The following is a 57,671-nucleotide window of genomic DNA, read 5'->3' as shown; positions in this document are numbered from 1 at the left end:
TGCGCAGCGCCTCCTCGTCGATCCGGACCTGTCCGGCAAACTGCCCCGGAGCGATTCGGAATTCGGCAACCTGCCTTTCCTCGGACCGGATAGCCAGAATCCTCTCGGTCTCGCTCCTGGCGGCGACGCCCGTATCGCCAATGGCTGAAACCAGTTCCTGCAGAGTCAGATCCTGCCGGATCTGCGCCTCGAACTGCGCCTGCGACAGACCCTGCGCGGCCAACGCCGATTGGTAGCGAGCCATGGAGAAGCGGCCGTTCTCCTGCAAAGCCGGAATGCTGCCGATCGTTTCGCGCAGCGCTTCATCGCTCGCGCCCAGCTTGCCCTTGGCCGCTTCGAGAAGCAGCAGGCGCTGATCGACCAACGAGTTCAGCACGGCAAGGCGTGCCGCCGGGGTATTCATCGACTCGGGACGAAAGCTGTCGCCAAGAGCCTGTCGCATGCGGTCCTGCTGCACGCGCCAAGCCTGATCGAACTGCTGTTGGGTGATTTTGCTGTCGCCGACACTGGCCAGATCGGACCCCGCTCCCCCGCCACGAACGTACGAGTCGACGCCCCAGAAGGCGAAAGGCAGGGCGATCAGGGCAAGAAAGACCTGGACGACCCTCTTGTTGTTGCGAACGGTGTCAAAGAACATGGTGGTAGGTCGCTAACTCTTTGGAACGTGTTGAAGCCAAAAGAAAAAAGGCGAACTAGTGTTCGCCTTTCAATGTTGGCGGAGTGGACGGGGCTCGAACCCGCGACCCCCGGCGTGACAGGCCGGTATTCTGACCAACTGAACTACCACTCCAAAATACTCGCTGCACAATCGCTCTTGCTGCTCCTGGTGGGTGCTGACGGGCTCGAACCGCCGACATCCAGCTTGTAAGGCTAGCGCTCTACCAACTGAGCTAAGCACCCTTGGCGTGATCAAGCACTGGAGGCGCGAGTCTAACGCATCCGGCAGCACTTGGCCAGAGCGGCAGACGGTGCGCACCAACGGCACCGCCGCCGCAAGGAGTGTTCAGTGAGTGAGCCCGGCGGACGCAACGGCAGCGGCATCTGGAGTGCTCGTCTCCACCCCGGGCGGCACGCCTGCGTCGTCGACCACAGACGGCTCAGGTTTGCGCTCGAGAGCGTACTCGAGCACCTGATCGATCCAGCGCACCGGAATGATCTCGAGCCTGTTCTTGATGGTGTCCGGAATCTCGGCCAGATCCCGGACGTTCTCCTCCGGAATCAGAACCCTGGCCAGTCCGCCGCGGACAGCCGCCAGCAGTTTCTCCTTGAGACCGCCAATCGGTAGCACTTCACCGCGCAGAGTGATCTCGCCGGTCATCGCCACGTCACAACACACCGGAATGCCGGTCAACACGGACACCAGAGCCGTGCAGATGCCGACGCCTGCCGACGGACCATCCTTCGGAATCGCCCCCTCCGGGAGATGGATGTGAATATCGCTCTTCTGGTAGAAATCATGGTCGACACCCAGCGACTGCGCGCGCTTGCGGACCACCGACAGCGCCGCCTGAACCGATTCCTGCATGACCTCGCCGAGCTTGCCGGTAGTCGTCGTCTTCCCTTTACCCGACAGGACCACCGCCTCGATCGTCAGTAGCTCCCCGCCAACCTCGGTCCATGCCAGACCCGTGACTTGACCGATCTGGTTCTCGCGCTCGGCAACACCGAAGTTGTAGCGACGGACGCCGAGGAACTTGTCGAGATTGCGTGCACTGACCGCAACCTTGCCCTGACTCTTCCGCAAAAGCAGGGTCTTGACCACCTTGCGACAGATCTTCGAGATATCGCGCTCGAGCGAACGGACACCGGCCTCGCGTGTGTAGTAGCGGACGATGTCACGCAGCGCGCTTTCTGCCACCGTCAGCTCGGTCGTCTTCAACCCGTTGTTCTTCATCTGCTTGGGCAACAGGTAGCGCTGCGCGATGTTGACCTTCTCGTCCTCGGTGTAGCCGGAGAGCCGGATCACCTCCATGCGATCGAGCAAGGGCGGTGGAATGTTCAAGGTGTTGGCCGTCGCCACGAACATCACTTCCGACAGATCGTACTCGACCTCGACGTAATGGTCGACGAAGGTCGAGTTCTGTTCAGGATCGAGCACCTCGAGCAGCGCGGAACTCGGATCGCCACGAAAATCCTGTCCCATCTTGTCAACTTCGTCAAGCAGGAACAGCGGATTGCGGACGCCGATCTTGCTCATGTTCTGCAGGATCTTGCCCGGCATCGAACCGATGTACGTCCGCCGGTGACCGCGGATTTCCGCTTCGTCGCGCACGCCGCCGAGGCTCATGCGAACGAACTTGCGGCCGGTCGCACGCGCTATCGACTGGCCGAGCGATGTCTTGCCCACCCCGGGCGGCCCGACCAGGCAGAGGATCGGTGCCTTCAGGCGATCGACCCGCTGCTGCACGGCGAGGTATTCGATGATCCGTTCCTTGACCTTCTCGAGACCCCAGTGATCAGCGTCGAGAATCCTGCCGGCAGCCGCGAGATCCTTGCTGATGCGCGTCCGCTTGCGCCATGGGAGGGCAATCAGCGTTTCGATGAAGTTGCGCACGACCGTCGCTTCTGCCGACATGGGCGACATCAGCCGCAGCTTGCGAAACTCCGACTGCGCCTTGGCAAGTCCTTCCTTGCTCATCCCGGCAGCCTTGACCTTGCGGTCGAGTTCCTCGAGGTCTGCCCCATCCTCGCCCTCCCCAAGCTCCTTTTGGATCGCCTTGACCTGCTCGTTGAGATAGTACTCGCGCTGACTCTTCTCCATCTGGCGTTTGACGCGGCCACGAATCCGCTTCTCCACCTGCAGGATGTCGATTTCCGCCTCGAGTTGCGCCAGCAGCCGCTCGATGCGGGCACGGACGTCGAACATCTCGAGGATTTCCTGCTTCTGCTCAAGTTTCAGCGGCAGGTGGGCGGCAATCGTGTCGGCAAGACGCCCGGCCTCTTCAATGCCGGCGATCGAGGTCAGGATCTCGGGGGGTATCTTCTTGTTCAGCTTGACATACTGATCGAACTGCGCAATGACCGCACGACGCAGGGCCTCCACCTCGTGGTTCACACCGTCCTCGGCCATCACCGGACGCGCTTCGGCAAAGAACATGTCCGATCGCGAATCGATGGCCTGCAGACGAGCGCGCTGCGCTCCCTCGACCAGGACCTTGACCGTTCCGTCGGGCAACTTGAGCATCTGCAGGATATTGGCCAGACAACCGACGCCATACAGATCCTCCGCTTCGGGCTCGTCCTTGACCGCAGACTTCTGGGCCACGAGAAGAATGCTCTTCCCGCCCTGCATGGCCGTTTCCAGGGCCTTGATCGACTTTGGACGCCCGACGAAGAGCGGGATGACCATATGCGGAAACACGACCACATCGCGCAGCGGCAACAGCGGCAGTTCAACCGGCTCGGCGGACAGCTTCGGGGGTGCAGACATGGATTGTGTCCCATAGGTTAGGTCTTGCCAGAGGTGGTGGCAAGAACGCGGATTTCAAGCCGCAGCAGAAGCGGCCAGGACGTCAGTTGCCGCCGGACACCTTTGGCTGATCCGCGTAGATCAGCAGTGGCTTGGCATCACCGACGACCACCCCCTCGTCGATCACCACTTCCGTGACATTCTCCATGCCGGGAAGTTCGTACATCGTGTCGAGCAGGATCCCCTCGAGGATCGAGCGCAAACCCCGCGCTCCGGTCTTCCGTTCGAGCGCCTTGCGAGCAATCGCCATCATCGCTGCCGGCCGGATCTCGAGCGCCACCCCCTCCATGGCGAACAACTTCTGGTACTGCTTCACCAGAGCGTTCTTCGGTTCGACGAGGATTTCCACCAGCGCGGCAGCCGACAGTTCCTCGAGAGTGGCAATCACCGGCAGCCGTCCGATGAGTTCGGGTATCAGACCGAACTTGATCAGGTCCTCGGGCTCCACCGTGCGCAGGACCTCGCCGATCGCACGCTTGTTGTCCTTGCTGCGGACCTCGGCCCCGAAGCCGATGCCGCCCCGCTCGGAACGATTGCGAATCACCTTGTCGAGGCCATCGAAAGCTCCACCGCAGACAAACAGGATGTTGGTCGTGTCGACCTGTACGAAGTCCTGGTTGGGATGCTTGCGTCCGCCCTGCGGCGGTACCGAGGCGATCGTCCCTTCGATCAATTTCAGCAACGCCTGCTGCACGCCTTCGCCCGACACGTCGCGCGTGATCGACGGATTGTCCGATTTGCGCGAGATCTTGTCGATCTCGTCGATGTAAACGATTCCCCGCTGCGCCTTCTCGGTATCGTAATCCGCCTTCTGCAGCAGCTTCTGAATGATGTTCTCGACATCCTCACCGACGTAACCGGCTTCGGTCAGCGTCGTCGCATCAGCCATGACGAAAGGCACGTCGAGCATGCGGGCGAGCGTCTGCGCCAACAGGGTCTTGCCCGAACCGGTCGGGCCGATCAGCAGGATGTTGCTCTTGGCAAGCTCGATTTCGTCGCTGGTCTTGCTGAAGTGCCGCAGCCGCTTGTAGTGATTGTAAACGGCCACCGACAGGATTCGCTTCGCCTGGTCCTGCCCGATCACGTACTGGTCGAGAAGCGCCGAGATCTCCCGCGGTGTCGGCAGTTCCACCTTGCCGCCCTTGCCACCACCCTGGTCCGCGGCGATCTCGTCGCGAACGATATCGTTGCACAGCTCGATGCACTCGTCGCAGATGAAGACCGATGGCCCGGCGATCAGTTTCTTGACCTCGTGCTGACTCTTGCCGCAGAACGAGCAGTAGAGGAGTTTCTCGGTACCACTTTTCTTTTCCGACATGTCGTCCACCTCACAATCGAGCCCGATCGTAGCCGCCCGGAGGCACCCTCAGAGCGCCGCCTGCCGATTGGCCAGTACCTTGTCGATCAAGCCGTATTCTGCCGCTTCCTGCGCTGAAAGGAAATTGTCGCGATCAGTATCGCGCTCGATCCGGTCGATTGCCTGACCGGTGTGCCGCGCCATGAGTTCATTGAGCTTGGCGCGCAGCGACAGGATCTCCTTGGCATGAATCGCGATATCCGAAGCCTGCCCCTGAAAGCCGCCCATCGGCTGGTGAATCATCACCCGTGAGTTCGGCAGGGCAAAACGCTTGCCGGCAGCACCCGCAGCCAGCAGGAAGGCGCCCATCGAGCACGCCTGCCCCATGCACAGGGTCGACACATCGGGCTTGATGAACTGCATCGTATCGTAGATCGACAGCCCGGCCGACACCGCACCGCCCGGCGAGTTGATGTAGAAGTGAACGTCCTTGTCCGGGTTCTCGGCTTCGAGAAACAGGAGTTGGGCGACCACCAGATTCGCCGTCACGTCATTGACGGGGCCAACGAGAAAGACCACGCGCTCCTTCAGGAGGCGCGAGTAAATGTCGTAGGCCCGCTCGCCACGACCGCTCTGCTCGATCACCATCGGCACCAGACCAAGTGCCTGCGGAACCCAACTGCCCGCGTGGTCAATTCCCATTTCGTTTCCCTTGTTACGCTGCAAACCGCTGCCGCGACTCACGACGCCCCGGCAGCCACCCGGGATCGAGGAGCACCAAGGGTCGGCGTAGAGGATACGGCCCGTGGGGCACGCCGCCGCTACGGCCGTCTTGCCACCAGCCGCCTCGACTCCCGCCTCAGGCTTGTTGCCCCATCAGCTCGGCGAAGGCCACTGGCTTGTCGCTGACCTTCACCCGCTGCAGGACCCAGTCGACCACGTTCGCCTCGATGGCCGCACCTTCGAAGTCGCTCAGACGCTCGGCCTTGGCATAGTACCAGCGAACGACCTCCTGCGGATTGTCGTAGCTCTGCGCCGCATCCTCCACCAGTTCCCGCACTTGCGCCGGCTGGGCCCGCAGATCGTTGAGCTTGACGATTTCCGAAAGGATGAGGCCAATCGATACGCGCCGCCTGGCCTGATCGCTGAACCACTCCGGTCGCATCGGCAAATCCTTGACCTTCATGCCGCGCTGCTCCATGTCCTGGCGTGCCACCTGCATCAGTCGCTCGACCTCCTTCTGGATCAACGCCTCCGGCACCTGTAGCGGGTTGGCCTGCAACAGCACGTCCATCACCTGTGCGGTGATCCGGCCCTGCAGACGTTTCTTCACCTCGCGCCTGAGGTTGGCCTCGATCTCGGCCCGCATCTGTGTCAGATCCCCGTCCTCGACGCCCAGAGCACGCGCGAAATCACCGTCGAGCTCCGGCAGCACCGGTTCGCAGACCTCCTTCAGCACGATGTCGAAGGTCACCGACTGGCCGGCCAGATCCTTCGAGAAGTACTCCGCCGGAAAGGTCATGTCGAACGACTTGGCTTCGCCGGCACGCGTGCCGATCACCGCATTCTCGAAGTCGGACAGCATCTTTCCTTCCCCGAGAACGAAGCGGTAGTCCTGACCCTGCCCACCGGCAAAGGGTTCGCCATCCTTCCTGCCAAGGAAGTCGATGGTGACACGGTCGGCCAGAGCCGCCGCACGATCCACCGGCTCGTAGTGCACGCGCTGCTTGCGCAGAATCTCGAGTGTGCTGTCGATCTCCTCCGCACCGACCTCGAGCACCGGCCGTTCGACTTCGACGCCAGCCAGGTCGCTCAGCGTGATGTCCGGGTAAACCTCGAAGGTCGCCGAGAAGTCCATATGCGTCGTGCTGCCGTTCTCGCTCGCCTCGATCTTCGGTGCGCCGGCCACGCGCAAGTTCTGCACCCTGACCGCCTCTCCGAACAGACGCCCCAACGCCTCCTGCAGAGCGTCCATGCGGGCCTGGTCGCCGTACTGTTGCCTGACGATGCTTGCCGGCACCTTGCCCGGGCGGAAACCCGGCAGTTTCATGTTCTTGCCCAGGCGCCGCAGGCGCTGGTCGACATCCTGCTCGAGTTCGGCTATCGCCACCGACAGTTCGAGGCGGCGCTCAAGCGCACTTGCAGCGGGTGCAACAGGGTTAGCAGCGTTAGTTTCCATTCAGAATCCTTGTGATACAGGCTGAAATGTGGTTCAGAGCGGAGACCGCTGCGAACCACCCCAGGCGTCTCCAGACAGTGCCGCGCGGGCAGCCGATGTGAGCGCCGACCGAATCGCCAGACTGCCGCCCGCAAGCGGGACAGGCAACGCGCCGCCACACGCGGCCCCGGACGGCGTCGGGAGCAACCGGCAGGCCCGCAGCCAGCCATCCTGCCGCATCGGCGTACGCGGAAAGCGAGCGATTCTACAGTATTATTGGGCGCCTCGAAACCCGCGATGTGTGGCACACCCTTGCGTGGCAAGAGCTGGCTGACCCTCGGCCCGAAGCGGTTCGCACACCAGCCGGTATTCGCGGGCGTCGCTCGCCGTCGGCACCGCGCTCGGCAAACGATCCGGTTGCCGACAACCAGCGCCGGCCGCCGCGCACACGACGGCGATCGGATGTAAGGAAAGGCACGCCCGCGGCGACAGTAGCCACGGACATCCATGGAGAACGACCGATGCACGCCACCCTGCCCCTGCTCTCGGCGACCACCTTCCCTGCGATCGTTCGCCGCTCGGTCGACATCCTGCAGGTCAATCTCGGCTACCGCTGCAACCAGAGCTGTCTCCATTGTCACGTCAATGCCGGTCCGCAGCGACGAGAGGAGATGACCGCCGAGACCGTCGACGCCGTCCTGGCCTTCCTCTCGGCCAGCCCGGGAGTCACGACGCTCGACCTGACGGGCGGAGCGCCCGAGCTCAATCCACATTTCCGGCGGCTGGCTGTCGCCGGCCGCCAGCGCGGGTTGCGCGTGATCGATCGCTGCAACCTCACCATCCTCGAGGAACCCGGACACGAAGATCTGGCAGAATTCCTCGCGGCGCACCACATTGAGGTGGTCGCCTCGCTGCCCTGCTACATCGAGGACAACGTAGACCGGCAGCGCGGCAAGGGCAGCTTTGCCGGCAGCATCCGCGGGTTGCAGCGGCTGAACGCACTCGGCTATGGCATGGCCGATGGCGGGCTGCAACTCAACCTGGTCTTCAATCCACAGGGACCGTCCCTGCCACCACCGCAGGCAGCGCTCACTGCAGCCTACCGGGAACATCTCGGGCATGAGTTCGGCATCACATTCAACCAACTGTTCACCCTGACGAACATGCCGATCCAGCGTTTCGGTTCCGTTCTCGTCTCGCGGGGCCAGTTCAACGACTACCTGCAGCTGCTGCGGGCAGCCCATCGCGATGAAAACCTCGAGCACGTGATGTGCCGCAACCTCCTGTCAGTCGATTGGCAAGGTTATCTCCACGACTGCGACTTCAATCAGCAACTGGGCCTGCCGACAAGCAGAAGCGGCACCTCGCGCTGGCACATCAGCGAAATCGACGCTGCCGCGCTGGAAGGCCATGCCATCCGTGTTGCCGAACACTGTTTCGGCTGCACCGCCGGGCAGGGATCGGGTTGTGGCGGCGCTCTCGGCGACAAGCCGGCACCAGTGCCGACCTGCGGTACCTGACCCTCCTGCCTGGTCATACCGTCACAACCCGAGCGGAGCACAGGACAGTGAAAGACGGACGAATCGCCGGCATCGAAGCGTGTGTCTTCGACGCCTATGGAACGCTTTTCGACTTCAACGGCGCCGCGCGCGCCGTCAGCGGCGAGATCGGCGCCGACTGGCAGAAGCTTTCCGAGATCTGGCGGCAGAAGCAGTTGCAATACACTTGGCTGCGCGGACTGGCTGGCCGCCATGCCGATTTTTGGCAGGTCACCGGCGACGCGCTCGACTATGCCTTGAGCACGCTCGGCCTCGAACGGACCGGCCTGCACGCGCGCCTGCTCGACCTCTACCTGCAGCTTGGGTGTTATCCCGACGTGCCGGCCACGCTGCAGCAGCTGCACGCACGCGGGATGCGACTGGCCATCCTCTCCAACGGTACCCCGGCGATGCTCGCCGCGGTCGTCCGCAACAGCGGGCTCGACGAGTTCTTTGACGCCGTCCTGTCAGTCGAGGAAGTGGGCGTCTTTAAGCCGCACCCGGCGGTGTATCGCCTGGCTCCCGAACGACTGCAGCTCGCACCGGAGGCCATCTGCTTCCTTTCCGCGAATGCCTGGGATGCCTGGTGCGCCAAGGCCAGCGGCCTCCGCGTCCTCTGGTGCAACCGCTTCGCGCAGGCGGCGGAACGGCTGCCGGCCGCTCCCGACGGAGAAATCAGCGATCTCACGCAGTTGCCGGCAATCGTCTGCCCGCCAGCGTCGTCCTGACGTGACCGGCGCCTGCCGCATCCGGGCAGGCGGCCAGGTACGCCAAGCGGGGGTTTCGCGACGACTTCACCGCCGCCCGCCGCGATCAATCGGGCGGCAACAGCAGGCTGGCGACCTCCTGCAAATCCTTCTCCGACAGAACACCTGCCGCCGCCCTCAGCTGCAGCAGGCTGAGCAGGTACTCGTAGCGCGCCTGCGCGAGGTCACGCCTGGCAACGAACATCACCCGCTCGGCATTGAGCACGTCGACGTTGCTCCGGATGCCGCCACGCATGCCGCGCAGCGTTCCCTCGACGGCGACCACACTGGCATCGACGGCTTTCTGATAGGCCGCTATCTTGCCGGCACCGGTCTCGACGGCCATGAACTGCTTCCTGACCTCGATCAGCACCTCGTTCACGGCGGCATCGAGCTCGGCCTGGGCGCGCGCCCGGTTGGCGACCGCCTGCCCGGTCAACGCGTCCACCCGGCCGCCGGCGAACAACGGGACGTTGAGCTGCACACCGACCGAATTGATGACGTTCTTCTGATCGACGGTGGACAGCGATTCACCTTGCGTGCGCGAGGAACGGGCGACGAAGTCGAGTTGTGGATAATGACCCGCCCGATTGCGATCGACCTCGAGGCTGGCAAACTCGAAGGACTTGCGCCGCGCACGAATCTCCGGGCTGCTCTCCTCGGCCAACGCCGACCACTGGTCGAGGCTGACGGACTGGACGGCGCTCGGCGCGAAATCCGGGCGCAGCGGCCAGAGTGGTGCCATCGTCTTGCCGGTCATGCTTTCCAGCCTGAGGTTGGCCACCGAGAGCCGGTCGATGGCATCGGCGCGGCCGGCGCGAGCGAGCTGCAGCCTCGATTCGGCCTCAGCCACCTCGGTTACCGTTCCCTCACCGCCCTTGCGCCGACGCTCTGACGTCTCGCGATCGACACGATAGGCGGCGATCTCGGCGTCACTCAGGGCCAGCCTCTCGAGCGAGAAGAGCACCTCGAAGTAGGCTGACGCCAGCTTGACGGCGAACTCTGCCTCCTTGCGATCGAAGACGGCATCGCTGAAGGCAGCCTGCACCCCCCCCTGGCGATAACGGACGATACTGTCGTAGTTGAACAACGGCTGCCGCAACGCGATCGCGCTCGCCTCCTCGCGGTAGTCGAGATCCTCGGTCGGGCTGCCCGCGCGCGTGAAATAGGTCCGCTCGCCCCTGTTTCTCGAATAGGCGCCGGTGATCCCGACGTTCGGCAGCAATCCGGCCCGGCCGATGGCAATCGCATACTGCCCGGCGTCACGCTCGTGGCGTGCGGCGCGGAAAGATGGATCGTTCTGCCGCGCCGCCTGATAGGCATCCATCAGACCGGCCGCCAGCACCCCGGACGACCAGAATGCCAGCGCGCACCCCACCAGCCCGACAGTCCCCCGCACCCTGCTCACTCCTCGGTCAATGCCGTCTTCATGCGATCCAGGATGGGCTTGAACAGGTAGTTCAGCATCGTCCGTTCGCCGGTCTTGATGAACACCTCGGCGGGCATCCCGGCCTTGATCTCGTAGTGCTTGAGCTTCTTCATCCCGTCTTCGGTGACGACCACCTGGCCCCGGTAGAAGGGTGGTACCTTGCCCTGCGGGTCGGTGGTGGCATCAGCCGCCACCTGCACGAAGTCGCCCGGAATCTGCGGCGTCGTGCGCTGGTTGAAGGCAGGAAAGGTGATGTCGACCGGTGAACCGATGCGCACCTTGTCGATCAGCGTCGTCGGAATCTGGACATCTATGCGCAGCGGCTCATTTCGCGGCACCACGTCCATCAGCGGCGTCCCCGGCGCCAGCACGCCGCCTACCGTGTGCACGCTCAGTCCGACGACGATTCCCTCCGCCGGCGCACGGATATCGGTGTTGGCCAGCTCGAAGGCCAGTCCGGCGAGGCGGCTGTCGAGCGATGTCACCTCCTTTTGCACCTCGGCAAGGCCGGTCTCGACGTCCTTGTCGTATTCCTGTTGGCGCGCACTCATGCGCATCCGGACCTCGGCAATGCTCTGCTGTGTCCGCCCGAGATTGCCGATGTCTTCGGAAATGGCGCCACTGAGCTGGGCCTGCAGGCGTTCCTGTTCGGACAGGCGATTGCGCGGCAGATAGCCTTCAGCGGCCAGATCACGCAAGCCCTTGAGTTCATCGAGCAACAGCTTGCTCTGTTCTTCCTTGGCCCGTCGCGTCGCTTCGAGACCTTTCGCCGATGACTGCAGCCCGGCCAGCATGCTGCGCATCGCACCCAACTCCGCTTGCAGCGCCGCTTGGCGGGAACGCAGCAACTGCGCCTGCACCGCCATCGCACTCGTCGCCCGGGGATCATCCCGTGCCTGCAGCAGTTCGTCGGCAAAGACGATTTCCGACTTGCCCTGCGCCTCCGCCAGGAGTCTCGCTTCGGCCGCCTTGGCCACGAACCATTGACTGCGCGCCACCTCGTACTGCGAGCTCGCCAGAGTCGGATCGAGACGCACGAGGACCTGCCCGCTCTGCACCTCATCCCCGTCCTTGACCAGAATCGCCTCGATCTTGCCTGCACCGAGGTTCTGTACCGTCTTGCGGTTACCAGTCACGACGACCTGACCACCCGCCGGCACCCCTTGGTCGAGAGGCGCCAGAGCCGCCCACAGCATGAAGCCGCCGAAACCGATGGCGAGGACCAGCCAGCCGAAACGCGAGGCCCGGCCATGATCGATATCGACCGCCGCCGGCTGCTGCCCGCCGGCCTCGGCGACTTCGCTGACGTCGGTGATGTCGGCGTCGGACGCCTTCTTGCGCTCAAACATCCTGATCGACATCTCCTTGTCTGTTCCCTCAGGCGCCAAAGCGTGGTGTCGCCGGTGTGTTCCCGGCAACCGCAACCGCTGCCGGCCGACCGCCACCACCCTGACGCTCGGCGCCGGCCTGGTTCCCCGAGCGCAGTGCCGCCAGGACCTGGTCACGCGGCCCGTGCAGCTTCACCGTGCCTTCATGCATCACCAGAATACTGTCGGCGACGGCCAGCGTGCTCATGCGGTGAGTGATGATCACCACGGTACGCTTGGCGGCCTTCAGGCGCCGCAGCGTCTCCGCCAGCGCCGCTTCACCCTGGTCGTCCAGATTCGAATTCGGCTCGTCGAGGACGATCAGCGCCGGGTCGCCGTAGAGCGCCCTGGCCAGTCCGATCCGCTGCTTCTGCCCACCTGAAAGGGCGTTGCCGCCGTCGCCCAACGGCGTGTCGTAGCCCATCGGCAGCATCAGGACCAGGTCATGGACACCGGCAGCCTGCGCCGCCGCCAGCACCTTCTCGGAGTCGAGGTCGCCAAAACGGGCAATGTTCTCGGCGACCGTCCCGTCGAACAACTCGATGTCCTGCGGCAGATAACCGAGATGTCGGCCCAGCTCGTCCTTGTTCCACTTGAAGACCTCCGCACCATCGAGCCGTACGCAGCCGGCCAACGGTGGCCATACGCCAACCAGCAGGCGAGCCAGAGTGGACTTCCCGGAAGCACTCGGGCCGATCACCGCCACGACCTCGCCGGCTTTCAGGCTGAAGCTGACGTTCTTCAGGATCAGTACCCGGCTGCCGGGAGCCGCGGTCGCCGCATTCTCCACCAGCACGACACCCTCGGGTCGTGGCAGCGGCATACCGGCAACGCGCGCCGGATAGACCTGCAGCAGTTCGGCCAGGCGCCCGTAGGCCGCGCGCGCCGACACGAGTTGCTTCCAGTTGGCGATCAGCACCTCGACCGGCGCCAGCGCCCGGCCGATGATGATCGAGCCGGCGATCATCATGCCGGGCGTGATCTCACCCTCGATCGCCAGCAACGCACCATAACCGAGCGCCAGAGACTGCATCGAAATGCGCACGAAACGGGTGATGGCGTTGAGCACACCCGCACGATCGCTGGCCACTGCCTGCTGCATCAGAAACTTCTGGTGCAGCTTGAACCAGCGGCTGCGAATGGCCGGCAGCATCCCCATTGCCTCGATCACCTCGGCGTTGCGCAGATTGTTGTTGGCTTGCGCATTGGCGGCCATCGCCAGCTTCTGGGCCTCGCCCAGAGGCCCGGCCGAAATCCGTTCATTGATGACTGCCAAGATCACCAGCAGCAGTACGCCGATCAGCGCAAAGATACCGAGCTGCACGTGCAGCATGAAGATCACCAGGACGTAGATCGGCATCCACGGCGCATCCGTCAGGGCAATCAGGCCGGCACCCGTCAGCGTCTGCCGCATGGAGGCGAGGTCACTCAGTGCCTGCGCCGGATTCTGGCCCGCCTGGCGCAGATTACGCTCGAAGGTCGCATCGAAGACACGCGAATTGATGTCGAGATCGAGACGCGCCCCGACCCGAACCAGTACCATCGACCTGATCCACTCGAGCAGCGACATCAGTCCGAACAGGCCGAGCGTGATCAGCGTCAACATCAGCAGCGTCGTGACGTTTCGGCTGCCGAGCGCACGATCGTAGATCTGCAGCATGTAGATGGCCGGCGTCAGCATCAGCAGGTTGATGAAGAAGCTGAAGCTGCCGACGGTCAGGAACGCCCGGCGGAAAGACAGCAGCACCTCGGCGAGCTCGCTGCGTTGCTGTGCTGGCCTAGTCATCGCCTCCATTCCCTGAAAACACGCGCCATCTCCTTGCCTGTCCGAACCTCGGCTGCCACTGGCAAGCGGTGCCCACGGCGCGGTGGCCAGGAACCTGCTCTGCAGCAGGGGGCAATGATGACAGAATCGCCAGTCGACCGCCAGCCTTGCAGTTGCGGGCGCCTCGCCCGTCGGGCCGTCCGTTCCGCCGAACGGGTCGCGTCAGCGCATCGGTCCCCACCACGCGGCGCCGGCATCCTTGCCAACGGTCGGCCGCCTCGGCTGGCAAGACAACGCATGCATGCCACCGGTGCCCGTAGGGACCGAACCGGCTACCGGTCCCGGAAGAGACCCGCCCGGCCAGTCCTGCCGCGTCCGCTGAGCGCCACGAGCAACAGGAAGCAGCCGGCGACCAGCGCCGCCATCCCGCCCTGCAGCAAGGTCAGCAGCTCGAAGCCTGCGAGATAGTGCTTTCCCGCCAAGCGCGTCAGCACCGCAACGACGCACGCCAGCAGACCGCCGCTGCCGACGGCACGTCCGAGCCAGATCAGAAGAGCTTCCATTTGCAACCCCCAATTTCACCAAGAATGTGGCAGCCGGTCGGCACCGGGTCGCCCTCAGACCAGAGCGCCCGGGCCCTCCGTCGGACCGCGGCGCCCTCCGGCTCGGACGCTGGATCGTGAAAGGCGCCGGGCTACTCCGGCAGACCGTTCAAATAATACAGGTTGTCCAGCCGCGCACCCGGTTTGGCAAGATGACCGAACCACCGATCGTAAATGTCGTAGATTTCGCGGCTGCGCGACAGGCGGGCCAGCACCGAGTTCACCACCAGACGAAAATCGGCGTCGTTGCGCCGGGTCACCAGCGCATAGGGCTCATACGAGAGGGTCTCGGGACCGATCGTCCAGTCGCTCTGGTTGCCGGAATCGAGCGCCAGCCCGATCAGCAGCGCGCGGTCCGAGGCATAGGCGTCTGCCCTGCCCTGCAAGAGCGCGGCCAGCCCGTGCTGGTGGTCGCTGACCAAGACCAGTTCCGCACTGATGCGATGCTGCGCCAGCGCCGCGGCGAGCATCCGCTCGCTGGTCGTTCCGCCGGCAACGGCGATCCTCCTCCCGGCCAGATCCTCGAGGCGCCTGATTCCCGCCGCGCGCCGCGAGAGATACGCAGTGCCATCGACGAAGATCGGCAGACTGAAGTCCACCTCCTGCATGCGCGACAGGGACGCCGTCGTCGAACCGCATTCGAGGTCGATCTCGCCGGATTTCAGTTTCGCGATCCGCGTTTCCGGCGTCACCGCCACCCAGAGCAGCTGCAGTTCTTCGAGACCCAATTGGCGGGCGACGCCGGCGGCGACGCGCGTGCAGAGGTCCACCGAGTAGCCCCAGGGCTGGTTGTCGTTGCCGGTGTACGAGAACGGGATCGACGAGTCCCGGTAACCGAGCGCGATGGTCCGGCTCGCCTTGATCTTGTCCAGAGTCCCCGCCGCCTGCACCAGCGGCGCCAGCGACAGCAACAGGCTCGCCACGAGGCAACGCCACGAGAGATGCAACCGCATCGGATTCCTCCCGAAAACGCAACGATAAGAGAAAGGAAGCACGCCGAGTGTGACCATACACACGCGGCAACCACAACCGTGGGATGAGATCGGCGCCGCCTCGCAAGTGTGCCCCCCTGATCCGCATCAGTACCGCTGCAGACGGCTGCACCCTCCCTAAGCCCACGCAGCGAGGAACTCGCGCCAGTGCAGCTTGTCGAGGCGCTGCACGGCAGCGCGCACGCGAACCTGCTCCTGCTCGTACTCACTGGCGGAGATCTCGCCGCGCATCAAGCGAAAGCGGACTCCGACGAGATAGGTATTGACGGCGTCGGTCTCACAGTAGTCGCGAATCTCGGCACTGCGACCTTCCTGCCATGCCTGCCACACCTTGCTGCCATCCATCCCGAGCTTGCCGGGGAAACCGATCAGCCTCGCCAGTTCGTCCAACGGCACGGCGGCGCGCGGCTGATAGAGTGCCAGAAGGTCCATCAGATCGAGGTGACGGGTGTGATAGCGGCTGATGTAATTGTTCCACTTGAAATCGCGACTGTCGGCGTGATCACCATCGCCGAGGTCCCAGTAGCGAGGAGCGACCAAGCCGTGAATCAGCCCCCGGTAGTGCAGTACAGGCAAGTCGAAGCCACCGCCATTCCAGGACAACAGTTGCGGCGTGAACTTCTCCACGCCGTCGAAGAAACGCTGGATGATCTCCGCCTCGCCGAGCTCGGGTGCAGCCAGGGACCAGACACGGAAATCCCTCCCCACACGCAGCGCACAGGAAATCACCACCACCCGCTGCAGGTGCAAGGGCAGGAAGTCGTTGCCGGTCGCCGCCCGCCGTCGCTGGAACGCGAGTTCGGCGACTTCCTCATCGGACAGGCCCGGATCGAGCAGATGCAGGCGGCGCAGACCCGCGACGTCCGGAACCGTCTCGATGTCAAAAGCGAGAACCGGCTTCATCGACCGCGTTCAGGCCGGGAAGACGCCGGTCGACAGGTAGCGGTCACCGCGGTCGCAGACGATGCTGACGATGGTTGCATTCTCGACTTCGGCAGCCAGCCGCAGGGCAACGGTGAGCGCGCCACCCGAGGAGATGCCGGCGAAGATGCCCTCCTCGCGCGCCAGGCGACGGGTCATCTCTTCCGCTGCGTCCTGTGACACCGACTCGACGCGATCAACCCGCGTGCGCTCGAAGATCTTCGGCAGGTAGGCCTCCGGCCACTTGCGGATCCCCGGGATCTGCGAACCTTCCTCCGGCTGGCAACCGACGATGCAGATCGCCGCGTTCCGTTCCTTGAGATAACGCGAGACACCCATGATCGTCCCGGTGGTTCCCATGCTGCTGACGAAATGGGTGATGCCGCCGGCCGTCTGCCGCCACAGCTCCGGGCCGGTGCCCTCATAGTGCGCCAGCGGGTTGTCAGGGTTGGCAAACTGGTCGAGGATGATGCCGCGACCCTCCCTTTGCATGCCCTCGGCGATGTCACGCGCCAGCTCCATCCCGCCGTCGCGCGGCGTCAGCACCAGTTCGGCGCCAAAGGCACGCATCGTCTGCCGCCGCTCGACGCTCTGGTTCTCCGGCATCACCAACAACATGCGGTAGCCGCGCGCGGCGGCCACCATCGCCAGCGCGATACCGGTGTTGCCCGAGGTCGCCTCGATCAGCGTGTCGCCCGGCCGGATGTCACCGCGCCGTTCGGCCCGCGCGATCATCGATAGCGCCGGACGATCCTTGACCGATCCGGCCGGATTGTTGCCCTCCAGTTTCGCCAGGATGCGGTTGCCGCGCGCCGCGCCAAGCGTGCCCGGCAGGCGCTTCAGGATCACCAGCGGCGTACCGCCAACCTGGTCCTCGAGGGTCTCAACCATGAGCATTCAACCAGTCGACATAGCGTGCCACACCCTCGCCGACGTCGGCAAAGGTCGCCTGGTAGCCAGCCCGGCGCAACTTCGTCAGATCCGCCTCGGTGAAACTCTGATAGCGGCCTCTGAGATCCGCAGGAAAAGGCACATATTCGATCAATCCCTGCCCAACCAGCTCCGCCAGCGGCAACGGACTCTCACCGGCAAGCGCCCGGCAGGCATTGACGTTCGCCACCGCCAACTCGTTGAAGGTCTGCGCGCGCCCCGTACCGACGTTGAAGATACCCGATCGTTCAGGGTGATCGAGGAAGAAAAGGTTCACGCGGACGACGTCCTCGACGTACACGAAGTCGCGCCGCTGCTCGCCGTCGGCATGACCGTCACAACCGGCGAATAGCCTGACCTTGCCATCGCTGCGAAACTGGTGGTAGTGGTGGAAAGCCACCGACGCCATCCGCCCCTTGTGCGACTCGCGCGGTCCATAGACGTTGAAGTAGCGGAAACCGACCACCTGCGAGCTCGACGAGCCATTCACGGTCAACCTCTGACGGACTATCTGATCGAAGAGGAACTTCGAGTAACCGTAGACGTTCAGTGGCGCCTCGTGCGCCCGCTCCTCGCGGAAAACCCGGCCACCGCCGTAGGTTGCCGCGCTCGAGGCATAGAGCAACGGCACCTCCTGGTCGAGACACCAGTCGAGGATGCCGAGCGAGTAGCGGTAATTGTTCTCCATCATGTAGCGACCATCGCCTTCCATGGTGTCGGAGCAGGCGCCCTGATGCAGGATGGCGTCGACGTCACCGTCGAAATGGCCAGCCAGCAGGCGATCGATGAACTCCTGCTTGTCGAGGTAATCGGCGATGTCGCAATCGACCAGGTTGCGGAACTTGTCGGCCCGTGTCAGGTTGTCGACGGCGATGATCCGGCGCACGCCGCGCTCGTTCAGCGCCCGGACGAGATTGGCGCCAATGAAGCCGGCGGCGCCGGTGACGATGGTGTACATGGAATCACCTCACTTCACTTCACCGCGGCCGCCAGTTCGCCGCCCTCGACCACGGCAGTCCCCAGCTTGCCGACGACCAGCCCAGCGGCGACGTTCGCCGCATGCACCGCGTCCGGCCAGCCGGCGGCGCAGGCGAGCATCACTGCCAGGGTGGCGATCACCGTGTCCCCGGCACCCGAGACGTCGAAGACTTCCCGTGCCACCGCCTTCTCGTGGATCAGCGCCGAGCGGTGGAAGAGCGACATCCCTTCTTCACTGCGCGTCACCAGCAAGGCGTCGAGTTGCAACTGCTCGCGCAAGGCGGTCGCCTTGCGCGCCAGTTCGCCCTCGTCCTGCCAGCGGCCGACGACGGTCCGCAACTCGGCACGGTTCGGCGTCACCACGGTTGCGCCGGAATACTTCGAGAAATCGTCGCCCTTCGGGTCAACCAGAACCTGCTTGCCGGCTGCGTTTGCCAGCCGGATCATCTCGCCAATGTGCGTCAGGCCTCCCTTGCCATAGTCGGAGAGGATCACCGCGTCACAGTCGGCCACCCGGACAGCGAACTCCGCCAGTTTTGCGCGCAGGACCTCGTGCGATGGCCAAGTCTCGAAGTCGATGCGCAACAACTGCTGCTGGCGGCCGATCACACGCAGCTTGACCGTCGTGCTGATCGCCGGATCGACATGCAGGCTGACGTCGATACCGCTGGCTGCCAGCAACTGCTGCAGGCTGCGGCCCGCCTCGTCATCGCCGACGACCGACAGCAGGGTGGCGTGCGCCCCCAGCGCGGCGACGTTGCGCGCGACGTTCGCCGCGCCGCCCGGCCGCTCTTCGCTGCGGCCAATACGGACCACCGGCACCGGCGCCTCGGGCGAGATGCGCGCGACATCGCCGAACCAGTAGCGGTCGAGCATGACGTCGCCGACGATCAGCAGGCGCGCCGCCGACAGATCAGGCAGCCGCATCGACGCTCCGATCGGGCGCAGCCAGATGCCATGCCAGCCTGGCGTCGCGCGCAGCAGGCAACGATGAATGCACGGGAGACTCCTAGGGTGTCAGGTCGAACTCTTCGCTGCGCTTGGGGGAATAGGTCTCCCAGCCGCCGCAGGCCGGACAGCGCCAGTAGAACTGGCGCGCCTTGAAGCCGCAATTATCGCACCGATAGCGCGCCAGGCGGCGCGTGTACGTCTGCACGATGCCTTTCGCCAGCTCAAGGTCGGGACGACTCTCGGCACTGGCGAGCAACAGTCTCGCCTCGAGAAGCTTGTCGAAGCCGAGCAGCGTCGGGTTCCGCTTCAGCTCGTCACGCACCAGTTCGTAGGCGGCCTCCGCGCCATCGCCCTCGAGGACGAGCTGAAAAACCACATCCAGCAGGTCGAGCGACGGATAGTGCTCGAGATAGCCGCGCAGCAGTCTGAGGCCTGCATCCCGCCGGTCGAGCTTGCGGAAGGCGCCGAGCAGACGCTGCGCCACCAGTGCCAGATAGGCCGGGTCCTGCTGTTCGATCCGCTGCCAGGACTCGATGGCGGCCTCCCACTGCTCCTCCTGCAACAGCATGTCGCCCCACAGCAGGCTGGCGCGAACACACTTGCGATTGCGCTCGAGCGCCGTCTGCAGGTAGCCCGCGGCGAGATCGCGGCGTGAACGAATGATCTCGGCTGCCGCGAGCTCGCAATGGTACTCGGCGATTTCCTTGTGCGAAGCAAAGTCCGGCAGCTCCGAAGCGATCGCGATCGCTTTCTCCCAATGTTTCTCGAGCTGATAGATTTCGAGCAGGTTGCGCTTCGCCTCCTCGCCGAGCTCGGAGTCGCGCAGCTTGTCGAAGACCGCTTCCGCGCGATCGAGCAGGCCTGCCTTGAGGTAGTCCTGCCCGAGCTCCGCCAGTGCCTGCAGTTTCAGATCGTGCTTCAGGTCTTCGCGCTCGATGAGATTCTGGTGCATGCGGATCGCGCGATCGGTTTCGCCGCGCCGGCGGAACAGGCTGCCGAGCGCGAAGTGCAGTTCGATCGTCTGCGGATCGACCTTGACCGCCTCGACGAAAGCCTCGATGGCGCGGTCGGGCTGCGCATTGAGAAGAAAGTTGAGCCCCTGGAAGTACGAACGCGGCAGTGCGCGCGACTCGCGCACCAAGTGGCGGATGTCGATCCGTGCCGCCAGCCAGCCGAGGCCGAAGAAGAGCGGGAAGAGCAGCAGCTGCCAGTAGTCGAACTCAATCATTGATCAGGCTTTCCAGGTGCCACGCGATGGCCGGCCGGCAGGGGGACATGCGGATCCGGCAGACCCCTTGCCACAAGCGCATCGATCAGCTCCCACAGACACAGAAACGGGCGGCGACTCTCGTCGCCGCCCGTCACCTGCCACGGCCCGGCGAGCCGGGGCCATGCTTCACTCCGGCGCGGCGTCCACGCGCTCACGCAACTCCTTGCCAGCCTTGAAATGCGGTACCCATTTTTCCGGCACCTCGACTTTCTCGCCGGACTTCGGGTTGCGCCCGACGCGCGGCGGCCGATAGTTCAGGGCAAAGCTGCCGAAACCGCGAATCTCGATCCGGTCACCTCTGCCCAGTGCCTCTGCCATCGCCTCGAGAATCATCTTCACCGACAGGTCAGCGTCCTTGGCAACGAGTTGCGGGAAGCGCCGGGCCAGTTCGGCGATCAGGTCCGACTTGGTCATCCCCCAGCCTTACTGCGGATTGTTCAGCTTGGCCTTGAGCAAGGCACCCAGGTTCGTCGTTCCCGAACTGGCGCTGCTGTCGGCCGAGAACTTCTGCATCGCCTCGTGCTGTTCCGCCTGTTCGCGGGCCCTGATCGAGAGACTGATCGAACGCGTCTTGCGATCGACGTTGATGATCATCGCCTCGATCCGGTCGCCTTCCTTGTATACCTTGGTGAGGTCGTCGATGCGCTCGCGCGAGACCTCGGAGGCACGCAGGTAGGCTTCGATGTCGCCCTCGAGCATAACCACGGCGCCACGCGCATCGACCGACTTGATGACGCCGCGGGCGATGCTGTTCTTGTCGTGCGTCGCGATGTAGCTGGTGTAGGGATCGCCATCGAGCTGCTTGATGCCAAGCGAGATGCGCTCCTTGTCGGTATCGATCGCCAGCACCACCGCGTCCACCTCGTCGCCCTTGCGGAAGTTGCGGATCGCCTCCTCGCCGGGAACCGACCACGACAGATCCGAGAGGTGAACGAGACCGTCGATGCCGCCCGGCAGGCCGATGAAGACGCCGAAGTCGGTGATCGACTTGATCGCCCCGCGCACCCGGTCGCCCTTCTTGTAGTTCATCGAGAACTCGTCCCACGGATTGGCCGCACACTGCTTCATGCCGAGCGAGATGCGGCGGCGATCCTCGTCGATCTCGAGGATCATCACCTCGACCTCGTCGCCAAGCTGGACGACCTTCGACGGGTGGACGTTCTTGTTCGTCCAGTCCATCTCCGAGACATGTACCAGACCCTCGATTCCCTGCTCGATCTCGACGAAGGCGCCGTAGTCGGTCAGGTTGGTCACCTTGCCGAAGAGGCGGGTCGTCGGCGGGTAACGGCGCGAGATGCCGACCCACGGATCCTCACCGAGTTGCTTGAGGCCGAGCGACACCCGGTTCTTTTCCTGGTCGAACTTGAGAATCTTGGCCTGCACTTCGTCGCCGACTGCCAGCACCTCGGACGGGTGGCGGACACGACGCCACGCGAGATCGGTGATGTGCAGCAGGCCATCGATGCCGCCGAGGTCGACGAAGGCGCCGTAATCGGTGATGTTCTTCACCACGCCCTTGACGACGCTGCCTTCGCGCAGCGCCGCGAGCAGCGCTTCGCGCTCTTCGCCGACGCTCGCCTCGAGGACGGCGCGGCGCGACACCACCACGTTGTTGCGCTTGCGGTCGAGCTTGATGACCTTGAACTCGTAGGTCTTGCCTTCGTACGGCGTCGTGTCCTTGACCGGACGCATGTCGACCAGCGAACCCGGCAGGAACGCCCGCACGCTGTTGGTCATCACGGTCAGGCCACCCTTGACCTTGCCGGTGATCGTGCCGGAGACCAGGCTGCCATCGTTGAGCGCCTGCTCGAGCGCGTTCCAGGCTGCGACCCGCTTCGCCCGGTCGCGCGACAGACGGGTCTCGCCGAAACCGTTCTCGAGCTGCTCGATCGCGACCTGGACGAAATCGCCGACCTTGACTTCGATGGCGCCCTGGTCGTTGAGGAATTCCGCAAGTTCGATATAGCTCTCGGACTTGAGGCCGGCATTGACGACGACGAAGTTCTGGTCGATGCGCACGACTTCCGCGGTGATGACCTCGCCGGGCCGCATTTCCTGGCGACCGAGGCTCTCTTCGAAAAGTTGGGCAAAGCTTTCCTGCATGGTGGGATTGGCTGACATATGGATTGACTGACCTGACCGCATGGCTGCGGGGTGAGTTGATGACGATCACCCGCCCTGCCCGTTGCCGCGCGCTCCCTGCGACGGCAGGCCAACGCTTCGCACGCAGCGGCGGGGCAACCCCCTGCCGACAGCGGCCGCAGCAACGATGCATCTGGCTGGTGACACCTGCTGGCGAACGGCAGCTGCCGTTTCACCCTTTTTCCGGAACCTCGTTGACCCAGCCCAGCACCTGCGCCACCGCTGTTTCGATGGTCAGGTCCGTCGTGTCGAGCAACTCGGCATCCGAACTCGGCAGCATCGGCGCAACGCTGCGCTGGCCATCTCTGGCGTCGCGCTCCGCGAGGTCCTGCACGAGATCGCGGATATTAGCAGCGATTCCTTTGTCGATCAACTGCTTAAGGCGCCTCTCCGCACGCTTCTCGAGACTGGCGGTGAGAAACACCTTGCTCGTCGCATCCGGGAAGACCACCGTGCCCATGTCGCGCCCGTCGGCCACCAGGCCGGGCGGGCGCCGGAATGCCCGCTGCCGGAAGAGAAGCGCGCTGCGCACGGCCGGCAGCGCCGCCACCAGCGACGCCGCACGCGAGATCTCCTCGCTGCGGATGGCATCGCCGACCTCGTCGCCGGCGAGACGGATCGACGTCCCGGCAAACTCGACGTCGAGCGTCGCCGCGATCGCCGCCACCGCTGCCTCATCGTCGGCAGCGGCGCCGGCGCGCAGCGCGGCGAGCGCCGTCAACCGGTAAAGGGCGCCCGAATCGAGGTAGTGCCAGCCGAGCGCCTGCGCCACGCGCGCGGCGATCGTTCCCTTGCCCGAGGCCGAGGTGCCATCGACCGCAACCACCGGCACCGGTCGCGTCATCGCCGCGAAGCGCTCGAAATAGTCGGGAAAGGTCTTGCCGACGGTGCGCGGATCATTGATCCGCAGCGGTGCGCCGCGGGCGGCGAGCGACAGGCACATGGCGATGCGGTGATCGTCGTAGGTGTCGATCACCGCCGGCAGCAGCGACTCCGTCGCGCCCGGCGGATGGACACGGATGAAATCCTCGCCGCTGTCGACGCGCACGCCGAGCTTGCTGAGTTCGCTCGCCATCGCGGCGATGCGGTCGGTCTCCTTCACGCGCCAGCTGGCGATGTTGCCGAGCGTCGTCGGCCCGCGGGCAAAAAGCGCCACCGTCGCCAGCGTCATCGCCGCGTCCGGGATGTGGTTGCAGTCGAGTTCGATGCCGCGCAGGCTGCCGGCGCCGGGGGCCGCCGCCTCGATCCAGTTTTCGCCGAGCGTGATGCGCGCGCCCATCGCCACCAGCGCGTCGGCGAAGCCGACGTCGCCCTGGATCGAATCCCTTCCCACTCCCTCGACGCGCACCGGCCCGCCAGCGATGGCGCCGAGCGCCAGGAAATACGACGCCGACGACGCGTCGCCTTCGACAGGCAGCACCCCGGGCGACCGGTAGACGCTGCCGGCGGCGACAGTGAAGCGTTGCCAGCCGTCGCGCTGCACGAGCACACCGAAGCGCGCCATCATTGCCAGCGTCATCTCGACGTAGGGCCGCGAGATCAGCTCGCCGACGATCTCGACCGTCGTCTCGGCGCCGCGCAGCGGCAGCGCCATCAGCAGCCCGCTGAGGAACTGGCTCGAGACATCGCCGCGCAGGCGGACGACGGCTGCGGCGGAAGGTCGCGGCGGCCGGATCAGCAGTGGCGGGAAGCCCTCGCCCGCCAGGTAGTCGATCTCCGCGCCGAGCTGCCGCAGGCCATCGACGAGATCGGCAATCGGCCGCTCGTGCATGCGCGGCACGCCCGACAGGCGATAGGTGCCGCCGGCCAGCGCGAGCACCGCCGTCAGCGGCCGGAAAGCGGTGCCGGCATTGCCGAGGAAGAGTTCGGCCGTGCGCACCGGCAGCGCGCCGGCGACGCCGTCGACAACGAACGCGCCGTCACCCGCCGGCTCGATGCCGACGCCCAGCGTGCGCAGTGCGTCGAGCATGCGCGCGGTGTCATCCGAGGCGAGCAGGTCGCGGATCTCGCTGCGCCCACTGGCCAGCGCCGCCAGCAGCAGGACGCGGTTGGAGAGGCTCTTCGATCCCGGCAGGCGCAGCGTGCCGGCGGCCGAAACGAACTGTGGCAGGTCGAGGAAAGCGGCGCTCATCGGCCACCCCGGCGCTCGCCCCAGTCGCGCCGTGCCCGCCGCGCGATGTCGAAGACCTCTTCCAGCCGCGCGCCGTCGGCCGCCTGCAGCGAATCGCGCAGGGCGTCGAGCTGCGCGCGGTAGCGATCGAGCTCCTCGAGCAGCGCCAGCCGATTGGCGAGGCAGATGTCGCGCCACATCTCCGGATGGCTGGCGGCGATGCGCGTGAAATCACGGAAACCGCTGGCGGCAAAATCGAACAGCAGTTCGCGGTTGTCGCGCCCCGCCAGTTCATGCACCAGCGCGAAGGACAGCAGGTGCGGCAGGTGGCTGACGGCAGCGAAGATGCGGTCGTGCTCGGCGGCACTCAGTTCGCGGATGATCGCGCCGCAAGCCTCCCAGGCGGTGCGGACACAGGCGATGCTGGCGGCGTCGTTCTCCGGCAGCGGCGTCAGCACCACCTGCCGATCGCGGTACAGGTCGGCGCGCGCCGCCGCCGCGCCGCTGTTCTCCGCACCGGCGATCGGATGCGCCGGGACGAACTGGCCGATGCGCCCGCCGAAGTGTTCGCGCGCCGCCGCCACGACGTCTTCCTTGGTGCTGCCGGCGTCAGTGACGACGGTCTGCGGGCCGAGACAGGGCGCGATGCGCGCCATGATCTCGCCGCTCATGCCGACCGGCGCAGCGATCAGGACCAGATCGGCGCCGTACACCTCCTGGCCGATGTTGAAACCGACGCGATCGAGAATCCCGAGTCGCAACGCCTGGTTCAGCGAGCCCAGGGTACGGCCGAAACCGACCACCTCGCCGACCTGCCCGGCCGCCTTCAGCGCCAGCGCGAACGAACCGCCGATCAGGCCGGCACCGAAGACCACCACGCGCCCGAACGGCGCCGCGCCGCTCATCGCCGCACCCCGCTGCCGGCGTTCACAGCGCCCCCTCGAGCGCCGCCAGGAAGCGGGCGTTTTCACCCTCGCTGCCGATCGTCACCCGCAGCCAGTCGGGCAGCCCGTAGCCGGCGATCGGCCGCACGATCACCCCCTGCCGCAGCAGCTTCTCGTTCGTCTGTGCCGCGTCGGCGAGACGGAAGCTGACGAAGTTGCCGTGCGACGGGATGTGCGTCAGCCCGAGCCGCTTCAGGCCGGCAACGATCTGTTCCATGCCTGAGCGGTTCAACGCGTAGCTGTCGGCGACGAAGCGGTGGTCGTCGAGTGCCGCCCGCGCCGCCGCCAGCGCCAGGTTGTTGCAGTTGAACGGCTGCCGCACCCGGTTCAGCAGGTCGGCGATTGCCGGCGAGGTCAGCGCGTAGCCGATGCGCAACCCGGCGAGACCATAGATCTTCGAGAAGGTGCGGGTGATCACCAGATTCGGCAGGTCGGCCAGCCAGCTGCTCGTCTCGACGCGTTCGGCCGGTGGCAGGTACTCGTTGTACGCCTCGTCGAGCACCACCACCACGTCGCGCGGCAGCGAGACGATGAAATCGCGCAGGACCGCCGCCGGCAGGAAGGTGCCGGTCGGGTTGTTCGGATTGGCGATCCACAGCACCCGCGTGTCCGCCCGGATCGCCGCCCGCATCGCCGCCGGGTCGTGCCCGTAGTCACGCGCGGCGACGGCGATCGGCTCGGCGCCGGCGGCGAGCGTCGCCAGCGGATAGACGGCGAAGGCGTACTGCGCGAAGACTGCCGATCGTCCCGGCGCCAGGAACACCCGTGCGACGAGGTCGAGGACGTCGTTCGAACCGTTGCCGAGGACGATCTGCCCGGCGTCGAGACCGCTGCGCTCGGCCAGCGCCTGCAGCAGCGCGAACTGGTCGGGATAGCGCGCCAGATCGTCGATCGCCGCCAGCACCGCCGCGCGCGCCTTCGGGCTCATGCCGAGCGGGTTCTCGTTCGATGCCAGCTTGACGATCCGGTCGACCGCCAACCCCATCTCGCGCGCCAGCTCGCTGATCGGCTTGCCCGGCTGGTAGGGTGAAATCGCCCGCACATAGGGCAGGGACTGCTCGCTGAGTGCCATCATCGGTCCTCGATCAAGTGGGCCCGCTGCGCCGGCGGCCAGCGACCGCCTTGCGCGCGCGGAGCGGGCCGCCGGTCAATAGGCGGCCACCGGGTACGAGCCCAGCAGCTTCAGGTACGGCGCCCGCTGCGCCAGCTCGGCGAGCGCGCGGCGCAGCGACTCGTCGTCGCGGTGACCGTCGAGGTCGACGAAGAAGACGTACTCCCAGAGCGTGTGCCGCGCCGGCCGTGACTCCAGCCGCGTCATCGACACGCCGGCATCCGCGAACGGGGCCAGCAGGCCGCTGAGGGCGCCCGTCTGGTTCTGCGCCGACATGATCAGCGAGGTCTTGTCGCGTCCGGAACGACCGGCGTCCTGCCGGCCGAGGACGGCAAAGCGGGTGGTGTTGTTCGGCTCGTCCTCGATGTTGCTCGCCAGTTCCGGCAGCCGGTAGCGTTCCGCCGCCGCCTGCCCGGCGATCGCCGCCGCACCGGCCTCGGCCGCCGCCAGTTGCGCCGCCTGCGCGTTGCTGCCGACCGGCACCCGCTGTGCCAGCGGCAGCGAGCGGTTGAGCCACTCGTGGCACTGCGCCAGCGACTGCGCGTGTGAGTACACCTTGTGCACCCCGGCGAGCGCCGTCTCCTTCGACAGCAGATGCTGGTGGATGCGCAGGACGACCTCGCCGCAGATCTTCAGCGGTGTCGTCAGCAGCAGGTCGAGCGTCCGCCCGACGGCACCCTCGGTCGAATTCTCGATCGGCACCACGGCGTAGTCGGCGTGCTGCGCCTCGACCTCGCGGAAGACGTCGTCGATCGAGACCTGCGGCAGCAGCCGTGCCGCATGCCCGAAATGCTTCACCGCCGCGCTCTCGGAAAAGGTGCCGAGCGGGCCGAGGAAAGCGATGCCGAGCGGCTGCTCGAGCGACAGGCAGGCCGACATCACCTCGCGGAAGAACCAGGTCAGGCTCTCGTTCGACAGCGGTCCGGTGTTCATCCCCTGGATCCGCTGCAGCACCTGCGCCTCGCGCTCCGGGCGGTAGATGAAACCCGCCTCGCCGTGCCGCGCCTTGATCTCGCCGACCTGCTGCGCCAGCCGCGCACGCCGGTTGAGCAGCGCCAGCAGGTCGTCGTCGACCTCGTCGATCTGCCGCCGGACGAGCGCCAGCTCGCGTTGCAGATCGTCGCTCATGCGCCCGCCCGCGACATCCGCTGGCGGCACGCGGGCGGCAGCAGCAGCCTGATCATTCCGCCGCCGGCGTGTCGGGATCCGCCGCCGGGGCTGCGGGCGCCGCCACCGGCTCGGGCGCCGCCGCTTCGCCCGGCGCCGCCTCGTCCTCGCTCTCGACGACCTTCTCGAGCCCGGCGAGCTTCTCGCCGGCGTCGAGCGCGATCAGCGTCACCCCCTGCGTCGCCCGCCCGAGTTCGCGGATCTCGCGCACGCGCGTGCGGATCAGCACACCGCCGGTGGTGATCAGCATGATCTCGTCGTCGTCGCGCACGAGACGCGCGGCGACGACGCGACCGTTGCGCCCGCTGGCGGCGATCGCGATCACCCCCTGCGTGCCGCGGCCCGAGTGGCGGAAATCGGCCAGCGCCGTGCGCTTGCCATAACCATTCTCGGTCGCCACCAGCACCGTCTGCTGCTCGTTGTCGGCGACCAGCAGCGACAGCACCTGCTGCTGCTCGCCGAGCTTCATGCCGCGGACGCCGCGCGCCGTGCGTCCCATCGGCCGCACGTCCTCCTCGTCGAACCACACCGCCTTGCCGGAATCGGAAACCAACACCACGTCCTGCCTGCCGTTGGTGATCTCGGCGCCGATCAGGAAATCGTCGGCATCGAGCGCGACGGCGATGATGCCGCTGCGCCGCGGGTTCGAGAAGTCCGACAGCGGCGTCTTCTTCACCGTCCCCTGCGCCGTGCACATGAAGATGAAGCGGTCGTCGGTGAACTCCTTCACCGGCAGGATGGCGCTGATCTTCTCGCCGTCCTCGAAGGGGAAGAGGTTGACGATCGGCTTGCCGCGGCTGGTGCGCGTCCCCTGCGGCACCTCATAAACCTTCAGCCAGTAGACGCGGCCGCGGTTGGTGAAGCAGAGGATGAAATCGTGCGTATTGGCGACGAACAGGTGATCGATGAAATCATCGGTCTTCATCGCCGCCGCCTGCTTGCCGCGCCCCCCGCGGCGCTGCGCGCGGTAATCGGCGAGCGGCTGCGACTTGATGTAGCCGGTGTGCGACAGCGTCACCACCATGTCGAGCGGCGTGATGAAATCCTCGATCGCCAGATCCTGCGTGCTGACGACGATCTCCGACCGCCGCCGGTCGCCGAACTGGGCCCGGATCGCCGTCAGCTCGTCGCGGATCATCTCGGTGATCCGTTCCGGCCGCGCCAGGATGTCCATCAGGTCGGCGATGCGCTCGAGCAGCTCGGCGTAGTCACCGACGATCTTCTCGCGCTCGAGGCCGGTCAGCCGCTGCAACCGCAGATCGAGGATCGCCTGCGCCTGCACCTCCGACAGCAGGTAGCCGCTCTGCGACAGGCCGTACTCGATGCCGAGTCCGTCCGGCCGCGTCGCGTCGAGCGCCGCCCGCGCCAGCATCTCGGCCACCGTCGGCGACTGCCAGAGCCGGCCCATCAGCCCGCGACGCGCATCGGCCGGCGTCGGCGACGACTTGATCAGGGCGATGATCTCGTCCACGTTGTCGAGCGCCACCGCCAGCCCTTCCTGGATGTGCGCCCGCTCGCGCGCCTTGCGCAGCTCGAAGACGCTGCGCCGCGTCAGCACCTCGCGCCGGTGCCGCAGGAAGCACTCGAGCAGCTGCTTCAGGTTGAGCAGGCGCGGCTGGCCATCGACCAGCGCCACCATGTTCATGCCGAAGGTGTCCTGCAACTGCGTCTGCTTGTACAGGCAGTTGAGCACCACCTCGGCCACCTCGCCACGCTTGAGCTCGATGACGACGCGCATGCCGGACTTGTCGGACTCGTCGCGCAGGTCGGAGATGCCCTCGATGCGCTTCTCGTTGACCAGCTCGCCGATCTTCTCGAGCAGGGTGCGCTTGTTCACCTGGTAGGGCAGCTCGTCGACGATGATCGCCTGCCGATGGCCGCGGTCGATGTCCTCGAAATGCACCTTGGCGCGCATGATGACGCGGCCGCGGCCACTGCGGTAGCCCTCGCGCACGCCGGCGACACCGTAGATGATGCCGGCGGTCGGGAAATCGGGCGCCGGCAGCAGGTCGATCAGCTCGTCGATCGTCACCGCCGGATTGTCGAGCAGCGCCAGGCTGGCGTCGATCACCTCGCCGAGATTGTGCGGTGGAATGTTCGTCGCCATGCCGACGGCGATTCCCGACGAGCCGTTGATCAGCAGGTTCGGGATGCGCGCCGGCAGGACCAGCGGCTCCTCCTCGGCGCCATCGTAGTTCGGCCCGAAATCGACCGTCTCCTTGTCGATGTCGGCGAGCAGCTCGTGCCCGATGCGCGCCATGCGCACTTCGGTGTAGCGCATCGCCGCCGCATTGTCGCCATCGACCGAGCCGAAGTTGCCCTGCCCGTCGATCAGCATGTAGCGCAGCGAGAAATCCTGCGCCATGCGCACGATGGTGTCGTACACCGCCCTGTCGCCGTGCGGATGGTACTTGCCGATGACGTCGCCGACGACACGCGCCGACTTCTTGTACGGCTTGTTCCAGTCGTTCGACAGCTCGTGCATGGCGAACAGCACGCGCCGGTGCACCGGTTTCAGGCCATCGCGCGCGTCGGGCAGCGCACGCCCGACGATGACACTCATCGCGTAGTCGAGATACGAACGACGCATCTCGTCTTCGAGACTGATCGGGAGGGTTTCCTTGGCGAAGGCTTCCATCTTCTTTCCGCTGGCGACGCGACTTCGGGGGCCCTGTCGGCGTCTTCTTCGAGCCCGGGATTCTATCATGGCGGGACTGCCGCGGGCCGCGCACGCTGCGCTTGACGGAGGTTCTGCGCTGGCAACTGGGCGGCAAGGATGACGTAGCGGCGTTCGTCCCGTCCCCAACTGACCCAGCACTTCGTCGTTCACGTTCGCGCGCCGCAAGTCGTGCATCCACCGTGGCACGGTCTACGTTCGGCCTGGACTCCACCGGCAACTTGGGGTGTGCCAGCAGTTCGTCGTCTCATGGCCCGTTTAGGGCCATGAACTCGAGGGAACAAGGCGGACGCTGACGACTACCTTCAGCGCGTCGAGACCGGCACACCCGGAGAAGACCTTCTCCGGCGTGTAGCCCTCGAGGTTCGCCTAGCACTTCGCTGCCGAGCGCCATCGCGCTGTCCGCGGCGCACGTCTTCAGGCGACGCAGGCGGGCAAGCCGCAGCGCTTCGAGTTGCTGCCGATTGGTTTCGGCGCCAGCAAAGACGAGTGACCGTGAAAGTGGCGTCAGCGACTTGCGGACCCCCCTTCTCCCTTGCGCGGGATAAGGGCAGCGGTGAGGGAAACGGTCAGGACTCTCATCATCAGGGGTGCCTCGACAGTCATGACCATTGGCCCGAAGCCATCCAACAAGCCCCTCGCCGTCCGAAGCATTTCGCCGGTGCCCCGAGGGTGCCCGGCGAGGCTCAAATATTCCTCCGAATTAGTTCCCAATTGGGAGGAATCTGATTGACAATACGGAAACGTTGAGAAGAGAAGGGAAATGGGCAGCGAGAGCCGCTTGGCGACCCTGAAGCTCCGCAACCGATGCTCATGCGGCTCTGCCAAGGCCAGGAACTCAGCGGAGTGGAGCATGAAGCGCAGAGATCGAGGGGGCAGCGACGTCGGAGGCGGACGACGTTCGGACGCGACCAAACTGCCGACATCACCGCCCACTGCCGGTCCGTAATCGTTCACCCCCCTTAAGAAAAGGCGCCAGCCTGATGATTTGTATGGCATAGTTGCGGAACTTGCAGACGACCTGACAGATGCGGCACGATGCACCTGAGCAAACATGACCTGTTCCAGATGAACGACGAGTGGCTGAAGAAGCTGCCGGCGGAGCTCTTGCTGGAAGTGTCGAAGCGCCTGTTGCACGACGTGAAGGAGTTGCAGGATCGGCTGAATCAGAACCCGGGCAACAGCTCGCGTCCGCCGACCAGCCAACCGCCCTGGGCGAAGACAGGTGGCTCGGAGGAACAGAGTGGCGCGGCGGACGAGCGCGATACTGCCGACGTCGCTGCGGAGACGGCGGGAAGCTCGACGGAAGAGACGGAACAGGCTCCACCGGTTTATGGCCAGCGGCCATCGGCCCAGAAGGGGTCTGGGAAGCGCCCGGGCAAGCAGCCGGGCAGCGCAGGCCATGGCCGTAGTCAGAAGCTGGCGATCACCGCCCGGTGCGAGCACCGTCCCGAGATCTGCGCCGCGTGTGCGGCAGCGTTGTGGGGCGATGCGGCTTCGCAGGCTTACACGGCCTGGGACGAAGTCGACATTGCGCCGCCGGTCGAGGGCCTGATCGGGTTGACGTTCAGCGTCACCCGTCACACGCTGCTGGAAGTGAGCTGCTCCTGCGGCCATGTCAGCCGTGCGCAACCTTGGCGGGCGCCGGCCGACGGGCAATGGGATAAGGTCGAACTGGGGGAATGGCGTCTCGTGGGTCCCCGCTTGTCCGGGGTGATCGTCCTGCTGGCGCTGCGCATGCGCCTGTCGCGGGCGCGCATTCGCGAATTGCTGATGGAACTGTTCGAGTTGACGCTGAGTACCGGTGTCATCGACGAAACCATCCGTGAAGCGGGCCGCGCCAGTCTGCCGCTGGAGGACGCCTTGGTGGCCGACATCGTGCAGGCAGCGCAATTGCATGTCGATGAGACCTCGTGGCCGGAGTCCGGCACGCTGCTGTGGCTGTGGGCGTTGGTGACGACGCACACGGTGCTGTTCCTGATCGGCCCGCGCAGCCGGGAAATGCTGGAGAACGCCCTGCAGGACGGTTTTGCCGGCCTGCTCATCAGCGATGGCTACGGCGTCTATCGCGCCTGGGCAAACCGCTTGCGTTGCTGGCCGCACCTGCTGCGCAAACTGAGAGGGCTGGCTGAATCGAGCGATGCGCGAGTCTCCGGGGTGGGGCAAGAGATGGAAGGCATCATGAAGACGCTGATGGCCGCCATCTACGCGGCGCGGATCGATCCACCCCCGGAAGGACTCCCGGCCCGCTACGCGAACGAGATCAAACGACTACGGTATCTGTGCGAAGCGCATCAGACGGATCAGCACTCGGTGCTGCGTGGCGTCGTGCGCGAATTCCTCTACGACTGGGACGTGATCCTGCGCCCGGTCGCCGAGCCCCACCTGCCGCCTTCCAACAACGCCGCCGAACAGGCGCTGCGGCACTGGGTGATTTCGCGCGCCATCAGCCACGGCACACGCTCTGAAGAGGGCTCCCGTGCCTTCGCTTTCCTCGCCAGCCTCATCGAAACCTGTCGCCGTCGCGGAGCATCCGCCTGGCAGTACCTCGGCACCGTCATCGCCGCCGCTCGCAAAGGCTTGCAGCTCCCCGCCATCCCGGCAACCGTGTAGGGGAGTGAATGATTACACTTGCGGTGTCCGTGCGAAGCCACTGGGGCCTGGAGAATCGACTTCACTGGGTGCTCGACGTCAGCTTTGGCGAAGATGCCAGCACCGTGCGCAAGGACAACGCTCCACAGAACCTCTCACTCCTGAAGGAGATCGTCCTCAACCTGATTCGCCTGGATGCGGCCGACAAGACCAAGACCAGCCTGCGCCGGACGCGCAAACGTGCCGCTTGGGACAACGACGTTCGGCTCCGGATTCTCGGTCTCACGCCGCTATGACAACCGAGTGCGGAGACCCGGGTATACCCACAAACAGGCGGTCTTGGCCTTTTGCCTTCTTAGCGGTCATGCTTATGATAATGGATGTAACGCACAACAGTGGGCGTACACAACCACTTCGCGCCTTCTCGATAAATGTAATGCCCAAGCCCAACATCGTGCCCGGAGACTACCTTGAGTGGCTCGACGACAAGCGCATCATTTTTACTGCAAACACCCAACGGGGATCTCGTGCCAATTCCCTTTACCGATGGGATATCCCCGACGCCGTTACTATGATTGCAACCGCCACAAGAAAGATTTGCTTTGACGGTAAAATTCTCTACGCTATCGGAACCTTTGGCCAGACCACACTCCAGCGCATCCGCCTGACACCCCCCGATTTCTCGTCTTACACGGTATTGCCATCGACCGACCATGATTCTCAGGGCACCTATTTTGACGACCAGCAATGTCTGAACAGAGCTATACCGACGAGCTTACTCGATCGCTCTTGGGTTCGACTGGCACCACCGGATGGATATCTCGATTTCGGCCCAATTCAGTTTCAATCTGCTCCCGTTCGGGTGGCTATAGTCAGCGATGACGGCTTAGATCGACGAGAAACCGACTTATTGCTAAACGCACCGATTTTACCGATAGTTACTAAGTTTCTCCCAAAGCATGCGTACTTTTTTCACAGCCTGAATTTCACTCCCGAGGAAAAGACACGGTGGCGAAGCGGAGGATTTATTAACTCGTGGTTTATAAGTCGAGATGGATTCTTTGAATCCGTCAAAATTCCATCGGGCAGATGGGCGTTCAATGACGGAACGATCCTCATCGTACCTGCCCGAAGCGGCTTTGTAATTGTGGCTCACGGGTTTTCCAAAACAGGGGAACCGGGAAGCGCAGGCGCCTACTACTTACGTTCCCAGACCGAATCGCAACAACTCGTTTCCGGCTTTGTCAAGAACCCTAAGGTATCTCCGAATGGATGCAGACTAGCGTTTGTATCTGGGGAGTCTGCTGAACTCCTCTTCAAAACCACGAAAACCTCATCTAGAAGTCTTATAGTAATAGATCTTTGCGAAGAAAGGGGCTAATCAATGGCAACCCAAGGCGACTTTTTGGATGCAGCTTTTGCGAGCTATGAAGATGCAAGCTACCCCCCGCCGCAGGGCTTCACAAAGTCCGGAAACCCTCTGCATACGATCAACAACCCAGCAACCGGGCTCTATGTGACGGTGTATGTCAACCCCTCAAGCCAAGAATACATTGTTGCATTTAGGGGTACAGAGAATAGCAGAGACTGGGTAAACAACGCTAACCGAGGCTGGCCCCAGTACGAACAGAACCAGATACAAATACAGGGCCTGCTCAGCAGTCTTGCAACCAGCGGAAATAGAGTCCACATCACAGGACACAGCCTCGGTGGGGCATTAGCTCAATTTGCCGCTTATGATTATGCTGCTTCGCACCTGAATGCCAAGAATGAGATTTCTCTAACCACATGGAATGCTCTTGGCGCTCTTTGGGGATTGACCCAAAATCGGAGCTACGACCCCTCTGTCATGAATGGACTCTCCGCCACTCATTTCTATAGATACGACGACTTCGTCTCGAAGCTTGGCGAAGGCCACGTCGGAGGCCAAACCGTGGAACTGCGTGATCCGAATGATCAGTTTGAAGACATACTTACTGCCCATGGAAAACAAGCCCTACAATCCAGCCTGGCAAGCGGTAGTAGTGTCGTCAAATCGCCCAGCTACCTTCCTATCAGCGATGTCAGCCAGTTTGTAGCGGGCAATTTCCTGGACGGCATCCTTAAAATCAAGGACGGTAACTACGGCAAGGGTTTAGGCGATATCGCAGAGAGCATAATCGCTCTCTCTGTTCCAGGTGTCAAAGAAGTCTTAGCGATTAATCTAGGGATTCTCACTGGAGCGGCTCTAAACCACTGGGTAAAATCCGACGCGATTCCCTTTGTTGAAGCTGAGATCGAGGCATTCGTTCAGGCAACCCTAGACACCGCAGCCGATCTGGCCGCCAAGGCGAAGATGCTTGGACAGGTTGCCGTGGAGTTGGCTAATCAAGGAGCCGCTCAAATTGCAGACCTGGTTACCACGATTTCCATTGCGATACAAAATGCGCTCGGGTTTTCTGCCAATGCGGTTCAGGCAGTGACGGGTGTTATCGCACAGATCCTTGAGGATGGCTATTACGGGACAGCTGATTTTCTCGCCTCGTTCCTCGATTCCGTAGGTCTCTGGCTCCGCGATACCGCTTCGGACTTCCAGGACGCAATCGCTGCCGCCCTGCGCCGCTTACTGGATCCGATCATCGTTGATCTGGATGGCGACGGGATCGAACTGACGGCTCGCGCCGACTCCAATGTCGTCTTCGATATGGATGGCGACGGGCTGAAGGAATGGACGGGATGGATCGGCAAGGACGATGCGTTTCTCGTCATCGACGCGAACCTCAATGGCAAGATCGACTCGATTGCCGAGTTGATAGGCGATCAGAATCGATCCGGCTTCGCCGAGCTCGTCACTTACGATGCCAACGCTGACGGAATTCTAGATGCTGCAGATCCAACCTGGACCGAGTTTCGTCTGTGGCGCGATGCGAACAGCAATGGCGTCACGGATGCAGGGGAGCTGCTGACACTGGCTCAGGGTGGCATCAAGTCCATTGACCTGCACTACACCACGGTCAATTTCACTGCGGCAGGCAATCGCATCCACGAAACCTCGGTATTTGAGAAGACTGCGGGTGGAGTAGGCACTCTGGCCGATGCATGGCTGGACGTGGATAATGTCGCACAGCGTCTAGGGAGCATGGAAACGGGCAACACTACGGTCGACGGCCTGCCTAATGTCCGCAACTACGGCGACGTCCCGACACTACGCGAGGCGATGCTTGGTGACGTCGCTCTGACTACCTTGGTGAATACCGTCGTGAACCAGCAGCCCAATCAGTTGGCGGGCGTGCGAGAGCAGATCGAACAAATCCTCTTTCGCTGGGCCGACACGAACGATGTGGCGATTGATTCGCGTGGCCCAAATTTCGATGGCCGCGTGCTCGCAACCTTGGAAAAGTTATTGGGAACACCGTACCGTGCTGGCGGTATGAGCAACCCTACTCCGCAGGCGGTAGCCAACCTCGCCCAAGCCTGGGATCGCGTTGTGGACGGCATGGAAAGTCGTTTGCTCCTGGCTGGCCCGTTCAAGGACACCTTGCCCCCGACCGTTTATGATGCTGGTGTCGACCGCTTCGTCACGATCGGAACAATCGATGATGTGATCAACAGTATAAAGATCGGCCAGCCCGCGACAGACACTCTGGCGCGGGCCAACTATTGGGCCGCGGGCATTACTGTCATCAACCGCCTCGCTGAAGATTCGGGAAGCGATCCTGGTTCACTGGCTCATCGGAGCAAGATTCAGGCCGCGCTCGGGGAAATCGGTCTTGGGACCTTTCAGGATCTATTGCATGCGGGAATTTCCACCGCTGTTTTGCCGGCTGCGGGAACTCTCGACAAGGACGGCGTCTTTCGTCTCAGTGACGCCGCGGAAACGGCCAATCTTACGGCTGCTACCCAAGCGGTGTTCGCACTCGGGGGAGATGATCGCCTGATTGCCAGCAGAGCTCTCGGGTATGCCTCGGTGATGCTCGATGGTGGCCACGGTGCTGACACGCTGCAGGGCACAGACAATGCAGACTGGCTGGATGGCGGGGCGGGAGCGGACCGGATGATCGGTCTGGGCGGCGACGACACCTACATTGTGGACGACGCCGCTGATGTCGTGATCGAGAACTGGAGCGGCGGCACCGACACGGTGAAGAGCAGTGTCGACTACACGCTGGGCGGCGATCTCGAGCACTTGTCGCTGCTCGGCACCGCCAACCTCAAGGGCACCGGCAATGCACAGGCCAACACCCTGACCGGCAACAGCGGCGCCAACACACTCAGCGGCGGCGACGGCAACGACACCCTCGACGGGGGTGCCGGGGTGGACACCTTGGCGGGCGGCTTGGGCGACGATGTGTATTACCTCGACACGGCGGGCGAGACCGTCGTCGAGAACAAGAATGCCGGCAATGACAAGGTCTTCAGCAGCGTCAGCCACACGCTGGCGACGAACGTCGAAGCGCTCGAGTTGACCGGAGTCGCCAACATCAATGGCGTCGGCAATACACTGGCCAACACCCTGATCGGCAACGATGGCGCCAACACGCTCAACGGCAGCACTGGCGCCGACTGGCTGCAGGGCGGTCTGGGCAACGACATCTACGTCGTGGACGAGACTGGCGACCACGTTCAGGAGCAGGACGGTGGTGGCACCGACACCGTCCTGAGTTACATCAACTACAGCCTCGGCTGGACGCTGGAACATCTCACCCTCTTGGGCACCAGCGATATCGATGGCAGCGGCAACGACGGCAAGAACAAACTCACCGGCAACGCCGGCGACAACCGTCTCGATGGCGGTGCCGACGCGGACACCATGGCGGGCGGAGCCGGCGATGACACCTACTTCGTTGACGTTGCCGGCGACAGCGTCGTCGAAGCACTGGACGCCGGCGTGGACAGCGTGCGCAGCTACGCCAGTTTCACGCTGGCAGCGAACGTCGAGCATCTGACGCTGCTCGGGGATGCCGGTCTCAGCGGCACCGGCAACGCGCTGGCCAACCTGCTGACGGGCAACACCGGCGCGAACACGCTCACCGGGGGAGACGGCAACGACACACTCGATGGCGGCACGGGAGCGGACGTGCTCGCTGGGGGACTCGGCGATGATCGCTACTACACGGACGATGGCGGCGACACCGTCAGCGAAGCGGCGGCGGGTGGGGTCGACACGGTCTTCAGCAGCGTCAGCTGGATCCTGGGCAACCAGATCGAGAATCTCGTTCTCGGCGGCTGGTACGTCAACCTCGACGGCCAAGGCAATGCTCTGGCCAACCGCCTGACCGGCAACGACTGGAGCAACGTCCTCGACGGCCAAGGCGGTGCGGATATCCTGATCGGTCTGGGCGGCGACGACACCTATGTCGTCGATGATCCGGCGGACCTGGTGATCGAAGGACCGGTGGCCGGCACCGACACGGTGAAGAGCAGTGTCGACTACACGCTGGGCAGCGATCTCGAGCACTTGTCGCTGCTCGGCACCGCCAACCTCAAGGGCACCGGCAATGCACAGGCCAACACCCTGACCGGCAACAGCGGCGCCAACACACTCAGCGGCGGCGACGGCAACGACACCCTCGACGGGGGTGCCGGGGTGGACACCTTGGCGGGCGGCTTGGGCGACGATGTGTATTACCTCGACACGGCGGGCGAGACCGTCGTCGAGAACAAGAATGCCGGCAATGACAAGGTCTTCAGCAGCGTCAGCCACACGCTGGCGACGAACGTCGAAGCGCTCGAGTTGACCGGAGTCGCCAACATCAATGGCGTCGGCAATACACTGGCCAACACCCTGATCGGCAACGATGGCGCCAACACGCTCAACGGCAGCACTGGCGCCGACTGGCTGCAGGGCGGTCTGGGCAACGACATCTACGTCGTGGACGAGACTGGCGACCACGTTCAGGAGCAGGACGGTGGTGGCACCGACACCGTCCTGAGTTACATCAACTACAGCCTCGGCTGGACGCTGGAACATCTCACCCTCTTGGGCACCAGCGATATCGATGGCAGCGGCAACGACGGCAAGAACAAACTCACCGGCAACGCCGGCGACAACCGTCTCGATGGCGGTGCCGACGCGGACACCATGGCGGGCGGAGCCGGCGATGACACCTACTTCGTTGACGTTGCCGGCGACAGCGTCGTCGAAGCACTGGACGCCGGCGTGGACAGCGTGCGCAGCTACGCCAGTTTCACGCTGGCAGCGAACGTCGAGCATCTGACGCTGCTCGGGGATGCCGGTCTCAGCGGCACCGGCAACGCGCTGGCCAACCTGCTGACGGGCAACACCGGCGCGAACACGCTCACCGGGGGAGACGGCAACGACACACTCGATGGCGGCACGGGAGCGGACGTGCTCGCTGGGGGACTCGGCGATGATCGCTACTACACGGACGATGGCGGCGACACCGTCAGCGAAGCGGCGGCGGGTGGGGTCGACACGGTCTTCAGCAGCGTCAGCTGGATCCTGGGCAACCAGATCGAGAATCTCGTTCTCGGCGGCTGGTACGTCAACCTCGACGGCCAAGGCAATGCTCTGGCCAACCGCCTGACCGGCAACGACTGGAGCAACGTCCTCGACGGCCAAGGCGGTGCGGATATCCTGATCGGTCTGGGCGGCGACGACACCTATGTCGTCGATGATCCGGCGGACCTGGTGATCGAAGGACCGGTGGCCGGCACCGACACGGTGAAGAGCAGTGTCGACTACACGCTGGGCAGCGATCTCGAGCACTTGTCGCTGCTCGGCACCGCCAACCTCAAGGGCACCGGCAATGCACAGGCCAACACCCTGACCGGCAACAGCGGCGCCAACACACTCAGCGGCGGCGACGGCAACGACACCCTCGACGGGGGTGCCGGGGTGGACACCTTGGCGGGCGGCTTGGGCGACGATGTGTATTACCTCGACACGGCGGGCGAGACCGTCGTCGAGAACAAGAATGCCGGCAATGACAAGGTCTTCAGCAGCGTCAGCCACACGCTGGCGACGAACGTCGAAGCGCTCGAGTTGACCGGAGTCGCCAACATCAATGGCGTCGGCAATACACTGGCCAACACCCTGATCGGCAACGATGGCGCCAACACGCTCAACGGCAGCACTGGCGCCGACTGGCTGCAGGGTGGTCTGGGCAACGACATCTACGTCGTGGACGAGACTGGCGACCACGTTCAGGAGCAGGACGGTGGTGGCACCGACACCGTCCTGAGTTACATCAACTACAGCCTCGGCTGGACGCTGGAACATCTCGCCCTCTTGGGCACCAGCGATATCGATGGCAGCGGCAACGACGGCAAGAACAAACTCACCGGCAACGCCGGCGACAACCGTCTCGATGGCGGTGCCGACGCGGACACCATGGCGGGCGGAGCCGGCGATGACACCTACTTCGTTGACGTTGCCGGCGACAGCGTCGTCGAAGCACTGGACGCCGGCGTGGACAGCGTGCGCAGCTACGCCAGTTTCACGCTGGCAGCGAACGTCGAGCATCTGACGCTGCTCGGGGATGCCGGTCTCAGCGGCACCGGCAACGCGCTGGCCAACCTGCTGACGGGCAACACCGGCGCGAACACGCTCACCGGGGGAGACGGCAACGACACACTCGATGGCGGCACGGGAGCGGACGTGCTCGCTGGGGGACTCGGCGATGATCGCTACTACACGGACGATGGCGGCGACACCGTCAGCGAAGCGGCGGCGGGTGGGGTCGACACGGTCTTCAGCAGCGTCAGCTGGATCCTGGGCAACCAGATCGAGAATCTCGTTCTCGGCGGCTGGTACGTCAACCTCGACGGCCAAGGCAATGCTCTGGCCAACCGCCTGACCGGCAACGACTGGAGCAACGTCCTCGACGGCCAAGGCGGTGCGGATATCCTGATCGGTCTGGGCGGCGACGACACCTATGTCGTCGATGATCCGGCGGACCTGGTGATCGAAGGACCGGTGGCCGGCACCGACACGGTGAAGAGCAGTGTCGACTACACGCTGGGCAGCGATCTCGAGCACTTGTCGCTGCTCGGCACCGCCAACCTCAAGGGCACCGGCAATGCACAGGCCAACACCCTGACCGGCAACAGCGGCGCCAACACACTCAGCGGCGGCGACGGCAACGACACCCTCGACGGGGGTGCCGGGGTGGACACCTTGGCGGGCGGCTTGGGCGACGATGTGTATTACCTCGACACGGCGGGCGAGACCGTCGTCGAGAACAAGAATGCCGGCAATGACAAGGTCTTCAGCAGCGTCAGCCACACGCTGGCGACGAACGTCGAAGCGCTCGAGTTGACCGGAGTCGCCAACATCAATGGCGTCGGCAATACACTGGCCAACACCCTGATCGGCAACGATGGCGCCAACACGCTCAACGGCAGCACTGGCGCCGACTGGCTGCAGGGCGGTCTGGGCAACGACATCTACGTCGTGGACGAGACTGGCGACCACGTTCAGGAGCAGGACGGTGGTGGCACCGACACCGTCCTGAGTTACATCAACTACAGCCTCGGCTGGACGCTGGAACATCTCACCCTCTTGGGCACCAGCGATATCGATGGCAGCGGCAACGACGGCAAGAACAAACTCACCGGCAACGCCGGCGACAACCGTCTCGATGGCGGTGCCGACGCGGACACCATGGCGGGCGGAGCCGGCGATGACACCTACTTCGTTGACGTTGCCGGCGACAGCGTCGTCGAAGCACTGGACGCCGGGGTGGACATCGTGCGCAGCTACGCCAGTTTCACGCTGGCAGCGAATGTCGAGCATCTGACGCTGCTCGGGGATGCCGGTCTCACCGGCACCGGCAACGCGCTGGCCAACCTGCTGACGGGCAACACCGGCGCGAACACGCTCACCGGGGGGGACGGCAACGACACGCTCGATGGCGACGCGGGAGCGGACGTGCTCGCTGGGGGACTCGGCGATGATCGCTACTACACGGACGATGGCGGCGACACCGTCAGCGAAGCGGCGGCGGGTGGGGTCGACACGGTCTTCAGCAGCGTCAGCTGGATCCTGGGCAACCAGATCGAGAATCTCGTTCTCGGCGGCTGGTACGTCAACCTCGACGGCCAAGGCAATGCTCTGGCCAACCGCCTGACCGGCAACGACTGGAGCAACGTCCTCGACGGCCAAGGCGGTGCGGATATCCTGATCGGTCTGGGCGGCGACGACACCTATGTCGTCGATGATCCGGCGGACCTGGTGATCGAAGGACCGGTGGCCGGCACCGACACGGTGAAGAGCAGTGTCGACTACACGCTGGGCAGCGATCTCGAGCACTTGTCGCTGCTCGGCACCGCCAACCTCAAGGGCACCGGCAATGCACAGGCCAACACCCTGACCGGCAACAGCGGCGCCAACACACTCAGCGGCGGCGACGGCAACGACACCCTCGACGGGGGTGCCGGGGTGGACACCTTGGCGGGCGGCTTGGGCGACGATGTGTATTACCTCGACACGGCGGGCGAGACCGTCGTCGAGAACAAGAATGCCGGCAATGACAAGGTCTTCAGCAGCGTCAGCCACACGCTGGCGACGAACGTCGAAGCGCTCGAGTTGACCGGAGTCGCCAACATCAATGGCGTCGGCAATACACTGGCCAACACCCTGATCGGCAACGATGGCGCCAACACGCTCAACGGCAGCACTGGCGCCGACTGGCTGCAGGGCGGTCTGGGCAACGACATCTACGTCGTGGACGAGACTGGCGACCACGTTCAGGAGCAGGACGGTGGTGGCACCGACACCGTCCTGAGTTACATCAACTACAGCCTCGGCTGGACGCTGGAACATCTCACCCTCTTGGGCACCAGCGATATCGATGGCAGCGGCAACGACGGCAAGAACAAACTCACCGGCAACGCCGGCGACAACCGTCTCGATGGCGGTGCCGACGCGGACACCATGGCGGGCGGAGCCGGCGACGACACCTACTTCGTTGACATTGCCGGCGACAGCGTCGTCGAAGCACTGGACGCCGGGGTGGACATCGTGCGCAGCTACGCCAGTTTCACGCTGGCAGCGAATGTCGAGCATCTGACGCTGCTCGGGGATGCCGGTCTCACCGGCACCGGCAACGCGCTGGCCAACCTGCTGACGGGCAACACCGGCGCGAACACGCTCACCGGGGGGGACGGCAACGACACGCTCGATGGCGACGCGGGAGCGGACGTGCTCGCTGGGGGACTCGGCGATGATCGCTACTACACGGACGATGGCGGCGACACCGTCAGCGAAGCGGCGGCGGGTGGGGTCGACACGGTCTTCAGCAGCGTCAGCTGGATCCTGGGCAACCAGATCGAGAATCTCGTTCTCGGCGGCTGGTACGTCAACCTCGACGGCCAAGGCAATGCTCTGGCCAACCGCCTGACCGGCAACGACTGGAGCAACGTCCTCGACGGCCAAGGCGGTGCGGATATCCTGATCGGTCTGGGCGGCGACGACACCTATGTCGTCGATGATCCGGCGGACCTGGTGATCGAAGGACCGGCGGCCGGCACCGACACGGTGAAGAGCAGTGTCGACTACACGCTGGGCGGCGATCTCGAGCACTTGTCGCTGCTCGGCACCGCCAATCTCAAGGGCACCGGCAATGCACAGGCCAACACCCTGACCGGCAACAGCGGCGCCAACACACTCACCGGCGGCGACGGCAACGACACCCTCGACGGGGGTGCGGGCAATGATACCCTGCTGGGTGGATCCGGCGCCGATAGCTTGACTGGGGGTGACGGCCAAGATGTTTTCAAGTTCGTTTTCTGGAGCGACATAGGCAACATGCCGCCACCACAAACGATCAGCGATTTCACAACCGGAGACAAGATCGATTTCAGCGCTGTCGACGCAAACGAGAGTCTGGATGGAGACCAGGCCTTTGCATTCGTGGGGGCAGCCGGCTTCAGCGGTGCAGCGGGTCAATTGATGTATCAGAGTGGTGTTCTCGAAGGTGACGTCGATGGTGACCTTGTGGCTGACTTCCGAATCCAACTGGACACGTCCCCCACTTTAGCTGCCAGCGATTTTTTCTTGTAAGGCCGGTCCCGCGTGGTCTGGTACCCAAAACTGGGCCACCTCTACCTTTGCCCTTCGAACCGTCATCAATTGAATGCGTAGCAAACACAGGGGCGACCATGTAGTCTGCTAGTGCCCACTCGGCCCGATCGAAGACCGTGAGCGCTTGCTTTCCACGCGGGCTGGCGGCCGCCGGATCACCCGGCCGATGATCTCGAGCAGCGACCGGGCGATGCCGGCGAAGCGGTCGGCGCGATACGCGACGATGCCCCAGCGTTCGCGGCGGTGGCTCATCCACGCCTGCTTGTACGGATCGTCGCCGATCAGGTAGTCCACTTCGGTCACGCGGTCCACGTCGATGACCCGCTCCATCAGGTGGGCCGTCAGCAGCGTGCCCGGCGCATGGCAGGAATGCGCCTCATCGTAGGCCATCTTGTAGATGCTCGCCTTGTCGCCGCTGACGATCCAGAGCTGGGAGGCAACCGCCTCGCCGGCGAGGCGCGCGATGCCGAGGCGCAACTTGCCGCTGGCGGCGAGCCAACGCATCAAGCCGGGAACGAAGGCGGCGTAGGGCTCGTTCTTCTTCCAGCGCTGACGGTACAGGGCATTGAACTCGGCAATCGCCGGCTCGAGCCCGGCCGTGCCGGTGATGATCTCGAAGCTGCCGCCGGCGGCGAGAAAGCGCCGCCGCTTGCGTCTCAGGGTGTGGCGCAGGATGCCGTCGCGCTGTTCCAGATACGCAGACCAGGAACGGTCGACCTCGAGGTACCAGTTGCCGAAGCAGAAGTAGCGGAACGGGATCCAGCCGGTGCTGCGCAGGGCGACGACCATCGCCTCGTACACCGGCGAATCGACCGCCATGGGATGAAAGTTCATGACGCGCGCGCGCGCGCAGTCGGCACGCGCCGCCTGCAGCAGCCGGCCGAGGTCGGTCGGGTCGGCGCCCGGGCTGGCGAGTGGCGCGTACAGGGCGGTGTAGAAGTTCGCCAGCGCTTCGATCTCCGCCGCGCGGCGTCCGCTTCGCCGGCTGGCGTGCACGGGCAGGATGGCCGTCGGCGAGCCGTACAGCTCGGCGCCGTAGTAACGGACGGAATCGTCGTCGCCGAAGACCGCCGCCTGCAGGTTGGCGAACCAATCCGGCGACAGCTCCACTTCGCGGCCGGCGGCTGCCTCGAAAAGCGATCGCATCGCCGGCGGCATCGCCGCCGGGCTGTGGTAGGCGGCGACGCTGGTCGCATCGAAGGCCAGCGAATCCTCCGCCGTCTCGCCCCCGGCGAAGCGGCAGCGCAGCGCGCGGGCGATGCCGTGGAAGTTGGCGACGGTCGTGTTGCGGTAGAGCTGGTGGTGGCAGACATGGCGCAGATGCGTCGCCCACTCTGCCTGGTCGCGCGTCGCATTGGTATAGAACTCGACGGCGCCGGCGGGCATGTCGGCAAAGGCGAGCTGCAGGGCCTCGTAGAGCAGCTGCCGCCCGGGTGCCATGGCGGCGAGCGACTCGTCATAGGTGGTCTTCAGCATGATCCACATGCACCCATGACAGACGGCCAGGCGCGAGGCGGCGAGCCGGTCGTCGAACCAGAGTTCGACGACCCGTGCCTGTCCCGAGGCAGCGAAGTCGCACAGCAGCTGCTCATAGAAGAGTCCCTGCGGGTTGTCGCTGCCGATCGCCGTACCGCCCACCGCCTTCCAGCCGGCGCTTTCGACGGCGGCGTAGCGACTGACCGCGGCGCCGATCTCCTGCGGCTCAGCGATGACCCGGACGCTGGCCGCATGATCGTCGCTCCGACGCTGGTAGCGGCGCAGGTTGCTGCGCAGCTTGCCCGGGCGCGCCTGCCAATAGGCCGGGAAATCGCCGCCGGTTGCGACCGCCATCGTCAGCTGGTGGCGGACCACGGTGCGCGGCAGGAGGAGCGGGCTCCAGTCCGGCTCGAAAGCGGGGTCGATGGCGAGCAGATCGATCGTCCACGCGTAGCCGGGCAGCGCCGGCATCAACGTTTCGAGGCAGCTTGCGTCCGCGATGAGCAGCGCGCCTGCCGGCGCCTGCGCCGGCAGGAAGAGCGCCCAGCGGCCGAAGCCGCGGGCGCAGAGGATCAGCGCGCCATCGACCGCCTCGCCGCTGCGGTGGATGCACAGCGATTCGCTGCCAGTGCCGAAGTGGGCGAGCAAGGCGCCGACGAAACGGCTGTCGAACGCCGGGTGGCCGCCATACAGCTGCTCATTCAGGTGGTCCCAGTCCGTGGTGAAAGACGGAAAGGCATCGCCGGCGGGACAGATCTCCCAGCTCATGCAGGCATCCACGGAAATTCCGCCGCTGCCACCAGGCGCACGACCTCGCTCATCCATGCTCGCTGCGCGGACGACTGCGAGTGCGCGCCGTAGCGGCAGGGAAGCCGCCGTTGGTGCTCATTCGCAGCTGCCCCAGAGCCGCTCGCGAAGCCGCGCCCCGGCCCGCCCGGAATGCCGCGATGACCTTGACTCCGGACGCTCAACGTTTGCCCGCCGGTTGCGCCGCCGCACCCAGGGCATCCCAGACCTGCTCGAGCGTGGCCCGCATCGCGGCAGTGTGCTCCCTCGGATAGGCCGCATAGACGGCGATCACGAGTCGACGATCGAAATCGACATACAGGCTGTTGCCGTAGGGACCGATGATGGCGATTCGGTTCTGTGCGCCACCCAGATGGACAAAGCCGTAGCGCAGTTCGCTGCCGTTTCGCAGGCCTGCCAGTGCCGCAGTCTTCGCTGTTCGCAGCCCGGCCGATGCGGTCAGCGTTTCGATGAACCACGACGGAATCCGGCTGCGCCGGCTGTTGCTCCGAGCCTCGATCAGCAGTTGGCCGAGACGGGCAAAATCGCGCAGCGAGAGCGCCAACCCGGTCGACAGCTCGCTTCCCCGAGCGTCGGTCAGCCAGAGGGCGCCATGCTCTGGCCGCAGCTTGCGCAGGATTTCCTGGCAAAAAACCTGCGCCAGCGGCATGCGGTAGCTCTCGGCGATCGCCCACAGCAGGAGCTCACCTTCGGGTCCGGCCTCACCGGACGTGGCGGCGCTGGTAAAGTCCCTGTCCCAGCGGCCTGGCACGCTGAGCCACGAGCGAACGCCGCCGGCGCCCGCTCCGGAGCGCCAGCCAGCGGCGGCCAGCCAGTCGCCGAGCTCCTCTGGCGACCATTCGAAGCGCCCCTCGCCTTCCAGCAAGCGCCGCACCGACAACTTGCGCAGACCGCTCTGCCCACTCAGGGCGGGAATGTACCGACTGATCGCGCGATCCGGGGCCAGCTTGCCTTGGGCGACGGCGATGGCACCGAGAAGCGAGAGCAGCGGCCGCGTACCACCGAGCAGCAGGCGCTGGTCCCGCGCCGCCAGTCCGTTCCAGTAGCGCTCACTCGCCACTCTTCCGTCGCGCAGCACCACCACCCCGTCGGCATAGAGTCTCGTCGCCAGCAGGAACGCGACATCACGCTGCTGCTGATCGAGCGGATCGCGTGCCCTGATCCGGTCGAGTTCGAGCAGGCGCGACGCCGGGCGGAGGACGGCGCCGGCGGTCGTCGCATCGATCCGCAGCAAGGGCATGAAATGGCCCGGCGACTGCAGGCCAATGCGGAGATTTTCCGCTGCCAGCCAGTTGTCCTGATCGATCCATGGGCCAAGACTGCGTGTGTCGCGCGCCACCGACTCGATGACGCAGGTCTCTGCCGCCAGCAATGGCCACGCCCCGGACAGCATCGACACCAGCAGTACCGTCAGCCAGCACTTCATCGCGACCCCTCGGCACGCGGTGTGTGCTCCGGTCTGCCAAAGCGCATCGCTGCTTCGCGAACGACCTCGTTCAGGTTGCCGTGGCAAGCCTGACGCCGGCGCAACCAGTTGGCGTCCGATACCTCCACCGACAGGGAGGCGTCGAGCAGTGCCAGCCACGCGGAACAACCCAGTTCGCCCGCATCCTCCTCCAGGACGGCAAGCAACTGGCGGCCAATCTGGCGCAACGGGAGCTGTCGCCGACCAACCGGATCCGAGATCAGGGCGTCGAGACCATAGCGGCAAGCCTGGAACTTGTTGTAGCGGGCGACATGAAGGTGCCGCTGGGTGTCGAGCGCGGGACGGGTGCGCAGCAGATGGCGCACCAGGGATTGTGCCAGCGCTGCCAGTGCCGCCGCTCGCTCGACGGTCAATGGCGTATCGCAGACGCGGATTTCCACCGTGCCGAACTCCGGCTTGGGACGAACGTCCCAGTAGAGGTCCTTGATGCTGCGAGCGATGCCACAGGACTGCAGCAGCGAGAAGTGTTCCAGGAACTCGCCCCAGTCGCGCAACGCCGGGCATTGACCACTCAACGGAAAGGCCGATACGGCGTTGAGGCGGGCGGACTGGAACAGCGTGTCTTCGCCATCGACAAAGGGCGATGACGCCGACAGGGCGATGAACAGCGGCAAATAGGGTGCCAGCGCCTGGGTCAACCAGATCGCATCGTCGCCTGACGCGCAGCCGACATGGATGTGCTGGCCGAAGACCGTGAATTGCTTGGCGAGGTAGCCATATCGTTGGTAGATCTCGGCGAAGCGGTCACCCGGGCAGATGCGGCGCTCCGACCAGCGATGGAAAGGATGCGTGCCGCCGCCGCAGACGGCGATGTGGTTGCGCGCGCACTGCCTGACGAGTGTCTGCCGCAAACCCACCAGATCGCCGGCGATGCCGTCGACGAATGTCCGCGGCAGCGTGCTGACCTCGATCATGCTTTCGGTGATCTCGAGCTTGATGTCGCCGAAGCAGCCGTCGTAGTCCATGCTGCCGAGCAGATCGGTCGCGCCGCGGGTCAGATCGAAATCACGCACGGAGAGCAGCTGCAACTCGAGTTCGACCCCCAGGCTCAGTGGCTGGCTCTGCTTGAATGCCGCGATGGCCTGGCTCATGCCACTCCTCTCCCGCCACCCGCGGTCGCCGCGGTCTCACCGGCGCGCACGAGGGCGAAGCGGCAGAGCGCCGGGCCGCCCAGTTCCATGATGGCCGCCGCGAACAGCGGCAGCGAAAGCGACGAACGGCCGATTTCCGGATAGAGTCCGGCGATCTCATAAGCCATGAAGACGGCGGTTGCCGACAACGGCTGAATGCCGATTCCCACCAGGACGCGCCTTTCGCTGCTCAGTCCGCCGCCAGACCAGACCAGGGCAGCCACCTTGGCCGCCGCCCGGACGAGCAACAGGCCGAGCGCCTGCAGCCCGATCAGCCAGGTGAAGTCCTGCCACGGCAGCGAGGCGCCGACGACGACGAAGAGGATGATGGCGAGCAACCAGTGTCCTTCCGGCAGTTCGGCATAGCTCAGCGTTCGCTCGCGGTCGCTGAACGACAGAATCGCCCCCATCAGGAAAAGCGTCAGAAAGACCGGCACCGCGAGCGTACGCGCGGTGCCGACGGCGAGCAGCGCCGTCGCGACGAGAACGAAGATCTGCGCCAGCGAACGCTTCGGCAAACGGGACGCGGCAAGCAGCGCGAGCAGCACCATCAGCCGGGCGATGATCAAGGCACCGGCCACAACCCACAATGGATGGACCACGCAACTCAGCCAGGCATGATCATTCGTTCGGTGACCTGCCCCTGCGCGCCGGATTCCTCGACGATCAGCAGGACGACTGCCGGCGCTGCGGCCATGGTGACGGCCGCGGCTGCGGCCGCCCAGGCCGGTATCAGACCCACCACGCCCCAGGCGAAGAGGAAGATGGCGGCAAAGGACAGGCTGATCTCGGCCAGCGCTGCCCGCAGCAGTTCGCGCTGCTGAGCGAGCCAGCGCAGATCGAGGCGGCGCCCGATCTCGAGCATCAGCAGTCCGAGTGCGGCATCGGCAATCGGTCGCGCCTGCGCCAGTGCCTCGATGCTGATCCAGCCGAGCACGGAAGGCCCGAACAGCGTCCCTGCCAGGACGTAGCCGACGACCTTCGGCCAGCCCAGTCGCGCGCGCAACCACTCGCCGATCAGCAGACCGACGATCAGCAGCATGCTGAACAGCGCCAGCGAATCGAGTTCATCGGGAAAAGGTGGCAGGAAGTGCAGGCGCTCCTGCAGATCCTCCCAGGCAGACCGTGCCGGTGACAGGACATCGTCGAGCATCACTCCGCCCCGCTCACCAGAGCCGGCCGCGGGCAGCCGCGAGAAACTCGTCGAGTATCGGCGTGCAGTCCAGCAACTCCTCGCTACCCGGTGGATGGAACTCCGGGTGCCACTGCAGGCCGAGAACGTACGGCCGGCCTTGCAGGCGGATGGCCTCGATCACGCCGTCGCCGCTGCTGCGTGCTTCGACCCGCAGTTCCCGGCCCAAGGCCCGGATCGCCTGATGATGGATCGACACCACCCGCCCGCCGCCCTCGCCCGGATAGAGCTTCGCCAGGCCGGAGCCGGCGATCCACTCGACGGCATGGCTGTGCCGGTCGTAATCGCCGTGCACATGCTCGCCCGCCGTTTCGATCTGCGTCGCGATGTCCTGATGCAGTGTCCCGCCCAGCGCGACGTTGATCAGTTGCGCGCCGCGACAGATGCCCAGTACCGCCTTTCCCGCCTCCATGAATTCGTGCAGAAGCTCCATTTCGTAAGCGTCACGGACCCGGTCGCCAGCCCAGTCGGGGTGCAGGGGCTCCTCGCCGTAGCTCTGCGGGCTGACATCCGCCCCCCCTTGCAGAATCAGGCCGTCGAGATAGTCCGGGTAGTCCGAGAGACGGATGCTGCTGCGATGAACGATGGCGTCGCCACTCACTGCCGGGATCATGAAGACCATCACGTTGCGCGACATCACCCAGTGCGCGACGGACTGCTCGAGGTACTGCAGTGATTTGGACTGCAGACCGGTCGCACCGACCACCGGATGGTAGATGCGTGCCGAGAGACCGATGCGCAGCGGCCGTCTGCTCATCGGTCGCCGCCGCAGGAACGCCCGTTGGCGGCCGCCTGCTCGATCGCCGGCTCGCGCGATTGCAGACCGGTCGCCTCGCCAAACCCCTTGATCGCCGTCTGGGTCGCCAGGGGGCCAAACAACTGCATGAGGAGAATCGTCGCCAGCAAGGCGCCCGCCAGTCGCGGCTCAAGGCCGGCATAGAGCGTGTGCACGTTGGCCAGGAGCACCAGGGCCACGCTCGACATCGGCTGCAACCCGAGCGACAGATGGGCGGCGGATCGAGTGTCCAGGCGCAGGCGACGGCGGTTCCACCACACGCCAGTGAACTGTCCGGCGGCGCGGGCGATCACCAGGACGACCGCTTCCAGCCAGTGGCCCGCGAGCACGCCGACATCGAGGACGGCGCCGGCAAGAACGAAGGCGACGACGAGAAAAATCCGGGCATCACTGGCGATGCGGATGGCGACGACCTGATTGCTCCGGTCGAGAGCGCGCGCCAGGTAGCCGAAGAGCAGCATCGGCAGCAGCACCGAGATATCGAGGTAGATGGCGTTTCCGACACCGACGACGATGGTGCCGAGAATCAGCAGGTGCTGATGTTCCGGACGCCGCCCCAGCAGCCGGGCACCGAGCAGCACCAGCACGGCACACGCACCACCGAGGACCACGGCGACAGCAAGTTCGCGGCCGACCGCCCAGGCGCCGGCAAGACCGAGGACTGGCTCGTCCGCACCGAGGAGCGGCAGCGAACACACGGCGGCGACGAAGGCGACGCAGCCATTGATCGCCACGATCGTGAACAGGAGGCCGGTCCGCTCCCCCCTGGCGCCGACGTCGCTGCAGGTCGCGATGGTGATCGCCGGCGATGTGGCGAGACAGAGGGCTGCGGCAAAAAACGCCGAAGGAACGGAGAAGTCGAGCAGCAGGATGGCGCAGGCGATCGCTGAGCCCGTGATCAGCGAAATCTGCAGAGCCGCGCACAGTCGGTTCCTGGCTTCGCTGGCTGCGACGGGCGGCACCTGGTAACCCAGCTCAAAGAGGATCAGGCCCAGCGCCAGATCGATGAAGAGCTGATTGGCCTCGACGTCGTACGGCGCGATCCATCCCAGCGCGCTCTGTCCGACCAACAGTCCAAACACCACGTAGCCTGTCGTCCGTGGCACGGAGAAGGCCCGACGCGCGAGTTCGCCTGCTCCCAGACCGCCAAGCAGCGCCATGCCGAAGATCTGGATCGAATTGAACATCGAGTCGTGACTCCCCGCAAGCGCTCTCAGGTTGTCGGCACAAGCCGGGCAGTCACCCGGCACGACTTCCGCTCCACGAGAGCCTGCATGCAAATACCCCTCGACAAAACATTGATCAGCAATATAATCGCCTTCCTCGACGAAAGCAACAGGTGACGCCCGATGACGCTTCCCTTGCCGCCCGACGTGCCGCAGACCCATCTGGCGGTGCTGCAACAGTTCCGCCTGATCTACGGCACGATGCGGCAGTATTTCCGCGTGGTGGAGGAGCGCTGCGGGCTTCCCGGTTCGCAGATGTGGATCCTGCAGGAGGTGCAGCGCCGGCCAGGAATTGGCGTCAGCGAACTGGCGGCGCGCCTGGCCATACACCAGTCCACCTGCAGTCAACTCGTCGACCGGCTGGCCGTGCGCGGATGCCTCGTCAAGGCGCGCCGGCCGGAGGACCACCGCCGGCTTGGACTGCACCTCGCGCCGGACGGCGAGAAGGCGATCGCGGCACTGCCGGGATCGGCAGAAGGCGCCCTGCCCGAAGCGCTCACCGCGATGCCGGAAGTCGCACTGAAAACATTGGAAATCAATCTATCCGAACTGATACGGCATCTCCCGGGAAGAGACGACGCCTTCGCCAGCGTGCCGCTCGCCGAAATCGTAGGGAACGTGCCATGAGCAGCGGACCGATCTGTCGGTGGCGTGCGCATGCTACCCTGCTGCTCCTCTGCGTCGCCCTCGCCGGATGTCCCACGCTGCCTCCTTCCGAAGCGCTCCCGGCAGCAGCAGCCGGATCCGCTCCCGCCACCAACGCGCCAGTGGCGCAGCCGCCGGCCCGAAACGCCGACGCCGTCGAAGCCGACGAAGCCAATCACATTTACTTCGCGCGACGCAGCACGCAGGTCGATCCCGCCGGACAGGAAAGGCTGCGCCTGCATGCGGCGCGGTTGAAGGAGCATCCGAAGGAGGTGGTCTACCTGGCGGCCTACGCGGAGAACCTCGGCAGCGCCTCATACGAACTGGCCATCGCGAACCAGCGCATCGAAGCCGTGGCCAGGCTCCTGCGCAGCTACGGCGTCGCCACGAGGCAGATGCATCCTCTGCGTCGCTACGGGGTTGCCCGCGGTAGACCGGCGCCCACGTGCGCGACGGCCGATTGCCGCGAAAAAAGGGGCCGTGTGGTGTTGAGCTTTGGCATGCGCTGACAAAGATCGACCCTTGCCCTGGCCGCATGGCCGGGAGAAACGCGGTTCGCGAACCGCCATTGCCACGCACCGGGCAACGCTGAGACGAGTCCTCAGAAGCGACGGCGTGGCTGCGGACGGGCTGGCGCCTGCAGAGCCTTCGGCGCGGCGTTGTGCCGTCCGCAACCTTCTTGCTCAATACGCGCCGCAGCGATCCCAGTAGCCGTTTTCCTGGTACGCGTCGGACCAGTACCAGCACAGTCCCGGCGCGGGCGGCGGCGGCGTACTGCCACGCACGGCGGCAGCGATCACCGCGCCCAGCACGACGCCGGCGACGAGGTCTCCGCGGCGATCACGATCGCGATCCCATCGTCCATAACGAACCTCACGGCGAACCTCGCGCCGCATCTCGCGCCGCTCACGGGCGATCTCGCGCATGCCCTCGCGGTACTCGCGCCGCGCCTCTGCCCGAGAACCCGAGCGGAGGATCTCGCGGCGCATCTCGCGCCGCTCGCGGGCGATCTCGCGCATACCCTCGCGAAACTCACGCCGGGCTCCCCAGTTGCCGGCGGCCGCCGGCAGCGAGGTCGCCACCACCGCCAGCACGAGCGTCGCGTGCATCGCCGTGCGCGCCAGCCGAATCAAGCTCGTCGTCATCGCACCCCCCTTACTGGCCACGGCTGCCGGACTTCATCGCGGCGCGGAAGTCCTCGATATAGGCCGCGCACTTCGCCTTGTCGATCGTCATGCTGGTGCCGGCGCCGAAGGCCGCGGCGTAGAAGAAGGCGCGGTCGGAGCCGAAGAGCCGCACCAGGCCCGAATAGGCCTTGAGCACCTCGCGGTCGTGCGCGTTGCGGTCGGCCTCGGGCAGGCACTGATACGCCGCGCCGGAGACGAAACCGAAGTTGCGGATCGACTCCTCGAACTTCAGGTCTTCGTCGTCTTCGGCAGTGGATTTCGGCTGCGCGGCAGCGAGAACGGGAATCAGGGCCGCGACGGCCAGGGCAAACAGACGCAAGCGCATGGAATGGCCTTTCAGGTTTGGCAGTGGGCCAGACGACAGAGTCGCGCCGTCGGCTCCGGTGGTTGAACGAAAATCCGGGCGCAGCGGCGCATCGGCAACGCTGCCACCTCCCGCGATCGGAGAACGCCGCAGGCCCGTTATTGTTCCACAAGTCCGGCCCACGCGTTGCTGACGGCCGTGCGCCAGCGCCGCGATATGGCGCAGCGGCGCGACGCGGCAATGGCGCGGCGACGGGTTGCGATCGGCGCGTTGGGAGTGGCGCTGATCGCGGTCGTATTCGGGCTGGCGGGGCACCGTGTGCGAATGTCAGCACCGCGGGCTTCGTCAGGGGCGTGGTGCGCGGTACTTTCCGACCGCCAGTTCAGGTTGCCGAGCCGGAAGGGGGTTCGACCGGAGCGGTGACTCGGGCCGCACCGCAGCAGCCTTTGCCAGCGCCGATCGTTGCGCGCAGATCGCGTACCTGCGCCATTCCGGCGGCGTTCCCGATCTTGGCGAAGGAGTGCTCGGCGAGTGCCCGCGCCTGCAAGGCCTGCTCGCGCTCGCCGGCGATCGACAGAACCTGCGTGCCACTGGTCGCGAGCCAACGCATCGATCCGGGCAGATTGTCGATCGCGGCGGTCTCGAAGATCCGGCAGCGCAGCGTCCCGCGGCCAGACGAGCGGCGGCCGAACGGCTCTTCGACGGGGTCCGGCCGCCGCTCGTCAGCAGGCGAATTGCCGGCGACCTGGAGCGCGATCCGCGCGACCCGGAGCAGCGCCAAGTCGGGCGGCGGCCGATCGAGCGCCGGGTCGACGGCAACAGTCGGTGCCGTCCGGGCGGCGAGACGATGCTCCCGCGCGTGCCGACCGAGCAGTCGGGGCCGTCAGGCCTGCCCGCCCTGCATCGCCTCGATCTGCTGCCGCAGATCGGCCGCCCGCTGCCGCCCGGCCTCGTCCGCGAGCACCCCACAGGCTTCATCCACGCGCGCCAGCACCTGCAGCGCGGGCGTGAACGCCTGCCCCCTTGCCAGGAACTGTGCATAGAGCGGCCCGACGGCCGAGATCCCGTCGGGGATGCGCATCTGCACCGCCATGTCGTAGGCCTGGCGCAGGCTCTCGAAAATGGCCAGGAAACCTTCTTCGCTCTGCTGCTCGTCCTGCGCCAGACGCAATGAAGCGATCTTGAAGTGTGTCACCGCCTTCTCGCGCACATCGCCGAGCCGTTCATAGACCGGCAGCTGTTCTTCCAGCCGGATGCGCAGCGCCTCGTCGAGCTGCCCGCGCGCCTGCAGGATGTCGGCAACCTTGCCCTGCGTCACCGCCTTCGAGCGCACATCGCCGAGCCGCTCATAGACCGGCAGCTGTTCTTCCAGCCGGATGCGCAGCGCCTCGTCGAGCTGCCCGCGCGCCTGCAGGATGTCGGCAACCTTGCCCTGCGTCACCGCCTTCGCGCGCACATCGCCGAGCCGTTCATAGACCGGCAGCTCTTCTTCCAGCCGGATGCGCAGCGCCTCGTCGAGCTGCCCGCGCGCCTGCAGGATGTCGGCAACCTGGCCCTGCGTCACCGCCTTCGAGCGCACATCGCCGAGCCGTTCATAGACCGGCAGCTCTTCTTCCAGCCGGATGCGCAGCGCCTCTTCGAGCTGCCCGCGCGCCTGCAGGATGTCGGCAACCTTGCCCTGCGTCACCGCCTTCGAGCGCACATCGCCGAGCCGCTCATAGACCGGCAGCTCTTCTTCCAGCCGGATGCGCAGCGCCTCTTCGAGCTGCCCGCGCGCCTGCAGGATGTCGGCAACCTTGCCCTGCGTCACCGCCTTCGAGCGCACATCGCCGAGCCGCTCATAGACCGGCAGCTGTTCTTCCAGCCGGATGCGCAGCGCCTCGTCGAGCTGCCCGCGCGCCTGCAGGATGTCGGCAACCTTGCCCTGCGTCACCGCCTTCGAGCGCACATCGCCGAGCCGTTCATAGACCGGCAGCTCTTCTTCCAGCCGGATGCGCAGCGCCTCTTCGAGCTGCCCGCGCGCCTGCAGGATGTCGGCAACCTTGCCCTGCGTCACCGCCTTCGAGCGCACATCGCCGAGCCGCTCATAGACCGGCAGCTGTTCTTCCAGCCGGATGCGCAGCGCCTCGTCGAGCTGCCCGCGCGCCTGCAGGATGTCGGCAACCTTGCCCTGCGTCACCGCCTTCGAGCGCACATCGCCGAGCCGTTCATAGACCGGCAGCTGTTCTTCCAGCCGGATGCGCAGCGCCTCTTCGAGCTGCCCGCGCGCCTGCAGGATGTCGGCTACGCGACCCGCCGCCCAGGCTTCGCCGTGTCGATCGTCGATGCGGCGGAAGATCGCGCGTGCCGCTTCGGCGTGCGCCATCGCCGCCTCCGGGTGGCCCAGTTCCTGCTCGATCTCGCTCGCCTCGAGCATCAGTTCGGCGTCGGGCCCGGCGGGCTCGGCGGGCCCGGCAACGCTTTGCAGGTGCGCGGCGATCTCGGCGAGGCGCCGTTCGCGCTCGCGACGTTCCGCGCTGCCGATGAAGATCGGCTGCTGGTGCACCGCCGTCCGCTGTGGCGGCAGGTGCGAGAAGTCGAGCACAGCCTCCCGCCAGGCCCAGAGGTCGGGCGCTTCGCGCGCAAGGGTGGCGATCGTTCCCGGCTCGAGCCAGACGATGAGCGGGCGGCGCACCGCCGCCGCGAGCGACTCACGGCGGTAGTTCAGCCCCTGCAGCGCCGGCGGTCCGGCACGCCGCAGCCAGTCTTCGACGCCGACGACATGGATCGGCTGCTGCTCCGCCGCCAGTCCGCGCAGCGCGTCAAGCAACGCCGACGGGTCGCTGGCGTCGTGCAGGTCGACGGTCGTCGCCGCCGGGTGGCGGACGGCGATCTCGTCGATGATGCGCTGCCGGTAGGCCATCGACAGGCAGAGCGCGAACACCAGCTGGAAACCGTCGCCGTGCTCGAGCAGCCGCTGCAGGCGCAGGAGGTCGCCGCTGTGGCGGCCGTCGATCGGTCCGACGGCCGCCGGGCTGTCGACGGTCACACCCGGCGCAGCAGGGGGCGACTCAGCCGGCAGGCGGTCCATCGCCGCCGGCGACTGCTGCCACCGCGCTGCGGTAGCCGTCGAGTGTCCGTACCGCCGGGTGCGTCTGCCACCAGTAGCTGTTGTACTCGAGCAGCACCAGATCGTAGAGCAGACGCCGCGTCTCTTTGGTGGCGGGCGTGTAGTCGGCTGCCGCCTGGTCGATCGCGGCG

General features: G+C 65.3%; 41 protein-coding genes, 2 tRNA genes and 2 pseudogenes (2 of these 45 cut by a window edge). 9 read left to right on the top strand and 36 right to left on the bottom strand.

Annotated elements, in window-relative coordinates:
- The 7 genes from V5B60_RS13955 to tig all read right to left on the bottom strand — a co-directional run.
- Window positions 1-637, bottom strand: partial view of a SurA N-terminal domain-containing protein gene (locus V5B60_RS13955; protein WP_332347632.1) — the start only. It extends 1,274 nt beyond the left edge of the window; 637 of the gene's 1,911 nt are visible here — the first part of the coding sequence; the start codon lies at window positions 635-637; its stop codon lies off the left edge, out of view.
- Between the two features lie 76 nt (window positions 638-713).
- Window positions 714-790, bottom strand: a tRNA-Asp gene (locus tag V5B60_RS13950).
- A gap of 34 nt (window positions 791-824) precedes the next feature.
- Window positions 825-900: transfer RNA gene (locus V5B60_RS13945), tRNA-Val, on the bottom strand.
- A 103-nt stretch (window positions 901-1,003) separates the two neighbouring features.
- Window positions 1,004-3,430: an endopeptidase La gene (lon, locus tag V5B60_RS13940; RefSeq protein ID WP_332347631.1), complete on the bottom strand. Its 2,427-nt coding sequence runs from the start codon at window positions 3,428-3,430 to the stop codon at window positions 1,004-1,006.
- Window positions 3,431-3,512: 82 nt separating this feature from the next.
- A complete protein-coding gene (clpX, locus tag V5B60_RS13935; RefSeq protein ID WP_332347630.1) occupies window positions 3,513-4,787 on the bottom strand; it encodes an ATP-dependent Clp protease ATP-binding subunit ClpX in 1,275 nt (424 codons plus the stop codon).
- 48 nt (window positions 4,788-4,835) lie between these two features.
- Entirely contained in the window at window positions 4,836-5,510 is a 675-nt protein-coding gene (gene clpP / locus V5B60_RS13930) for an ATP-dependent Clp endopeptidase proteolytic subunit ClpP (protein WP_434735333.1), read from the bottom strand.
- Window positions 5,511-5,625: 115 nt separating this feature from the next.
- Window positions 5,626-6,945 (bottom strand): trigger factor, encoded by a 1,320-nt coding sequence (gene tig, locus V5B60_RS13925; RefSeq protein WP_332347628.1) that lies wholly within the window; start codon window positions 6,943-6,945, stop codon window positions 5,626-5,628.
- Between the two features lie 500 nt (window positions 6,946-7,445).
- Between tig and arsS the strand changes: the two genes are divergently transcribed.
- A complete protein-coding gene (arsS, locus tag V5B60_RS13920; protein WP_332347627.1) occupies window positions 7,446-8,444 on the top strand; it encodes an arsenosugar biosynthesis radical SAM (seleno)protein ArsS in 999 nt (332 codons plus the stop codon).
- A gap of 47 nt (window positions 8,445-8,491) precedes the next feature.
- Window positions 8,492-9,190, top strand: a complete 699-nt coding sequence (locus V5B60_RS13915) for a haloacid dehalogenase type II (RefSeq protein WP_332347626.1) — start codon at window positions 8,492-8,494, stop codon at window positions 9,188-9,190.
- Window positions 9,191-9,275: 85 nt separating this feature from the next.
- Here the strand turns inward: V5B60_RS13915 and V5B60_RS13910 are convergent, their stop codons facing one another.
- From V5B60_RS13910 to gyrA, 17 genes are all read right to left on the bottom strand, one after another.
- A complete protein-coding gene (locus tag V5B60_RS13910; RefSeq protein WP_332347625.1) occupies window positions 9,276-10,607 on the bottom strand; it encodes a TolC family outer membrane protein in 1,332 nt (443 codons plus the stop codon).
- A 5-nt stretch (window positions 10,608-10,612) separates the two neighbouring features.
- On the bottom strand, window positions 10,613-11,986 hold the full coding sequence (locus V5B60_RS13905) for an HlyD family type I secretion periplasmic adaptor subunit (RefSeq protein ID WP_332347624.1): 1,374 nt from the start codon (window positions 11,984-11,986) through the stop codon (window positions 10,613-10,615).
- A 28-nt stretch (window positions 11,987-12,014) separates the two neighbouring features.
- Entirely contained in the window at window positions 12,015-13,790 is a 1,776-nt protein-coding gene (locus V5B60_RS13900) for a type I secretion system permease/ATPase (RefSeq protein WP_332347623.1), read from the bottom strand.
- Window positions 13,791-14,101: 311 nt separating this feature from the next.
- A complete protein-coding gene (locus V5B60_RS13895) occupies window positions 14,102-14,332 on the bottom strand; it encodes a hypothetical protein (protein WP_332347622.1) in 231 nt (76 codons plus the stop codon).
- A gap of 131 nt (window positions 14,333-14,463) precedes the next feature.
- Complete coding sequence (locus V5B60_RS13890; protein WP_332347621.1) at window positions 14,464-15,324, bottom strand: amino acid ABC transporter substrate-binding protein; 861 nt, start codon at window positions 15,322-15,324, stop codon at window positions 14,464-14,466.
- A gap of 156 nt (window positions 15,325-15,480) precedes the next feature.
- Window positions 15,481-16,266 carry a 3'-5' exonuclease gene (locus tag V5B60_RS13885; protein ID WP_332347620.1) on the bottom strand — a complete coding sequence of 262 codons (786 nt, stop codon included), beginning with the start codon at window positions 16,264-16,266 and terminating at the stop codon, window positions 15,481-15,483.
- Between the two features lie 9 nt (window positions 16,267-16,275).
- Window positions 16,276-17,175, bottom strand: coding sequence for a cysteine synthase CysM (cysM, locus tag V5B60_RS13880; RefSeq protein ID WP_332347619.1), 900 nt, complete (start codon window positions 17,173-17,175; stop codon window positions 16,276-16,278).
- A complete protein-coding gene (gene rfaD / locus V5B60_RS13875; RefSeq protein ID WP_332347618.1) occupies window positions 17,168-18,172 on the bottom strand; it encodes an ADP-glyceromanno-heptose 6-epimerase in 1,005 nt (334 codons plus the stop codon). The genes cysM and rfaD overlap by 8 nt, the downstream gene beginning before the upstream one ends.
- A gap of 14 nt (window positions 18,173-18,186) precedes the next feature.
- A complete protein-coding gene (rfaE1, locus tag V5B60_RS13870) occupies window positions 18,187-19,119 on the bottom strand; it encodes a D-glycero-beta-D-manno-heptose-7-phosphate kinase (RefSeq protein ID WP_332347617.1) in 933 nt (310 codons plus the stop codon).
- An 82-nt stretch (window positions 19,120-19,201) separates the two neighbouring features.
- Complete coding sequence (gene lapB, locus V5B60_RS13865; RefSeq protein WP_332347616.1) at window positions 19,202-20,371, bottom strand: lipopolysaccharide assembly protein LapB; 1,170 nt, start codon at window positions 20,369-20,371, stop codon at window positions 19,202-19,204.
- 168 nt (window positions 20,372-20,539) lie between these two features.
- The gene (locus V5B60_RS13860; protein WP_332347615.1) at window positions 20,540-20,827 is read right to left on the bottom strand and encodes an integration host factor subunit beta; all 288 of its coding nucleotides are present in this window, start codon (window positions 20,825-20,827) and stop codon (window positions 20,540-20,542) included.
- Window positions 20,828-20,836: 9 nt separating this feature from the next.
- Complete coding sequence (gene rpsA, locus V5B60_RS13855) at window positions 20,837-22,534, bottom strand: 30S ribosomal protein S1 (protein ID WP_034942090.1); 1,698 nt, start codon at window positions 22,532-22,534, stop codon at window positions 20,837-20,839.
- 193 nt (window positions 22,535-22,727) lie between these two features.
- Window positions 22,728-24,686, bottom strand: a complete 1,959-nt coding sequence (locus V5B60_RS13850; protein WP_332347614.1) for a bifunctional 3-phosphoshikimate 1-carboxyvinyltransferase/cytidylate kinase — start codon at window positions 24,684-24,686, stop codon at window positions 22,728-22,730.
- Window positions 24,683-25,570: a prephenate dehydrogenase gene (locus tag V5B60_RS13845; RefSeq protein ID WP_332347613.1), complete on the bottom strand. Its 888-nt coding sequence runs from the start codon at window positions 25,568-25,570 to the stop codon at window positions 24,683-24,685. The genes V5B60_RS13850 and V5B60_RS13845 overlap by 4 nt, the downstream gene beginning before the upstream one ends.
- A 22-nt stretch (window positions 25,571-25,592) precedes the next feature.
- Complete coding sequence (hisC, locus tag V5B60_RS13840) at window positions 25,593-26,681, bottom strand: histidinol-phosphate transaminase (RefSeq protein WP_332350567.1); 1,089 nt, start codon at window positions 26,679-26,681, stop codon at window positions 25,593-25,595.
- Between the two features lie 75 nt (window positions 26,682-26,756).
- Window positions 26,757-27,848 (bottom strand): prephenate dehydratase, encoded by a 1,092-nt coding sequence (gene pheA, locus V5B60_RS13835; protein WP_332347612.1) that lies wholly within the window; start codon window positions 27,846-27,848, stop codon window positions 26,757-26,759.
- A gap of 52 nt (window positions 27,849-27,900) precedes the next feature.
- Complete coding sequence (gene gyrA / locus V5B60_RS13830) at window positions 27,901-30,525, bottom strand: DNA gyrase subunit A (RefSeq protein ID WP_332347611.1); 2,625 nt, start codon at window positions 30,523-30,525, stop codon at window positions 27,901-27,903.
- Between the two features lie 1,077 nt (window positions 30,526-31,602).
- On the opposite strand from gyrA, the gene tnpC reads away from it, so the two are divergent.
- The 5 genes and pseudogenes from tnpC (at window position 31,603) to V5B60_RS13810 (ending at window position 44,161) form a co-directional block, all read left to right on the top strand.
- Window positions 31,603-33,177, top strand: coding sequence for an IS66 family transposase (gene tnpC / locus V5B60_RS13825; RefSeq protein ID WP_434735332.1), 1,575 nt, complete (start codon window positions 31,603-31,605; stop codon window positions 33,175-33,177).
- A gap of 17 nt (window positions 33,178-33,194) precedes the next feature.
- Window positions 33,195-33,452: pseudogene (locus tag V5B60_RS13820) on the top strand (transposase); the annotation flags it as partial.
- A 140-nt stretch (window positions 33,453-33,592) separates the two neighbouring features.
- The gene (locus V5B60_RS13815) at window positions 33,593-34,537 is read left to right on the top strand and encodes a hypothetical protein (protein WP_332347609.1); all 945 of its coding nucleotides are present in this window, start codon (window positions 33,593-33,595) and stop codon (window positions 34,535-34,537) included.
- 3 nt (window positions 34,538-34,540) lie between these two features.
- Window positions 34,541-34,933: pseudogene (locus tag V5B60_RS22265) on the top strand (lipase family protein); the annotation flags it as partial.
- Between the two features lie 681 nt (window positions 34,934-35,614).
- Window positions 35,615-44,161 carry a calcium-binding protein gene (locus V5B60_RS13810; RefSeq protein ID WP_332347608.1) on the top strand — a complete coding sequence of 2,849 codons (8,547 nt, stop codon included), beginning with the start codon at window positions 35,615-35,617 and terminating at the stop codon, window positions 44,159-44,161.
- A 108-nt stretch (window positions 44,162-44,269) separates the two neighbouring features.
- Here the strand turns inward: V5B60_RS13810 and V5B60_RS13805 are convergent, their stop codons facing one another.
- From V5B60_RS13805 to V5B60_RS13775, 7 genes are all read right to left on the bottom strand, one after another.
- The gene (locus V5B60_RS13805; protein WP_332347607.1) at window positions 44,270-46,426 is read right to left on the bottom strand and encodes a GNAT family N-acetyltransferase; all 2,157 of its coding nucleotides are present in this window, start codon (window positions 46,424-46,426) and stop codon (window positions 44,270-44,272) included.
- 199 nt (window positions 46,427-46,625) lie between these two features.
- Window positions 46,626-47,891: a serine hydrolase gene (locus V5B60_RS13800; protein ID WP_332347606.1), complete on the bottom strand. Its 1,266-nt coding sequence runs from the start codon at window positions 47,889-47,891 to the stop codon at window positions 46,626-46,628.
- Window positions 47,888-49,042, bottom strand: a complete 1,155-nt coding sequence (locus V5B60_RS13795; protein WP_332347605.1) for a YbdK family carboxylate-amine ligase — start codon at window positions 49,040-49,042, stop codon at window positions 47,888-47,890. The genes V5B60_RS13800 and V5B60_RS13795 overlap by 4 nt, the downstream gene beginning before the upstream one ends.
- Window positions 49,039-49,650, bottom strand: coding sequence for a cation:proton antiporter domain-containing protein (locus tag V5B60_RS13790; RefSeq protein WP_332347604.1), 612 nt, complete (start codon window positions 49,648-49,650; stop codon window positions 49,039-49,041). Before V5B60_RS13790 ends, V5B60_RS13795 begins: the two co-directional genes overlap by 4 nt.
- Before the next feature lie 38 nt (window positions 49,651-49,688).
- Window positions 49,689-50,234 (bottom strand): cation:proton antiporter domain-containing protein, encoded by a 546-nt coding sequence (locus tag V5B60_RS13785; RefSeq protein WP_332347603.1) that lies wholly within the window; start codon window positions 50,232-50,234, stop codon window positions 49,689-49,691.
- Between the two features lie 13 nt (window positions 50,235-50,247).
- Window positions 50,248-51,030, bottom strand: a complete 783-nt coding sequence (locus V5B60_RS13780) for a gamma-glutamyl-gamma-aminobutyrate hydrolase family protein (RefSeq protein ID WP_332347602.1) — start codon at window positions 51,028-51,030, stop codon at window positions 50,248-50,250.
- Window positions 51,027-52,256 (bottom strand): cation:proton antiporter, encoded by a 1,230-nt coding sequence (locus V5B60_RS13775; RefSeq protein WP_332347601.1) that lies wholly within the window; start codon window positions 52,254-52,256, stop codon window positions 51,027-51,029. The genes V5B60_RS13780 and V5B60_RS13775 overlap by 4 nt, the downstream gene beginning before the upstream one ends.
- Window positions 52,257-52,430: 174 nt before the next feature.
- Between V5B60_RS13775 and V5B60_RS13770 the strand changes: the two genes are divergently transcribed.
- Together V5B60_RS13770 and V5B60_RS13765 are read left to right on the top strand one after the other, a co-directional pair.
- Window positions 52,431-52,922 carry a MarR family winged helix-turn-helix transcriptional regulator gene (locus V5B60_RS13770; protein WP_332347600.1) on the top strand — a complete coding sequence of 164 codons (492 nt, stop codon included), beginning with the start codon at window positions 52,431-52,433 and terminating at the stop codon, window positions 52,920-52,922.
- A 140-nt stretch (window positions 52,923-53,062) separates the two neighbouring features.
- A complete protein-coding gene (locus V5B60_RS13765; protein WP_332347599.1) occupies window positions 53,063-53,449 on the top strand; it encodes an OmpA family protein in 387 nt (128 codons plus the stop codon).
- Window positions 53,450-53,623: 174 nt separating this feature from the next.
- Here V5B60_RS13765 and V5B60_RS13760 read toward each other — a convergent pair whose 3' ends face one another.
- From V5B60_RS13760 to V5B60_RS13740, 5 genes are all read right to left on the bottom strand, one after another.
- On the bottom strand, window positions 53,624-54,085 hold the full coding sequence (locus V5B60_RS13760) for a hypothetical protein (protein WP_332347598.1): 462 nt from the start codon (window positions 54,083-54,085) through the stop codon (window positions 53,624-53,626).
- Window positions 54,086-54,095: 10 nt separating this feature from the next.
- A complete protein-coding gene (locus V5B60_RS13755) occupies window positions 54,096-54,746 on the bottom strand; it encodes a hypothetical protein (protein ID WP_332347597.1) in 651 nt (216 codons plus the stop codon).
- A gap of 67 nt (window positions 54,747-54,813) precedes the next feature.
- Entirely contained in the window at window positions 54,814-55,212 is a 399-nt protein-coding gene (locus tag V5B60_RS13750; RefSeq protein ID WP_332347596.1) for a hypothetical protein, read from the bottom strand.
- A gap of 102 nt (window positions 55,213-55,314) precedes the next feature.
- Window positions 55,315-57,501, bottom strand: a complete 2,187-nt coding sequence (locus V5B60_RS13745) for a hypothetical protein (RefSeq protein ID WP_332347595.1) — start codon at window positions 57,499-57,501, stop codon at window positions 55,315-55,317.
- Window positions 57,482-57,671, bottom strand: the 3' end of a protein-coding gene (locus V5B60_RS13740; RefSeq protein ID WP_332347594.1) for a hypothetical protein. Its footprint extends 1,142 nt past the window's final position; only the last 190 of its 1,332 coding nucleotides appear in the window; its start codon lies off the right edge, out of view; its stop codon occupies window positions 57,482-57,484. The genes V5B60_RS13745 and V5B60_RS13740 overlap by 20 nt, the downstream gene beginning before the upstream one ends.

Origin of the sequence: Accumulibacter sp., from assembly GCF_036625195.1 — a bacterium.
In the GTDB taxonomy this organism is placed as follows: domain Bacteria; phylum Pseudomonadota; class Gammaproteobacteria; order Burkholderiales; family Rhodocyclaceae; genus Accumulibacter.
The sequence above is the reverse complement of the archived record's forward strand: the minus strand, read 5'-3'. Positions and strand labels throughout refer to the sequence as shown.

What these genes read in the sequence shown, in the direction of transcription:
- V5B60_RS13815 (WP_332347609.1), top strand. Translation starts at nt 33,593, where the DNA reads ATGCCCAAGCCCAACATCGTGCCCGGAGACTACCTTGAGTGGCTCGAC.
- rpsA (WP_034942090.1), bottom strand. Translation starts at nt 22,534, where the DNA reads ATGTCAGCCAATCCCACCATGCAGGAAAGCTTTGCCCAACTTTTCGAA.
- V5B60_RS13885 (WP_332347620.1), bottom strand. Translation starts at nt 16,266, where the DNA reads ATGAAGCCGGTTCTCGCTTTTGACATCGAGACGGTTCCGGACGTCGCG.
- V5B60_RS13850 (WP_332347614.1), bottom strand. Translation starts at nt 24,686, where the DNA reads ATGAGCGCCGCTTTCCTCGACCTGCCACAGTTCGTTTCGGCCGCCGGC.
- cysM (WP_332347619.1), bottom strand. Translation starts at nt 17,175, where the DNA reads ATGGTTGAGACCCTCGAGGACCAGGTTGGCGGTACGCCGCTGGTGATC.
- tnpC (WP_434735332.1), top strand. Translation starts at nt 31,603, where the DNA reads ATGCACCTGAGCAAACATGACCTGTTCCAGATGAACGACGAGTGGCTG.
- arsS (WP_332347627.1), top strand. Translation starts at nt 7,446, where the DNA reads ATGCACGCCACCCTGCCCCTGCTCTCGGCGACCACCTTCCCTGCGATC.
- V5B60_RS13805 (WP_332347607.1), bottom strand. Translation starts at nt 46,426, where the DNA reads ATGAGCTGGGAGATCTGTCCCGCCGGCGATGCCTTTCCGTCTTTCACC.
- pheA (WP_332347612.1), bottom strand. Translation starts at nt 27,848, where the DNA reads ATGAGCGACGATCTGCAACGCGAGCTGGCGCTCGTCCGGCGGCAGATC.
- V5B60_RS13900 (WP_332347623.1), bottom strand. Translation starts at nt 13,790, where the DNA reads ATGACTAGGCCAGCACAGCAACGCAGCGAGCTCGCCGAGGTGCTGCTG.
- V5B60_RS13760 (WP_332347598.1), bottom strand. Translation starts at nt 54,085, where the DNA reads ATGACGACGAGCTTGATTCGGCTGGCGCGCACGGCGATGCACGCGACG.
- V5B60_RS13800 (WP_332347606.1), bottom strand. Translation starts at nt 47,891, where the DNA reads ATGAAGTGCTGGCTGACGGTACTGCTGGTGTCGATGCTGTCCGGGGCG.
- V5B60_RS13780 (WP_332347602.1), bottom strand. Translation starts at nt 51,030, where the DNA reads ATGAGCAGACGGCCGCTGCGCATCGGTCTCTCGGCACGCATCTACCAT.
- V5B60_RS13890 (WP_332347621.1), bottom strand. Translation starts at nt 15,324, where the DNA reads ATGCGGTTGCATCTCTCGTGGCGTTGCCTCGTGGCGAGCCTGTTGCTG.
- V5B60_RS13785 (WP_332347603.1), bottom strand. Translation starts at nt 50,234, where the DNA reads ATGCTCGACGATGTCCTGTCACCGGCACGGTCTGCCTGGGAGGATCTG.
- V5B60_RS13895 (WP_332347622.1), bottom strand. Translation starts at nt 14,332, where the DNA reads ATGGAAGCTCTTCTGATCTGGCTCGGACGTGCCGTCGGCAGCGGCGGT.
- gyrA (WP_332347611.1), bottom strand. Translation starts at nt 30,525, where the DNA reads ATGGAAGCCTTCGCCAAGGAAACCCTCCCGATCAGTCTCGAAGACGAG.
- V5B60_RS13745 (WP_332347595.1), bottom strand. Translation starts at nt 57,501, where the DNA reads ATGGACCGCCTGCCGGCTGAGTCGCCCCCTGCTGCGCCGGGTGTGACC.
- lapB (WP_332347616.1), bottom strand. Translation starts at nt 20,371, where the DNA reads ATGATTGAGTTCGACTACTGGCAGCTGCTGCTCTTCCCGCTCTTCTTC.
- V5B60_RS13860 (WP_332347615.1), bottom strand. Translation starts at nt 20,827, where the DNA reads ATGACCAAGTCGGACCTGATCGCCGAACTGGCCCGGCGCTTCCCGCAA.
- lon (WP_332347631.1), bottom strand. Translation starts at nt 3,430, where the DNA reads ATGTCTGCACCCCCGAAGCTGTCCGCCGAGCCGGTTGAACTGCCGCTG.
- tig (WP_332347628.1), bottom strand. Translation starts at nt 6,945, where the DNA reads ATGGAAACTAACGCTGCTAACCCTGTTGCACCCGCTGCAAGTGCGCTT.
- V5B60_RS13905 (WP_332347624.1), bottom strand. Translation starts at nt 11,986, where the DNA reads ATGTTTGAGCGCAAGAAGGCGTCCGACGCCGACATCACCGACGTCAGC.
- V5B60_RS13775 (WP_332347601.1), bottom strand. Translation starts at nt 52,256, where the DNA reads ATGTTCAATTCGATCCAGATCTTCGGCATGGCGCTGCTTGGCGGTCTG.
- hisC (WP_332350567.1), bottom strand. Translation starts at nt 26,681, where the DNA reads ATGGCACTCAGCGAGCAGTCCCTGCCCTATGTGCGGGCGATTTCACCC.
- V5B60_RS13795 (WP_332347605.1), bottom strand. Translation starts at nt 49,042, where the DNA reads ATGAGCCAGGCCATCGCGGCATTCAAGCAGAGCCAGCCACTGAGCCTG.
- rfaE1 (WP_332347617.1), bottom strand. Translation starts at nt 19,119, where the DNA reads ATGCGGCTGCCTGATCTGTCGGCGGCGCGCCTGCTGATCGTCGGCGAC.
- clpX (WP_332347630.1), bottom strand. Translation starts at nt 4,787, where the DNA reads ATGTCGGAAAAGAAAAGTGGTACCGAGAAACTCCTCTACTGCTCGTTC.
- rfaD (WP_332347618.1), bottom strand. Translation starts at nt 18,172, where the DNA reads ATGTACACCATCGTCACCGGCGCCGCCGGCTTCATTGGCGCCAATCTC.
- V5B60_RS13845 (WP_332347613.1), bottom strand. Translation starts at nt 25,570, where the DNA reads ATGAGCGGCGCGGCGCCGTTCGGGCGCGTGGTGGTCTTCGGTGCCGGC.